This is a genomic window from Klebsiella planticola ATCC 33531, assembly GCF_000735435.1.
In the GTDB taxonomy this organism is placed as follows: Bacteria; Pseudomonadota; Gammaproteobacteria; order Enterobacterales; family Enterobacteriaceae; genus Klebsiella; species Klebsiella planticola.
On record NZ_JMPP01000018.1, the window covers coordinates 1 to 56863 of the forward strand.

Consider the following 56863-nt stretch of genomic DNA (forward strand, 5'->3'; position numbering starts at 1 on the left):
CAGAGAACCCTCGCCAGAAATGGCGGGGGTTTTACTTCCGGTTCCGGGAGGAAAGAGCAGATGAATGACTGTCCACTCCGTTCTCGATGAAAAGAAAGCGGCTTATCGGCCAGCTTCAACTCATTCAGAGAACCCTCGCCAGAAATGGCAGGGGTTTTTACTTTCCGGTTCCGGGAGGAAAGAGCAGATGAATGACTGTCCACTCCGTACTCGATGAAAAAAAGCGGCTTATCGGTCAGCTTCAATCATGCAAAAACGCCCATATAGCGCAATCTGCATGGGCGTTTTGCTGTTTCTGACGGTGGCCGTTCAGGCGGTGTTTTCTTCGTCCTGAATCCGAATTTCGGCTTCTGAAACAATTGCTTCCAGTTCGCTTAGCATCTCTTCATAGCCAAAACTTACGGCCTGCGTTGGTTCCGTTAACAGCGGCTCGGGCGACGACACGGTTTTCTTTGCTTTCTTCTTATGCTTACTCACTGACAGACTCCATAACTCCCGTTATTACACCGGTAAATCTATCAGTAAAGCGCGCAAAGGCGTGTCGGCAACGAGGGTAATGTTAGCTTCGTCACGAATAAATGCCCCGTCACCGCAGGTCAGGGCCTGTTTTTCTTCTTCATGGGCAACGGCATGCACCGTTCCATGAATCGATTGCAGGTAAGCGCGCGGCCCGTGCAGCTGGACATCAACCTGCTCGCCTTTGGCGAGATCGAGATGGTGGATCCAGACCTGCTGACGCAGCTGTAAACTGTTGTGCGCGCCGTCAGGCGAAGCGAGCAGCTGTTGCCCGCTATCCGCGATAGCCATCTTCTGCAGCAGCGGATTTTCCCGCTGCGGGCAGGCATCCAGCCACAGCTGCATCCGCGTCAGCGAACCCTCTTTACTCAAATTGTGCTCGCTATAACTCACCCCTGGTTGAGTGGATATCAGCAGCGCTTCACCGGTCTTTGCCTGCACATGGTTGCCGTCACTGTCACGATATTCCGCTTCCCCTTCCAGAATCAGGTTCAGGATATCGACTTTCGGGTAGGTACGCGGTTGAAACGACGCGCCGGGTGCCAGAACTTCCTGGTTGAGCACGCGCAAAGAGGCGTAGCCTAACAGTTTAGGGTCAAAGTAGTGTCCAAAGGAAAAGGTGTAGCGGGCCTGCAGCCAGCCGAAATCTGCTTGTCCGCATTGTTTGGCTGTTCGGGTAGTAATCATTTTCTTGACCTCTCTTTACACTAAATCAATGGTAAAGGTATGGACGCTGTATTGTTAGCCAGATATTCTGCCCGGTATATTCAAATTTCCTGAATGAGAGTGCTATGGCCAAAGAGAGAGCATTAACGCTGGAAGCGTTACGCGTAATGGACGCTATCGACAGGCGTGGGAGCTTTGCTGCTGCGGCCGACGAACTCGGACGGGTGCCCTCAGCCCTCAGCTACACCATGCAAAAGCTGGAAGAGGAGCTGGATGTGGTGCTGTTTGACCGCTCAGGTCATCGGACAAAATTCACCAACGTTGGGCGGATGCTGCTGGAACGCGGGCGCGTGCTGCTGGAAGCGGCCGATAAGCTCACCACCGATGCCGAAGCGCTTTCGCGCGGCTGGGAAACGCATCTGACCATCGTGACCGAAGCCCTGGTACCGACCCAGGACTTCTTTCCGCTGATTGAGAAGCTGGCGACCAAATCGAATACCCAGCTGTCGGTGCTTACCGAAGTGCTGGCCGGCGCGTGGGAACGGCTGGAACAGGGACGTGCGGATATCGTTGTCGCCCCTGATATGCATTTTCGTTCCTCATCGGAGATCAACTCCCGCAAACTCTATTCGGTGCTGAACGTCTATGTCGCTGCGCCGGATCACCCTATTCACCAGGAGCCGGAGCCGCTTTCCGAGGTGACGCGGGTAAAATATCGCGGCGTGGCGGTGGCAGATACCGCCCGTGAGCGTCCGGTTCTGACGGTGCAACTGCTCGACAAACAGCCGCGCTTAACGGTCAGTACCATTGAGGATAAACGTCAGGCTCTGCTGGCGGGACTGGGGGTGGCGACGATGCCCTATCCGCTGGTCGAGAAAGACATTGCCGAAGGGCGCTTACGGGTTGTCAGCCCGGAATATACCAATGAAATCGACATCATTATGGCGTGGCGCCGCGACAGTATGGGCGAAGCGAAATCATGGTGTCTGCGCGAGATCCCTAAGCTGTTTGCCGGGAAGTAAATCCGCTATGCGCTCCTTCCGCGGGAGGAGCGCATCATTCACGATGACAGGGGTTTGGGATCCGGCCCGAAACGGTTGTTTCCAGGCGTGCCGTTCTGGCAATTGAAGAGCAGAATGATCAGCCAGCCAATCACCGGAATCAGCATCAGCAACAGCCACCACGCCGAGCGATCCGTATCGTGTAAACGGCGAAACTGCACCGCCCACCACGGTAAAAAGACCAACACGCCATAAATCGTCGTCAGGATGCCTTCACCTCCTGCGCGCTGCCATCCCAGCATTTTATCGATGATGCTCAATACGCCGGTCAGGATGATGTTGACCAGAATAAACATCCAGTACTCTTTACGGCGTGCGCGGCCGCCAAATCCAATATAGTTTCTCAGTACCTTTAAATACCAGTCCATTTTTACGCCTCGATTAACGGTCAATCACTTGTTTTTAAAGCGATCGTAATAAGAATAGACGCGAATAGCAGACGGGTAAATATGCCGGATCTGAAAATATCGGGCGCCGGGAATGGCGCCCGGCAGGTTAGCGGAACAGAAGGTCCCGGCCGTGCGGCTCGCTGAGATCCTGATGAGGTCCGACGGAAATAATCCCGGTTGGGTTAATCGTTTTATGGCTGCGATAGTAGTGGTTGCGGATGTGGGCAAAATTCACCGTCTCCGCAATACCCGGTATCTGGTAGATATCGCGCAGGAAACCATACAGATTGGGGTAATCGCTGATACGGCGTTTGTCGCACTTAAAGTGGGTTACGTAGACCGGGTCGAAACGCACGAGGGTAGTCCACAGACGAATATCGGCCTCGGTCAGCTGGCTGCCCGTCAGATAGCGATGCTGGCTCAGAATTTGCTCCAGGCGCTCCAGCGAGGTGAACACCGCATCGACCGCCTCATCATAGGCCTGCTGGCTGGTGGCGAACCCGGCTTTATAGACGCCGTTATTGACGTTGTCGTAGATCCAACCGTTAAGCGCATCGATATTTTCGCGCAGCGCAGGTGGGTAGTAATCGCCGGCGGTAGCGCCGAGGCCGTCAAAGGCGGTATTGAACATGCGGATGATTTCAGCCGACTCATTACTGACGATCGTATGCTGCTTTTTATCCCACAGAACCGGCACCGTGACGCGCCCGGTGTAGTGCGGATCGGCGTGCAGGTAGAGCTGATAGAGGAATTCATGTTGATACAGCGTATCGCCGGTCGCAGCGGGAAAATCGTCGTCGAAAGTCCAGCCGTTTTCCAGCATCAGAGGGTGAACCACCGAGACGGAAAGAAAAGGATCCAGACCTTTGAGCTTGCGCAGGATTAACGTGCGGTGCGCCCACGGGCAGGCGAGGGATACGTACAGATGATAGCGATCTTTTTCTGCAGCAAAGCCGCCGTCGCCAGAGGGGCCCGGTGCGCCATCGGCGGTCAGCCAGTTGCGGAAGGCAGAAACAGAACGCTTGAAACGCCCTCCGGTGGATTTGGTGTCATACCAGGTATCGTGCCAGACGCCGTCGATTAATTGTCCCATTTTTTCCTCCTTCAGACTTCAGATAGCAAAAGCGAGGAGATGTCTCCTCGCTTTGTTGTTCACTCAGTATAGTGTGCTTACCACTTTTTATTCAGCACGCGGTCGATGCTGAATGCGCCCGGACCGGTGATGGCCAGCAGCAGGAAACCGCCTGCGATGGTCAGGTTTTTCATGAACATCAGCGAGTTCACACCTTCAGCAAAGTTGCTGTGGAACAGGAACGCGGTCAGCAGGGTGAAGCCTGCGGTGAACAGCGCGGTGGTACGTGTCAGGAAACCGAACAGAATCGCCAGACCGCCGCCGAACTCCAGCAGAATGGTTAACGGCAGTAATGCGCCCGGTACGCCCATGGCTTCCATATATTGTTGAGTACCCGCATAACCGGTGATTTTTCCCCAACCTGCAGTGATAAACAGGATTGGCATCAGAATGCGTGCTACCAGTACACCAACATCTTCTAATTTTTTCATTTCTTACTCCAGAAAACCCAAAGGGCGGCGATTTTGTTTTTTGGTGCAATCCTGCGTAGTTACGCGGGGTTGCTGTCGATGGAGAGAATATTAGCGAGGCGCGAAAGGAATTGTTAGCAAGGAAAACTGTAGATCTTCATCAAAGATTCTGAGTGATCGCGATCAGTAAACGCGACGTGAGGAGGGCGACGAGCAGGGATGAACACCGTCGTCATCGGCTGGAGTGGTGACCAAGAGCAGCACCAGTCACGAGGCGTTGACGCCCCGGAACAAGGAAAACAGGGATGATGGACGTGTGCTGGGCAGGGCGTTTAGAAGGATGATGTCTGGCGCAGCAGGCGTTTTGCCATGCGCCATGCGCTCCAGAGACCGAAGCCGCGTTTAGTCCAGCGCAGTAAGAAGCGCGGGTGGCGAACGGACCATACTGCCATGATACCGCTGCCGACCATTGCCCAGGAGCGAAGGTGCTGGAGGGTCTGCCAGCCGCGGTCGAACGGGGCGGTCGCTTCGAGCCAGTCGCGACGGCTGGCGATTAAATCCAGCCGCTGCTGTTGGATCTGGCGCAACAGCAGCGTTTTCTGCTGCTCGCGTTGCTGTTTGCTGCTCATAGGCGTTCGTCCTCCAGCAGAGCGCGGTCTTCAGCCAGCTCTTTGCGCGTCAAGCGCAGGAAAGTCGAACGGCGGGCTTTACGCAGCGTCCAGATACCGCCGATTAACGAGCTGAGGAGCAGCACAGCGGTGGTCGCAATCATCACGTACAGCCGATACTGGGGATCGATGGCCCAGATAATCAGAACCAGCAGGCTCATCAGGCCAAAGGCGGCAAACAGCAGCGTCAGCCCCAGCATCAAAAATAGCTGGAAGAGGTTCGCCTTCTCTTCCTCCAGCTCCACGACCACCAGGCGCAGGCGCGTTTCCACCATTTCAACCAGCAGCGTAATGATCCGCTGGCCGATACCGAAAACGCTCTTGCCCGGACCCTGCGTGTGTTGAGAATCCGCCATAATTAACGACGCGTCAGCAGGACACCCAGCACCAGCCCGACGGCTGCGCCAATACCTACACCGGTCCACGGATTTTCGCGGACGTACTCGTCGGCGCGGGCGGCAGTTTCACGCGTTTGTCTGACGATGGCATCGCTGGTTTCACCCAGCCGGACGCGGCTCTCTTTCAGTGCGCTCTCTGCTTTGCTACGCAGTTTGCCAATTTCTTCTTTTGACTTATCCGTGGAGGAGTTAAGCACTTCTTCCAGGGTATCAGCCAGAGTCTTCAGTTCTGCACGCAGATCGTCTGCAACGTTGTCTTTAGGCATCTTTCTCTCCTGTAGAGTGGGTCCATGTAAAGTGGGGCTTATCAGTAATCACGCGACTCAAGCGTTTTCAGCTCGTGCTGCGCTTCATCAAGCTTGCGTTGGCGCTTGCTGATTTTATCGGCATCGCCTTTCTGCTCAGCTTCCTTCAAATCGCGCTGACGCTCGGTAATTTCCTCGCGTTGTTTCGCGATTTTTTGCTGATGTTCGGCTTTGAGCTTACCGTCGCTGCAGTTCGCTCTGACTTCACGAAGCGCTTTGTTCAAACCATCAATCCGGTTCTGGTTGTGATGTTTTTCGGCATAGCTAATCTCCCTCTGGATATCCTGCTCTTTTTCCTGACAGGGGGAGATGGCAAAGGCGCTGGAGCTCAGCGAAGTCAAAACCAGAATCAAAGCGATGCGGTATTTCATGGATGCTACCTTCCATTGTGTGAGGGCATACCCGGGAGATATGCCCGATCCAGTCGATAAACGTCAGCCCGGTGGCTCCCGCAGTCTTAAGCATAGTCAGGAAAACGGGAAACCACCAAACTGCGTGAAAATATTCAGAATTTTGGCTACTTATCCCAATCTGTGTGGGGTATCGCGCAGACGGGAGAGCCATGCTGTCGGGGTATTCTCTTCCTCCAGCAAAGCAATAATATAACCATGCGGCAGGGCGCGGCCCAGCACTTCTTTCGCGGCGATACCCTGGGCGCTGGAATCAAATTTGATCAGCAGGCCGTCTTTTTGCGGGGTGATACTTTTAAAACGAATGCCGTTTGCGTCGAGATGATGCCAGACGGAAAAACCGTCGGGCATGCCAACGCCCTGAGAGACAGGATGAATAGTCAGGGTTGATTCCTGTTGCTGCACCGCCAGCCATAGCCAGAACAGCGCGCACAAAAAAACAGAACCGCCCAGCAGCCAGCTAATCCGGCGTCGGGAGAGGCTTTTTATGGCCATTATCAGCTCCGGCTTCTGTATTTTTTCTTCCACAGGACAACTAACGAGCCGATTAAGCCAAACACCAGCAGCACAACCGGCAGCAGCATCAGGCAGGACATCAGCTGATCCTCATATTTGAGGAATACCGGGGTTTTACCCAGCAGGTAACCGAGGGTGGTCAGAATCAGAACCCACAGCAGGCCGCTCATCCAGTTAAAGAACTGGAAGCGGGCATTGTTCAGACCCGAAAGTCCGGCAATGGTCGGCAGCAGCGTACGAACGAAGGCAATAAAGCGGCCCATCAACAAGGCGGAGAGCCCGTGCTTATGAAACAGGTGGTGTGCGCGCTGGTGGTAGTGGGAGGGCAAATGTGAAAGCCAGTTTTGCACAATCCGCGTATTACCGAGCCAGCGGCCCTGAATGTAGCTGAGCCAACAACCCAGGCTGGCTGCCGTCGTCAGCAGAAGCAGGGTTTCCGGAAAACCCATTGCACCTTTGGCTATCAGAACGCCGACCAGCACCAGCAGGCTGTCGCCGGGTAAAAAGGCGGCGGGAAGCAGGCCGTTTTCAAGGAACAAAATCATAAATAAGACAAAATAAAGCATGCCAATCATGGAGGGATTCGCGAGGGTCTCGTAATCCTGGCTCCATAAAGCATTCAACAATTGGGTTAATAGTTCCATTCACGATTCCTGGTACATCGGTTAACGGTATGTCTGAACGCAGTGTGTATTGCGACATAGATTCTTATGAGATTATGGTCGCTGTTGGTGCGTTCTGAACGGTTCCCTGTTAAAAGTGAAATCAATGCAAGCCCACTTCAGAACGTCAAAATGCATCTAATTGTAACAAAAGCACTGAGTTTACGTCAGAAAAATTGCAGTCAGTTGCTCGTTGATTTTGCTGATTGCAGTGGCGGGTGGCGAGTCTCTTTACACAGGCTGACACTATATATGTTTGCTTACCCAGGCGGGTTTGCGGGCAGGCGCTGATAGCCTGCCTGAAAGGAAGATAACCGCTTATTTTGCGCCGTTGGCGGCGGTATCGAGGTGAACGACCGGATTTTCTGCAAACAGATAGCGGTCGGCATTGAATTCAAAATCGTCGCTGGTCTCGTTGAATAACATCAGCTTAGTGTTCTCCAGATGCTGCCACATGGCCAGTTTTGCCGCGTGCGGATCTTTGCGAATCAGCGCCTTCAGAATTTGGTCATGATCGTCACACCAGTTATCCACGGTGCGCAGGTCGATATGGTCATGGAGCTTTTTCCAGTACGGGTTATGCACGCGCTGGGTCCACATTTTTTCAACAATAGCGGCTAATGCCGTATTTTGCGTCGCCAGGGCTACCTGGACGTGAAACTGGAGATCCCATTCCGAATCGCGGAAGCATTTCTCTTTACGCGCCTTCTCCTGGATCTCCATCAGCTTCATGATGTCCTGCTTGGTCACCTGGGTGGCGGCGAACTCGGCAATATTGCTTTCAATCAGCTGACGCGCCTGCAGCAGTTCAAAGGGACCGTAGCTGGCGAACTCCAGCGTTTCATCAACCACCTGCTGATGCTTCGGATGGTTGGAGATGACGTGGATACCAGAGCCCTTACGCACCTCCACATAGCCTTCCACTTCCAGCATGATAATGGCTTCGCGAACCACGGTGCGGCTGACGCTCTTTTCATCGGCGATAAACCGCTCTGCAGGCAGCTTATCGCCCACAAGGTAAACACCTTGTTCAATACGCGCCTTCAGCTCGGCAGCAAGCTGCTGATACAAACGACGCGGTTCTGTGATTTCCATATTCGCTCCCGGAAGATGGCGACAATATTGGATTTGTTATACCACTTTTACGCGCATCTCACCACCGTCAGACATGAAAAAGCCGCCTTCGATAAGGCGGCTTTGTAAACAGATCTAACCGTATCAGGACTAGCTTTGCGTCACCGGCTTAGTCGTTTTGAGCGGCGGGGTGTCGTCATCGGCAGACTTGTTCTTCAGTACGGTCCAGATGACAAGGGCGCCCAGCAGATCGAAGACCGCCAGCACGGCGAACAGCGGGCTGAAACCGATGGTATCCGCCAGAGCGCCGACCACCAGGGCGAACATGGTACTCGCCATCCAGGCTGCCATACCGGTCAGGCCGTTTGCCGTAGCCACTTCGTTACGGCCAAATACGTCGGAAGAGAGCGTAATCAGCGCACCGGACAGTGCCTGGTGAGCAAAGCCGCCGACGCACAGCAGGGCGATAGCCACAAACGGGCTGGTAAACAGGCCGATCATCCCCGGGCCAATCATCAGCAGTGCGCCCATGGTCACGACCATTTTACGCGAAACAATCAGGTTAACCCCGAACCAGCGCTGGAACAGCGGCGGCAGATAGCCCCCGATGATGCAACCCAGGTCAGCAAACAGCATCGGCATCCACGCAAACATCGCGATTTCTTTCAGGTTAAAGCCATAGACTTTAAACATGAACAGCGGGATCCAGGCATTGAAGGTCCCCCATGCTGGCTCGGCAAGAAAACGCGGCAGCGCGATGCCCCAGAACTGACGGTTGCGCAGAATCTGCCACGGAGACATTTTCTTACTGTTGTTGGTCTGGTGATGCGATTCCTGGCCGCCGATGATGTAGTCGCGTTCTTCGGTGGTTAATTTTTTCTGGTCACGAGGGTGTTTATAGAAGACCAGCCACGCCATTGCCCAGATAAAGCTCAAGACACCGGAGATAATGAACGCCATCTGCCAGCTGTGCATCACAATTGCCCAGACGACCAGCGGCGGGGCGATCATCGCGCCGATTGAAGAGCCCACGTTGAAGTAACCCACGGCAATAGAACGTTCTTTTGCCGGGAACCATTCGGAGCTGGCCTTCAGGCCTGCCGGGATCATCGCCGCTTCCGCCGCGCCGACCGCGCCACGAGCCAGCGCTAATCCACCCCAGCTGCCCGCCAGCGCCGTTGAACCACAGAAAACAGCCCAGGCGATCGCGAAGAAGGCATAACCGATCTTCGTCCCCAGCACGTCAAGGACATAGCCTGCCACCGGCTGCATGACGGTATAAGCAGCTGAATAGGCTGCGATGATATAGGAATACTGTTGGGTGGAGATGTGTAACTCTTCCATCAGAGTCGGCGCAGCCGCAGCCACAGTGTTACGCGTCAGGTAACCCAGCACGGTGCCCATTGTCACCAGTGCGATCATGTACCAACGTAACCCTTTAATTTTACGCATGTAAAACCTCATCGTTTGTTATATCTCCGCAGCGAGTGCGGCCATCTTCAAACCCTGCACAGGGATTGAGAAGGAGAAACGGAGGGCTCAGGAGGGAAAACCCATATGGCCCGAACCTTGCCATCAATGTGTGTTGCTTAATTCGGTATCCGTACCGGTCAATGCGATGTAATGAATCATCGCGAATACATTCCAACGGTTTATATGTTGCGACGGCAGAAAGATAACTTGTCATACAACTTTAAAAGTTGAGTACTGTCACAAAAGTGGGAAAGTTTATGGGGGTATTATTTCTCGCGAGCAAAGCCAGTGCTGGCGCGGCTTGCACGAGGGTTTACTCCAGAAAGGGTACTTTTTTTGTCAGCGTTTATTGATCTAACTCACGAAAAAGATTTCGGCCTGTAGAAATTGGTGTGATAACTTTGTCAGCATGATAGTCAATCATCTGAAAGGCTCCTCGATGGGGCGAAGAGGAAATGAAAATGACAGCGTTTATGACCGAAGATTTTCTGCTTGATACCGAGTTTGCCCGCCGTTTGTACCACGACTACGCCAAAGACCAGCCGATTTTCGACTATCACTGCCACCTTCCGCCGCAGCAGATTGCCGAAAATTATCGCTTTAAAAACCTGTATGACATCTGGCTGAAAGGTGACCATTACAAATGGCGCGCGATGCGCACCAATGGCGTGGCTGAACGCCTGTGTACCGGCGATGCCTCGGACCGCGAGAAGTTTGACGCATGGGCGGCTACCGTACCGCATACGATCGGCAATCCGCTCTATCACTGGACGCATCTGGAGCTGCGCCGCCCGTTTGGGATTACGGGTAAGCTGCTGTCTCCGTCCACCGCGGATGAAATCTGGAATCAGTGTAACGATCTGCTGGCCCAGGATCGCTTCTCCGCTCGCGGTATCATGACGCAGATGAAGGTGAAAATGGTCGGCACCACTGACGATCCGATCGATTCGCTGGAACACCATGCGGCGGTGGCGAAAGACGCGACCTTCACGACCAAAGTGCTGCCAAGCTGGCGTCCGGATAAAGCGTTCAACATTGAGCAGGCGACGTTTAACGACTATATGTCGAAGCTCGGCGAAGTCTCGGATACCGACATCCGTCGCTTTGCCGATCTGCAGGCTGCGCTGGTCAAGCGTCTGGATCACTTCGCCGCGCACGGCTGTAAAGTCTCCGACCATGCGCTGGATGTCGTGCTGTTTGCCGAATCCAGCGAAGCAGAACTTGATACTATCCTGGCGCGTCGTCTGGCCGGCTCGACCCTGAGCGAACACGAAGTGGCGCAGTTCAAAACCGCGGTACTGGTGTTCCTCGGCGCAGAGTATGCCCGTCGTGGTTGGGTCCAGCAGTATCACATTGGCGCGCTGCGTAACAATAACCAGCGTCAGTTCAAGCTGTTAGGGCCGGATGTTGGCTTTGATTCCATCAACGATCGCCCGATGGCCGAAGAGCTGTCCCGTCTGCTGAGCAAGCAGAATGAAGAAAACCTGCTGCCGAAAACCATTCTTTACTGCCTGAATCCACGCGATAACGAAGTGCTGGGCACAATGATCGGTAACTTCCAGGGCGAAGGGATGCCGGGCAAGATGCAGTTCGGTTCCGGCTGGTGGTTTAACGATCAGAAAGACGGCATGGAGCGTCAGATGACCCAGTTGGCTCAGCTTGGTTTGCTCAGCCGTTTCGTCGGCATGCTGACCGACAGCCGCAGCTTCTTGTCCTACACCCGCCATGAGTATTTCCGTCGCATCCTGTGCCAGATGATCGGTCGCTGGGTTGCCGCGGGTGAAGCGCCGGCGGATATTCAGCTGCTGGGCGAGATGGTGAAAAATATCTGCTTTAACAATGCGCGTGATTACTTCGCGATTGAACTGAATTAAGACCAGAGGTCGGTTGCTATGCAATACATTAAAATCCATTCGCAGGATAACGTTGCTGTCGCGTTAGCAGATATGGCGGCGGGTACCCAGGTCACCATTGATGATGATGCGGTCACCTTAAGCCAGGACGTTGTTCGTGGTCATAAGTTCGCACTACGCGCGATTGCGAAGGGAGAAAACGTCATCAAGTATGGTCTGCCCATTGGCCACGCGCTGGCGGATATTGCGCCAGGGGAACATATTCATGCCCATAATACGCGTACCAACCTGAGCGACCTTGACGAGTATCGCTATCAACCGGAACTTGCCGAGCCATCGGCGCAGCCGGCCGACCGCGATGTGCAGCTTTATCGTCGTGCGAACGGGGAGGTCGGGGTGCGTAATGAACTGTGGATCCTGCCGACCGTCGGCTGTGTCAATGGTATCGCCCGTCAGATTCAGAACCGGTTTTTGAAAGAGACCAACGAAGCGGAAGGCACCGATGGCGTCTTTCTCTTCAGTCACACTTATGGCTGTTCGCAGCTGGGTGATGATCACATCAATACCCGCACCATGTTGCAAAACATGGTGCGTCACCCGAACGCCGGGGCGGTGCTGGTGATTGGCCTGGGCTGTGAGAACAACCAGGTCGACGCGTTCCGTGAAACCCTCGGTGAGTTCGATCCTCAGCGCGTACACTTTATGATCTGCCAGAAGCAGGACGATGAGGTGGAAGCGGGACTTGAGCATCTGCATCAGCTTTATGAGGTGATGCGTCACGACAAACGTGAGCCAGGCAAACTGAGCGAGCTGAAGTTTGGTCTCGAGTGCGGCGGATCGGACGGCCTTTCGGGGATTACCGCCAACCCGATGCTGGGTCGTTTCTCGGATTACCTGATCGCCAACGGTGGCACCACCGTGCTGACGGAAGTGCCGGAAATGTTCGGCGCTGAGCAGCTGCTGATGAGCCACTGCCGCGATGAAAAGACCTTCGACAAGCTGGTGACCATGGTGAATGACTTTAAACAGTACTTCATTGCGCATAACCAGCCTATTTACGAGAATCCGTCGCCGGGCAACAAAGCGGGCGGGATCACGACGCTGGAAGATAAATCACTGGGCTGCACGCAGAAAGCAGGCTCCAGCGAGGTAGTGGACGTCCTGCGCTATGGCGAACGTTTAAAAGTGCATGGTCTCAATCTGCTGAGCGCACCGGGCAACGATGCGGTGGCAACCAGCGCGCTGGCCGGTGCTGGCTGTCATATGGTGCTGTTCAGCACCGGTCGCGGCACGCCGTACGGCGGTTTTGTGCCGACGGTCAAAATCTCCACCAACAGCGAACTGGCGGCGAAAAAGAAACACTGGATCGATTTTGACGCCGGTCAACTGATTCACGGTAAAGCGATGCCTCAGCTGCTGGAAGAGTTTGTCGATACCCTCGTTGATATCATCAATGGCAAACCGACCTGCAATGAGCGCAATGATTTCCGTGAACTGGCGATCTTCAAAAGCGGCGTCACGTTGTAATGATCCTCATCCTGGCTCATCACAACCCCGGGCGGATCGACCGCCTGATCGGTGTGCGAGAATGATGGAGCTTTTGTCGCGTGGATAAAAAACGGCGCACTCGGGGAGAGGGCGCCGTTTGTTTTTAACTGTTTTGACAAGGATCTTTCATGACTGCGTATTGGCTTGCCCAGGGCGTAGGTGTCATCGCCTTTCTGATTGGAATCACCACCTTTATCAATCGCGATGAGCGGCGCTTTAAACAGCAGCTGGCGCTGTACAGCGGCATTATCGGCCTGCATTTTATTCTGATGGGAGCGCTGCCTGCGGGCATGAGTGCCGGGCTTAACGCCGTGCGCACGCTGATTTCGCTGCGTACCCGCAATCTGTGGATCATGGTGATATTTATTGCCCTGACGCTGATTCTCGGCCTCGGAAAACTCCAGCATGCGATGGAATTGTTGCCGGTGGCAGGGACCGTCGCCAGCACCTGGGCCCTGTTTCGCTGTAAAGGGCTGACCACCCGCTGCGTGATGTGGTGTTCTACGGCGTGCTGGGTCACGCATAACTTTTGGCTGGGGTCGATTGGTGGCACGTTGATTGAAGGCAGCTTCCTGATCGTCAATGGCCTGAATATTATTCGTTTCTGGCGCATGCAAAAACGCGGTATCGATCCGTTTAAAAGAGAAGAGACGGAGCTGAAAGAGAACCCCTCCGCATAATAGCGGAGGGGAAGGTCGGGATTAATCGCGCAGCGCGTTTTTCGCCAGCTGCTCGTCTTCCGCCATACAGGCGGCGGCGGTAAATAGCACGTCGGTGGAGGAGTTCAACGCCGTCTCACAGGAGTCCTGCAGCACGCCGATGATAAAGCCGACGGCAACCACTTGCATGGCGATATCATTGGGGATACCGAACATATTGCAGGCCAGCGGGATCAGCAGCAGGGAGCCGCCCGCCACGCCGGAAGCACCGCAGGCGCACAGCGACGCCACGACGCTCAACAGCAGCGCGGTAGGCAGATCCACCGGAATGCCCAGGGTATTTACGGCAGCCAGCGTCAGCACCGTAATGGTGATGGCGGCCCCGGCCATGTTGATGGTGGCGCCCAGCGGGATCGACACCGAATAGGTATCGCGATCGAGATTCAGCTTTTCACTCAGCGCCATATTTACCGGAATATTGGCGGCGGAGCTGCGGGTAAAGAAGGCATACACGCCGCTTTCGCGCAGGCAGGTCAGCACCAGCGGATAGGGGTTGCGGCGGATTTTCCAGAACACCAGCAGCGGGTTAATCACCAGCGCCACCAGCAGCATACAGCCCACCAGCACCATCAGCAGCTGCGCGTAGCCCCACAGGGTTTCAAAACCGGTGGTCGCCAGGGTGGAGGAGACCAGGCCGAAAATACCCAGCGGCGCAAACCGAATGACCAGTTTCACGATAAAGGTCACCGCATGAGAGACATCGTTGATCAGGTTTTTTGTCGTCTCATTACCGTGACGCAGCGCAAAGCCCAGACCCACGGCCCACACCAGAATCCCGATATAGTTGGCATTGAGCAGGGCGTCAACAGGGTTTGAAACCATGCTCATCAGCAGCCCGCGCAGCACTTCGACAATCCCCGATGGCGGCGTAATATCGCCGGCCGCGGAGCTCAGGTGCAGCGTGGAAGGGAAGACAAAGCTGAACACCACGGCGGTTAATGCGGCGCTGAACGTCCCCAGCAGATACAGGAACAGAATCGGACGGATGCTGGTTTTTTGCCCCTGCTGGTGGTTAGCGATGGAGGCCATCACCAGCATCAGCACCAGCACCGGCGCTACGGCTTTCAGCGCGCCGACGAACAGCGTACCGAGCAGGCCAACGGCGATCGCCGCCGGTTTCGAAACCAGCGCCAGCAGCACGCCAAGCACCAGACCGATTAAAATTTGTTTGACCAGGCTGCCCTGAGCCAGGCGCTGTAGCAGGCCCGATGGGGGAGTTTGTGTCGTCATAATGATTCCTTGTTGTGATGTTGCTACCCGTCCCATGTACGTATTATTTGTTACGTTTATGTCCGGATGTAAATAAATGTTTGCCTGGTCGAGTATACGGAAAGTGCGCCATGTAGGAAGGGTAAAATGCTGCTTATTTAGCTGAGATCTTATTTTTTAACTATGTCTTAACGTTTTTGTGACATGGTGAGAAATAATACGCGGCGGGCGTTGCTGACCGGGTGAAAGTGGCTTCCACCCGGTTATTTAAGGCTTAGTGCTGTAATTTCTTCTTGTCGTGTTGCTTATTGACCCAGGCGTTAATCAGCAGCGTCAGCGCCAGAATACCGCCAACCACGCCGAGCGAGGCGCCAATCGGGATATGGTAGAAGTCGACGATCAGCATCTTGATACCGATAAAGACCAGAATGATCGACAGGCCATATTTCAGCATGGAGAAGCGCTCCGCGACGCCGGCCAGCAGGAAGTACATGGCGCGCAGGCCGAGAATCGCGAACAGGTTCGACGTCAGCACGATAAACGGATCGGTGGTTACGGCGAAGATTGCCGGGATACTATCGACCGCAAAAATCACGTCGCTCAGTTCGACCAGGATCAGCACCAACAGCAGCGGCGTGGCGAACAGAACGCCGTTTTGCCGTGTAAAGAAGCGCTCGCCTTCAATCTTATCGGTCATCCGCAGGTGGCTGCGGATCCAGCGTACCAGCGGTTTGTCGCCGATGCCGGAGTCATCCTCTTTCGCCAGCGCCATCTTCACGCCGGTAAACAGCAGGAAAGCACCGAAGAGATAGAGCAGCCACTCAAACTGGGAGATCAGCCAGCTTCCGGTAAAGATCATCACCGTACGCAGCACGATCGCACCCAGTACGCCGTAAACCAGTACCCGGCGCTGCAGCGCAGGCGGGACGGAGAAGTAGCTGAACAGCATCAGCCAGACAAAGACATTGTCCACGGCCAGCGCTTTTTCAATCAGATAGCCGGTGAGGAAAGCCAGCGCCTGCGGATCGGCAACGGCACGGCCTTCGGTTTGTGCCAGGTACCACCAGAAAACGGCGTTAAAGAGAAGGGAGAGCGTTACCCAGAGAATTGACCAACCCGCGGCCTGTTTCATGGTCATGCCATGCGCACCACGCCGTCCCTGAAGAAGCAGATCGATGGCTAGCATGATCACCACGACCACGGCGAATCCGCCCCATAACAACGGTGTGCCGACAGTATTCATTACTTAATTCCTTACATAAAAACAAAACGGCTGACGTCGGAAGACGGCAGCCGCTGCGTGTTTATGCATAGACCTCGCCTTCCGGCAAGGTCTCACTTACAACAATAAAAAGAACCGCGCGATGACGGCAGGACCTTTTATTATTGCCCGGCGACCGGATGCGGTTTTGCACGCATCGTAATGACGATCCACCGGCAAGGAAGTTACTCCCCTTTGCAGGTAACAAAATATGACAAGTCATAAAGGGCGTCAATGGTTGCTGACGGCCTCTTTACACTCTTTTACGCCACCTGCGGGCCATCGGCCGGGAATACGACGCCGGTCTGACGACGAATTTCGCTCAGCAGTCTGGCCGTAATACGGCTGACTTCCAGCCCCGGGTGAACAACCTGGTTGTTCTCCACCAGATGCGCAAACTCCTCCGCCTCATACAGCATAGTATTGATATGCTGCGGCTGCGTCAGATCCTGAGCCTTCCCACCGCGTGGGATGAAAGAGAGCTTCTGGCACTCGGAGATTTTTTCGATAACCAGCGCGCCGGCTTCACCCTGAATTTCGCTTGGCAGCGTAGAGTCGCTCACTTTGGAGTGGTGCAGGGTGACGTCAAAATCGGCGTAGTTCAGGATCACGGTACCCTGGGCATCAACGCCGCTGTCCAGCAGGCTGGCGCTGGCGTGAACCGCGCGCGGTTCGCCCCACAGCGCCACCGCCGAGGCCAGACAATAGAAGCCGATATCCATAATCGAGCCGTTCGAGAAGGCCGGGTTAAAGGTGTTCGGGTTCTCACCGTCGAGATAGCGCTGATAGCGGGAGGAGTACTGGCAGTAGTTGATAAACGCTTTATGCAGTTTGCCTACCTTGCCGAGCGACTGCTGCAGCAGCAGAAAATTTGGCAGGCTGGCGGTTTTGAAGGCTTCGAACAGCACCACCTGATTTTCGCGAGCGATACGAATAGCGTCTTCGACTTCCCGCAGGTTTGAGGCCAGCGGTTTTTCGCAAATCACGTGCTTTTTATGGCTCAGGAACAGCTGCGTTTGCGGGAAGTGCAGGGAGTTCGGGCTGGCAATGTAAACCGCATCGATGGCATCGCTTTGCGCCAGATCGTCCAGCGACGTAAACAGCTGGTCGACGGGATAATCGCTCGCAAAGGCCTGCGCTTGTTCAAGGCTGCGAGAGTAAATTGCGGTGAGTTTATACTTGCCAGTTTCATGGGCGGCATCGACAAACTGTTTTGTTATCCAGTTTGTGCCAACAACAGCGAAACGTATCATAAACGTTGACGAACTCCGTTAAAGGGGACCTTTGGTCACTCTAACATGCCATCATGACAAAACCAGTGCGCGACTACGCAGAACGATTTAACGAAAGATGCGTTAGCCACAGACGGGTATCGAACTCCAGCTGGTGGTACTGCGGCTCCATATAGCAACAGAGTTGATAGAAGGCTTTGTTATGCTCCTTCTCCTTAAGGTGCGCCAGCTCATGCACCACAATCATGCGTAAAAACGCCTCAGGCGCTTCGCGGAACACCGTGGCCACCCTGATTTCGGCTTTTGCTTTCAGCTTACCGCCCTGGACCCGCGAAATCGCGGTATGCAGGCCGAGCGCATTATTCAAGACGTGGATCTTACTGTCGTACATCACCTTGTTGACCGGCGCCGCGCCGCGTAAATAGCGGGTTTTCAGATCCTGCGTGTACTGATACAGCGCCTTATCGTTATTGACGTCGTGGCCTTCCGGATAGCGCTTTTGCAAAACCGCCCCCAGGCGCTGCTCGGCAATCAATGTGCGCACCTGGGAAAGCAAATTCTCCGGATAGCCCTGCAGGTAAGTGAGTTGACTCATGACAGCTCCAGATAAAAGATCTTCACATCCTCCTTCAGGCTGCATCGGCGCATCTTGAATGATTTTGTGTATAAAAAGGGTATACTCACGCACCCTTTCAGGGATAACGCCGAAATTTTACCACTCAGGAGGGCCGATGAGCCACTTAGACAACGGTTTCCGTTCACTGACACTAAAACGTTTTCCGGAAACGGATGACGTTAACCCGCTGCTGGCGTGGGAAGCGGCGGATGAATATCTGCTGCAGCAGTTGGATGACACGGAGATTAACGGCCCGGTCCTGATTTTCAACGATACCTTTGGCGCACTGAGCTGCGCGCTGGCGGAGCATACGCCGTTTAGCATCGGTGACTCTTACCTCACCGAGCTCGCGACGCGTGAGAATTTACGCCATAACGATATCGCGGAATCCAGCGTCAAGTTTCTCGACAGCACCGCAGAGTATCCGTCGGCGCCAGGCGTTGTCCTGATTAAAGTTCCGAAAACGCTGGCGTTGCTCGAGCAGCAGCTGCGCGCGCTACGCCAGGTCGTGACGCCGCAAACCCGTATTATCGCCGGCGCAAAGGCACGTGATATCCATACTTCCACACTGGAATTGTTCGAGAAAGTGCTGGGGCCGACCACCACCACCCTGGCCTGGAAGAAAGCCCGCCTGATCAACTGTACGTTCAGCGAACCGACGCTTGCCGATGCGCCGCAGACGCTGAGCTGGAAGCTGGAAGGGACCGACTGGACCATTCACAACCACGCGAATGTATTCTCCCGCACCGGGCTGGATATTGGCGCGCGTTTCTTTATCGAACACTTGCCGTCGGATCTTGAAGGCGAGATTGTCGATCTGGGCTGTGGCAACGGGGTGATTGGCCTGACGCTGCTGGAGAAGAACCCGCAGGCTAACGTGGTGTTCGTCGATGAGTCGCCGATGGCCGTCGCCTCCAGTCGTCTGAACGTGGAAACCAACATGCCCGAGGCGTTGGATCGCTGCGAGTTTATGATTAACAACGCGCTGTCCGGCGTTGAGCCTTTCCGCTTCAACGCCGTGTTGTGCAACCCGCCGTTCCACCAGAAACACGCGTTAACCGATAATATCGCCTGGGAGATGTTTCACCACGCGCGCCGCTGCCTGAAGATCAACGGTGAGCTGTACATTGTGGCCAACCGCCATCTGGATTATTTCCACAAGCTGAAGAAAATTTTCGGTAACTGCGCCACCGTCGCCACCAACAATAAATTTGTGGTGTTGAAAGCGGTGAAGGTACGTAAGCTGCGCTAATCGCAGACTGCCAGGACACCCCGGCTGGCGGCCATCGCCTTAGCCGGGCTACTCATATCATGTAGCCCGAACACGTAGCCCGGGCAAGCGCAGCGCCCCCGTTAAATCTCCAGCGCCAGTTTCGTACCCTGAGCGATGGCGCGGCGAGCATCCAGCTCCATCGCGACATCGCACCCGCCAATCTGGTGCACGACTTTCCCTGCCGCGCGTAGCGGATCCGCCAGCTCGCGCTTCGGCTCCTGACCGGCGCAGATAATCACCTGATCAACATGCAATATCTGGCTCTCGCCGCCGATCGTGACATGTAATCCCTCATCGTCGATCTTCTGATAGCTGACTCCCGGGATCATTTTGACGCCGCGGGCCAGCAGGGTAGCCCGGTGGATCCAGCCGGTGGTTTTTCCTAACCCATCGCCGGGTTTGCTGGCCTTGCGCTGGAGCATCACGATGCGCCGCGGGCTTTTCTCCAGCTGCGGTCCTTCCGGACGCAGTCCGCCCGCGCTCTGCAGTGTCGTATCAATACCCCATTCCCTGCAGAACGCGTCGATGTTCTGGCTGGTGGCAACGCCAGGCTGGCTCAGGTACATCGCGGTATCAAAGCCGATCCCGCCGCAGCCGATAATTGCGACGCGCTGACCCACCGGCGCCTTGTCGCGCAGTACGTCGAGGTAGCTCATCACCTTCGGATGGGTAATTCCGGCGATCGCCGGCATGCGCGGGGCGATCCCGGTGGCGAGGATCGTTTCGTCAAATTCCAGCAAACGATCCGCCGTGACCAGTTGGCCCAGCTGCAGATTGACGCCATGCAGATCCAGCATGCGCCGGTAGTAGCGCAGCGTTTCGTAAAACTCCTCTTTGCCGGGGATCTGTTTGGCGATATTAAACTGCCCGCCAATCTCCTGCTGCGCATCAAACAGGGTGACAGAGTGGCCGCGCGCGGCGGCATTGACGGCAAAGGCCAGGCCGGCGGGGCCGGCTCCCACAACGGCCAGGCGCTTTGGCGCGGCAGCAGGCATAACCGGCATCAGGGTTTCGTGGCAGGCTCGCGGATTGACCAGACAAGAGGTCACTTTACCGGCGAAGATCTGATCCAGGCAGGCCTGGTTACAGCCGATACAGGTATTGATCTCATCGGCGCGCCCGCTTTGGGCTTTGGCAAGGAACTCGCCGTCGGCCAGAAACGGGCGCGCCATTGACACCATATCGGCGTCGCCGCGGGCGAGGATCGCATCCGCGACATCAGGATCGTTGATGCGGTTAGTGGTGACCAGGGGGATCGACACCGCGCCTTTCAGCTTCCGGGTGACCCAACTGAAGGCGCCGCGCGGTACCGGCGTCGCAATAGTTGGAATACGCGCTTCGTGCCAGCCGATACCGGTGTTGATGATGGTTGCGCCTGCCGCCTCGATGGCCTGTGCCAGCTCAATCACTTCCGGCAGCGTACTGCCGTCGTTGACCAGGTCGAGCATCGACAGGCGGTAGATAATAATAAAGTCATGGCCAGCCCGTTCGCGTACCGCACGCACCACTTCTACGGCAAAGCGCATGCGGCGGGCGTAATCGCCGCCCCACGGGTCATCACGCTGGTTGGTACGTGCGGCGAGGAATTCGTTAATCAAATAACCTTCAGAGCCCATCACTTCGACACCGTCGTAGCCGGCCTCCCGGGCCAGCTGCGCGCAGCGGGCAAAATCATCGATCAGCTGCAGGATCTCATCATGGCTGAGCGCGTGCGGAGCAAAGCGGTTAATCGGCGCCTGCAGTGCTGACGGGGCCACCGGCCGCGGCTGATAGCTGTAGCGGCCGGTATGCAAAATTTGCAGGGCGATTTTGCCGCCTTCCCGGTGGACCGCATCGGTAATGTACCGATGCTGCGCCAGATGGCGGGCATCGTCGAGCACCGCGCCGCCCGCCATTGTGACGCCGGACGCCGTCGGCGCAATCCCGCCGGTGACAATCAGCGCCACGCCGTGACGCGCGCGTTCGGCGTAAAAAGCCGCCAGCCGTTGCGCACCGTCGGCATGTTCTTCCAACCCGGTGTGCATGGAACCCATCAGCACGCGGTTTTTCAGCTGGGTGAACCCCAGGTCGAGCGGGGCGAATAACGACGGGTAGTGGCTCATAATGGCTTCCAGTCTCTTATATGTAACATTATTGTTATGTGGTCGGATGAGTTACTAATTTAGCCGTCGTCAGCGAAAAGTGAAAAAGGGCGTGCGGTGATTGTGATGGGATTCAAATAACGGTGACGGGGAGTTCCCCTCCTCGAAGGGAAGAGGGGGTTTTTGTGCCAGCGGCAGACGCTCGCTGGAGGTCAGGGCGCCGGAACGACAGGTGGGCGCCGCTTAAGGCCTGGCGCCTGCCACATCGAGGTGGTCAGCCCGCTGTCGACCAGCCCCAGCTGGTCGGCATAGACCGATTGCCATTTCTCCATCATCCCCTGGTACAGTTCGCGATGTGCCGGATTGGGGGTAAACACCCGATGCCAGCTCACCAGCTTCTCACCAGTGCCGGCCATATCGCTGTACAAGCCGGCGCCGGTTCCGGCGGCGATCGCGCAGCCCAGCGCCGTGGCTTCGCGCACCGCCGGGACCCGCACCGGCAGGCCGGTGACATCGCTGAGAATCTGGCTCCATAATGCCCCTTTCGATCCGCCTCCGGCAAACACCAGGCTGTCGAACGTCACGCCGGAGAAGCGGGAGATTTGCGCCAGGTTACAGGCAGAGACAATCGCCGCGTTCTCCTCCAGCGCGCGGAACAGAGTGGCTTTATTGCATTTCTCCGGGTCGATGGAGAGGTTAATAAACGACGGCGCGGCGTGATACCACTGCTTGAAATGCATGGCATCGGAGAAGATCGGCATCACGCCGTGGGAACCTGGCGGTACGCGGCTGGCCATCTCTTCGAGCAGAGCATAGGCATCCACTCCCAGGCGTTCGGCAACCAGCTTCTCTTCGGCGCAAAAAGCATCGCGGAACCAGCGCATGGTCAGGCCGGTGAAGAAGCTGATCGATTCGGCCTGCGCCATGCCGGGAATGACGTGCGGGTTGATACGAATATTCATCTGCGGATCGGTACGGACCTCCGGCAGATTCACCACCTGTTGCCAGAAGGTGCCCCCCAGCACCGCGCTTTGGCCGGCGCGTACCACCCCCAGACCCAGGCAGCCGAGCTGGACATCGCCACCGCCCATGATCACCGGCGTGCCGGCACGTAGCCCGCACTGCCGCGCTGCCGTCTCGGTCACTGCACCGAGCGGAGTGCCGGTCTCTTTAACCGGCGAGAGCAGATCCGCACGCAGCCCGGCCATATCGAGCAGCGCCGGACGCCAGTCGCGGCTGAACAGGTCGAGCATCCCGGTGGTACCGGCATTGGAGGGGTCGACGGCCAGTTCACCGGAGAGTTTTGCCGCCAGCCAGTCGCTAATCATGGTGATGGTGGCAGCCTGACGGTAAATATCCGGGCGATGATGGGCCAGCCACAGCAGCCGCGGCATGGCGCTGAGTGCCAGCGTCTGGCCTGAGACATCATAGACTTCCGATTCAAAATGATAATCATGGATCTCTTTAAGCTCCGCGACTTCGCGGCTGGCGCGGGCATCGACGTTGGCGCAGGCCCAGATAGCCTCGCCGTTGCGGTCGTAAAGCACAATCCCTTCGCGCATGGAACAGCAGGCGACGGACTGAATATCGGCCGCCTGAAGGTGCGCGTTTGCCAGCGCCTGGCGGATACACTGGCAGGCCAGCAGCCAGTTGGTGGTGAGGTCAAACTCCATCGAGCCGGGAACATTTTCCACGCTCAGGTGCTTCCATTCCGCCTGACCGACCGCGACCTGGTGGCCGCTGAGATCGAAAATCACCGCCCGAATACTGCCGGTCCCGGCATCTAACGCTAACAGGTAACTCATGACATGCGCCTCGCGGTTGTTGCGCGGCGCAGGGCCATCAGGAGGCCAGCGTGAGCACCGCGCGTGCTGTTGTCTCTTCCGTTACCAGGCCATTGATGCGTTTGCCCGTCAGGGCGGCATAAATCGCCTGCGCTTTTTCCGTTCCACCGGCAACGCCGACAATGGTCGGCAGCTGCGCCAGCTCGTCGAGGGTGACGCCGAGTAATTCCCGGTGAATCTCCAGATCCTCAACCCGCCTGCCGTCGGCCTGCAGGAAATAACCTAAAATGTCGCCCACCGCGCCTTTACGCGCATACATCAACTGTTCGCCTTCGCTGATGTAGCCGGAGCGCAGGATGGTTGCGTCGCGGCGCTGGTCGATGGCGCCGATCCCCACGACCGCCGCATCCGCCGCGGTGGCCGCCAGAATCACATCCCGGACGCTCGACTCCCGACGCAGAATTTCAGCCACATCGGCCGAAGAGACCCGCAGCGGCGCCGGAATGATGCTGACGCGACAGGCGGCGTCCAGTTGGCCGATACCGGTCATATAGGGGCCCACGCCGCCGGAAAGCGTCACCAGCCGCACCTGCTGCGAACTGATAAACCCGCTCAGGTGCTGCAGACAGCTCATGGTGGCTTCGCCAAACCCCACCGCCAGCAGCTGTCCTGGTTCCAGTACCCCCATCAGCGATTGCGCCGCGCCGATCCCCAGCCGCGTATTCATCGGTGGCGTATTGAGCGCCGGCAGCACGCGGGCAATCTTCAGGTCAAAACGCTGTTGCAGCTCGGTTTCCAGCGCCAGACACCCTTCATAGCGGGAGTTGATCTGCACGCGGATCACCCCGGACTGGCGACCTTTCTCCAGCAGGCGGGAGATCTTTAACCGCGGCAGCCCCAGGCGCTCGCCAATATCGTTCTGCGTCAATCCATCGTGGTAGTAACACCAGGCGACCCGCGCCACCAGCTCCTCTTCGGCTAACGCCAGGCCTGCGTAGCGGTTCTCTTCCGTAATGCGTTTTTCGCTCATAAAGTGAACTCTTATAAAAATTTAGATCATATGTTCGCTATTGCGCGGTCGGAAAGTGTGAGCCGTCCGGCAAAACCGATCTTTCATTGTTTGCAGGTTTTTTCCAACGATCTAAAGCATGAAACTGTGATCTTTGCACGGTTGTAAATATAGTTCACCGTCTACGCTTTTGAACATTATTAAATTAAAAAATCATTTGTTCATACGAGGCGCGATGATGAAGCCACTGCTTGAAGCCCGTCAGATTCGCAAACAGTTCTCCGGCATCGCCGTGTTGAAGGGCATTGATTTCACGCTCTTTTCTGGCCAGGTGCATGCGCTGATGGGCGGTAATGGCGCGGGAAAATCGACGCTGATGAAGATTATCGCCGGGGTGGAAACGCCCGACGACGGTGAACTCACTCTTGGCGGCCGCGCTTTTGCGCGTCTCAACCCGGCTCTGGCTCATCAACTGGGTGTTTACCTTGTTCCCCAGGAACCGCTGCTGTTTCCTAACCTGACGGTACGGGAAAATATTCTCTTTCGCCTGCCGAAACGCGCCGATAACGACGCGCGTTTACAGGAGACGCTGCGGCAACTGAACTGTCAGCTCAATCTGGAGGCGGTGGCCGGGACGCTGGAAGTGGCGGATCAGCAGATGGTGGAGATCCTGCGCGGTCTGATGCGCGATGCGCAGATCCTGATCCTCGATGAACCCACCGCCTCGTTAACCCCCGGGGAGACGGATCGGTTGTTTCGTCAGATCCGCGCTCTGCAGGATCTCGGCGTCGGTATCGTGTTTATCTCGCATAAGCTGCCGGAGATCCGTCAGATCGCCAGCCATATCTCGGTCATGCGCGACGGGGCGGTGGTGCTGAGCGGCGACACGGCGAGCTACAGCGACGCGCAGCTAATCAATGCCATGACCCCCGCCCTTCGTGGACACGATCTCAGCGATACCCAGAAGCTATGGTTGGCGCTGCCGGGGAATCGCCGTACCCAGCCGCAGGATTTCCCGGTGCTACGGGTGGACGATCTGACCGGAGAAGGTTTTATCGATCTCAGTCTGGAGATCCATGCCGGAGAGATCGTTGGTCTCGCCGGGCTGGTGGGATCCGGGCGCACCGAATTTGCCGAGACGCTCTACGGTCTGCGTCCGCCGCGAGCTGGCCGGATATGGCTGGAAAACCGCGATATCAGTCGCGACAGCACGCGCGCGCGGCTCGCCAGCGGGCTGGTTTATCTGCCGGAAGATCGGCAGGTCTCCGGGCTGTTTCTCGATGCCCCGGTGCGCTGGAACACGGTGATGTTTAACCAGCCGTCGTGGTGGCAGCAGCGCCAGCGCGAAGCGGCGGTAGTGGAGCGCTACCATCGGGCGCTGGGCATCAAACTCAATCACAGCGATCAGACCGTGCGCACGCTCTCCGGCGGCAATCAGCAAAAGGTGCTGCTGGCTCGCTGTCTGGAAGCCAATCCGCTGCTGCTGATTGTCGATGAACCGACGCGCGGCGTGGATGTTTCCGCCCGCGCCGACATCTATCAACTGCTGAAAAGCGTCGCCGCGCAAAACGTGGCGGTGCTGATGATATCAAGCGATCTGGATGAGTTTGTCGGGCTGGCTGACCGGGTGGTGGTTATGCACCAGGGCCGGCAGAGCGGGGAACTGCTCCGGCAGGCGGTCACCGTCGATCGCATGATGACCCTGGCCTTTGGAGGGCAGTCATGAAAACGTTACTCAGAAACCGCGAGCTGAGCGCGTTGCTGGCGATTCTGGCGCTGTTTGCGCTGCTGATTGCGCTCAACCCCGCCTGGTTCAACCTGCAAATTCTGGCGATGATTTTTGCCAGTTCGCAAATCCTCTGTCTGCTGGCGCTGGGGGCGACGCTGGTCATGCTGACCCGCAATATTGACGTCTCCGTCGGCTCGACCGTCGGCCTGAGCGCGATTGCGGTCGGCGCCGCGCTCAACGGCGGCTATGGTCTGACGGCGGCGATTGTCTTTGCGCTGGCGATTGGCGCACTGGCGGGGGCCTTTAACGGCCTGCTGGTGGTTGGCCTACGCATTCCGGCGATTGTCGCGACGCTCGGCACCCTGGGGCTGTATCGCGGAATGATGCTGCTGTGGACCGGAGGCAAGTGGATAGAGGGGCTGCCCGATAGCCTGAAGTCGCTTTCTGAACCGTTCTTTATCGGCGTATCGCCGCTGGGCTGGCTGGTGCTGGCGCTGCTGCTGAGCGGGACCTGGCTGCTGGCTCGCACCGCCTTTGGTCGCGATTTTTACGCCGTGGGCGATAACCTGGCCGCCGCGCGTCAGCTGGGCGTCGCGGTCAACCGCACGCGGATGCTGGCCTTTACGCTCAACGGCATGCTGGCGGCCTGCGCCGGGATCGTCTTTGCCGCGCAGATTGGCTTTGTCCCCAACCAGACCGGTAGCGGGCTGGAGATGAAAGCCATCGCCGCCTGCGTACTGGGCGGGATCTCGCTGCTCGGCGGGACCGGAACCCTCGTCGGCGCTTTTCTCGGCGCCTTTTTCCTCACTCAAATCGATACCGTACTGGTGCTGCTGCGGCTGCCGGCATGGTGGAACGACTTTATTGCCGGCCTCGTTCTGCTGGGCGTACTGGTACTCGACGGGCGGCTGCGTCAGGCGCTGGCGCGGCATCAGCGGGCGCTGAAGTACAGCCGTTTTCAGCCCGGCAATAAAGGGGGAAAGCACGTCACCCCGTTCGAAAAACGTAAAAACAAAGAGGTGGCGTAGATGAAACTCAACTGGGAAAGCGCGCTGCTGGCATTACTGGTGCTGGAGATTCTGCTGTTTGGGGCGATCAATCCGCGGATGCTGGATATCAACATGCTGCTGTTTAGCACCAGCGACTTTATCTGTATTGGCATCGTCGCACTGCCGCTGACTCTGGTGATCATCAGTGGCGGTATTGATATTTCCCTCGGCTCCACCATTGGCCTGTGCGCCATCGCGCTGGGGGTGATGATGCAGGCGGGTTGGCCGCTGGCGCTGGCGATCCCGCTCACCCTTGCCATTGGGCTACTGTGCGGCCTGGTGAATGCCGCGTTGATTCACTACACCGGCATCAGCCCGCTGGTGATTACTCTCGGCACGCTGTATCTCTACGGCGGCGGGGCGCTGCTGCTTTCGGGAATGGCCGGGGCGACGGGCTATGAAGGGATTGGCGGCTTTCCCGATAGCTTTACAGCTTTTGCCAACCTGACGCTATTGGGCCTACCGCTGCCGCTGGTGATGTTTGCCATCATCACCTTTTTCTTCTGGCTGCTGACCCATCGCGGGCGTTTTGGCCGCCACCTCTTTTTACTTGGACAAAACCCCAGAGCAGCACGCTATGCCGCACTGTCGGTCAACGGTATGCCCTACGTGCTGTATGGCCTGGTGGGCGTGGCCTCGGCAATTGCCGCCTTGATTCTGGTCTCCTATTTCGGTTCGGCGCGTTCGGATTTAGGCCGCGACCTGCTGATGCCGGCGCTGACCGCTGCCGTGCTCGGTGGAGCGAATATCTATGGCGGGTCGGGTTCGATACTCGGTACGGCGCTGGCGGCGCTGCTGGTGGGGTATCTGCAACAGGGTTTACAGATGGTCGGCATCCCCAACCAGGTGTCGAGCGCGTTGTCAGGGGCACTGTTGGTGGTGGTGGTGATGGGGCGTTCGCTGAGCCTGCACCGCGAATGGCTACGCACGGCCTGGCGGCGTCTTTCTCGCGTATAGACATCATTCATTTTGCCAGAAGGCGGCAAGTTTATGCGTTCCCGGGTGCTGCGGGGTGAACGAAGGTAGCCAACGCACATGCAACTTGAAGTATGAAGGTTTAAAACAATCGGAGCATAACAAGATGAAAGCAAAACATATCCTGCAAATCAGTGCCCTGGCGCTGGCCATGAGTGTTGCGGTGGCTCAGGCGGCGGATCGCATCGCCTTTATTCCTAAGCTGGTCGGCGTGGGCTTCTTTACCAGCGGCGGCAACGGCGCGAAAGAAGCAGGCAAAGCGCTTGGCGTGGACGTCACCTACGACGGCCCGACCGAACCAAGCGTGTCCGGCCAGGTGCAGCTGATCAACAACTTCGTCAATCAGGGTTACAACGCGATTATCGTCTCGGCAGTGTCGCCGGATGGCCTGTGTCCGGCGCTGAAGCGGGCGATGCAGCGCGGCGTGAAGGTCCTGACCTGGGACTCCGATACTAAACCCGAGTGCCGCAGCATCTACATCAACCAGGGCACTCCGCAGCAGCTCGGCGGCCTGCTGGTGGAGATGGCGGAAAAACAGGTGACGAAGCCCGCCGCCAAAGTGGCATTTTTCTACTCCAGCCCGACGGTGACCGACCAGAACCAGTGGGTGAAAGAGGCGAAAGCCAAAATCGAAAAAGAGCATCCGCAGTGGGAGGTGGTGACGACGCAGTTTGGCTATAACGACGCCACCAAATCGCTGCAAACCGCCGAGGGGATCTTAAAAGCGTATCCGGATCTCGACGCCATTATCGCCCCTGACGCCAACGCGCTGCCGGCCGCCGCGCAGGCGGCAGAGAACCTCAAGCGCCAGGGCGTGGCGATTGTCGGCTTCAGCACGCCGAATGTGATGCGCCCCTATGTCGAGCGCGGCACGGTCAAAGCCTTCGGCCTGTGGGATGTGGTACAGCAGGGGAAAATTGCGGTGAACGTCGCCGATCGGCTGCTAAAAAAAGGCGATCTTAACGTTGGCGATAGCGTGGATATCAAAGATATCGGGACGCTGAAGGTTGAGCCAAACAGCGTGCAGGGCTACCAGTACGAAGCGCAAGGCAACGGTATCGTACTGCTGCCAGAGCGCGTGGTGTTCACCAAAGAGAACATCAATCACTACGACTTCTGATGGAGGACGAGATGGCAGATTTAGACGATATCAAAGAGGGAAAAGACTTCGGCTTTGACCGGCCGCAGAAGAATACGCTCTATACGTTGAAAGGCTGTGGTTCGCTGGAGTGGGGAATGCAGTCCCGGCTGGCGCGTATCTTTAATCCGCAGAGCAACCGCACGGTCATGCTGGCTTTCGATCACGGCTACTTTCAGGGGCCGACCACCGGGCTTGAACGTATCGATCTCTCTATTGCGCCGCTGTTTGAGGAGACCGACGTGCTGATGTGTACCCGCGGGGTGCTACGCAGCCAGGTCCCGGCGGCCACCAACAAGCCGGTGGTGCTACGCGCCTCCGGCGGCAATTCTATTCTCAGCGAACTCTCCAACGAGTGCGTTGCCGTGGCGATGGAAGATGCTCTGCGCCTCAACGTCTGCGCGGTGGCGGCGCAGGTCTATATCGGCAGCGAATACGAACACCAGTCGATCAATAACATCATTAAGCTGGTGGATGCGGGCAACCGCTACGGTATGCCGGTGCTGGCGGTGACCGGCGTGGGGAAAGAGATGACCCGCGACGCCCGCTACTTCTCGCTTGCCAGCCGCATTGCTGCCGAGATGGGGGCGCAGTTTGTCAAAACCTACTTTGTCGATGAGGGGTTTGAAAAAGTCACCGCCAGCTGCCCGGTGCCAATTGTGATCGCCGGGGGCAAAAAGCTGCCGGAACATGAAGCGCTGGAGATGTGCTGGCGGGCGCTTGACCAGGGGGCATCCGGCGTCGATATGGGGCGCAATATCTTCCAGTCCAGCGCGCCGCGGGCGATGTTAAAGGCGGTGAAAAAAGTGGTCCATGAGAATATGAGCGCCCGCGAGGCATATCAGTTCTGGCAGGAAGAGAAACAGGGAGAGCAAAAATGAATGTGACGCTGGTGGAGATTAATATCAGGCCAGAACGGGTGGCGGAGTTTCTCGACGTCTTTCGGGCTAACCATGAAGGGGCGCTAAAAGAGCCGGGCAACCTGCGATTTGACGTGCTGCAGGACCCGGAAGTGAAGACCCGTTTTTTTATCTACGAAGCTTATAAAGATGATGAGGCGGTGCTGGCGCATAAGAAAACCCCGCACTACCTGGCCTGCGTGGAAAAGCTCGACCAGATGATGTCGGAGCCGCGTAAGAAACGCAGTTTCGTGGGGTTATTGCCGGAATAGCCTTGCCCCCTGGCCTGCGGGATCTCTGCGGCGAGCGGATTATCGCAGGCCATGTTTCTGGCGAGAGGGGAGTGCTTTAAACTTTCTTTTGTATTGTGGGTAGGGTTAGCCCCAATGATAAGCCGGACGGTGAGTGCATTATCTTCGCGATGTATTCAACGTATTAATATATTCTGCAAGGAACTGTATATTTAAATATGAATTAGCGCTCCCGGCGGTTTGGTACAAAATAAATAAAGGTTTTTGGTTTGTTTTATTTGAGTTGTTTGTTCTTTTTGCATACATTCGGGGTTGGCCATGCTGATAGTAAGGATACTCGATGAAAGCCTCGGACTATTTAAAAATGAAGTTGCAGAGCGACAGACAGCTAGCGGTGTATGGACAACAGGGCGTAATCTCCACATGGAAAGCAATGAAGGGCATTGGTTCTGATATTTACTCCGGGGTTGAGCGGGTAAGTTGGTATTCTTCCTGTTTGCTCCCTCGCTACTATGATGTTTGCAATGAATTGTTTTCTGAAGAGCAACGTATGCACAAGTCGATTCTTTCTGTTTTTCGCTATCATGACGTGATAGGTCATATGTTCTACCTCTATTTTGAAATGGTCATTAACGATAGCAAAAATGGCAATCAGCAAGGCAGTATACGATACCTTGATTCCAGAGTGACAGAAATTGCCACCAAAGTACCGGTTGGAAGGGCAACACGCTTTGCATTGGCTCTGTCTCTTGCGAAAGCGTTTTCCGCATCAGATTTAGTATCGGATGCCGTCATTAAGCGTCTGTCAAGACGCACACCGGCAATCGTCATGGCTCTTCAGCTCTTTGGTACTGAGCAAAAATGTGCTCTTGCCGCGCGACAACTAAAAACACTTGATCCAACGTATTACGCAATCCTTTACAATGCACAAGTTGAAATGTTGTATTACTTTATTGAGTCCATTCTTTCGGATATTATCAAAAAATATCAAATGCAATTCTATAATAACTATGATGAGCTTTATGATTATCTGAAGAGCCACTACCATGTTTAAAAGCTTACTATCCATCCTCTTTACGGAAATTCTTTTCCCCGTTTGGGTATTTGCAAGCGCATCCCTTTTTCTGTATTTGGTTCCTGAATACTGGTTTATATTGACTGTCATTTCAGTCATTTTGTTGATTATCGTCCATCCGATTTTATTCGGACGATTCGATAAGTACGATAAATAATTTCTACGAAAAGGATTTTTATGTCTAATCCAGCCTATTTATGGTTAACGGATGAAAATGGTTCACCGATGGTCGGCCCGTCGCTGGTATCAGGTCGTGAAGGGGCTATCGAGCTGAAATCGTTTACACATAACGTCAATATTCCGATTGACGGCAATACCGGAAAGTTGACCGGCACGCGTATTCATATGCCGATTATGTTTCAGAAGGAATTTGACCGTGTCACTCCCATGCTTTACCGGGCGTTAAGTACCGGGAGAACTTTGCAATCTGCGATGTTCAAACTGTATCAGATTATTGAGGCCGGGTTAGAGCAGGAGTACTTCAATATTATTCTTGAAAATGTAAAGCTGACATCAATCACGCCGGATTTATACCCAGGGGCAGATACCGGAACGCATCTTGAAACGGTACTTATGCGCTATGAAAAAATTACCTGGAAGCATTGCGATGGCAATATTGTCTATACAGACTCATGGAATGAGCGTGCGACATATTAACCGTATAGGCAAACGGCATATGACATGAAGGTGAAAGTCGGGCAGTACGGCATTGGTCTGGCCGGTATGACGGAATGGCAGGCGTAAAAAAGCCCGGCGAACATCGTTTTCGCCGGGCTTTTGTTGACTATCTTCAGGCTTGCTCCACAGATACCCGCAGGGCCGCCAGCGCTTTACTCGCCGCTTTGATGACCTGTTCACACTGCTCAATCGTCAGCGTCAGCGGCGGTTCAATACGAATGGTTTTGGCATTATTCAACGTTCCGGCCACCAGCACCCGCTGGCGGAACATCTCGCTGGCGAAGTTGTAGCCGATTTCGTTATCCACGAACTCAATCGCCATCAGCATCCCTTTACCGCGAACTTCATTCACCAGATCCGGGTACTCGCGGGACAGTTGATGGAAGCCGTTCAGCAACAGCTCACCTTTCTGCTCCGCCTGGGCCGGCAGATTCTGCGTCAGCAGGACGTTGATCGTGGCCAGCGCCGCGGCACAGGCCAGCGGATTACCGCCGAAGGTGGTGGTGTGCAGGAACGGGTTGTCGAACAGCACCGAGAACACCTCTTCGGTCGCCACCGTTGCGCCAATTGGCATCACGCCGCCGCCGAGCGCTTTGGCGAGGCACAGAATGTCCGGCTGAACGTTTTCGTGCTCGCAGGCAAACATTTTGCCGGTGCGCCCCATGCCGGTTTGCACTTCGTCGAGGATCAGCAGCGCGCCAAACTCATCGCACAGCTTACGCACCGCAGGCAGGTAGCCCTGCGGCGGCAGGATCACGCCCCCTTCACCCTGGATCGGCTCAAGGATCACCGCCGCGACATCATCACCGGTTTTTTTACACTCGCTCAGCAGCGTACGCATCGCGTTGATATCGCCGAACGGCACGTGACGGAACCCTGGGAGTAGCGGCATAAAAGGCTTACGGAATGTCGATTTCGCGGTGGCCGATAGCGCGCCCAGCGACTTACCATGGAAAGCGCCGCTGGTGGCCACAAACGTAAATTTACCGCGCGGCGACTGGTAGGCTTTAGCGAGCTTCAGCGCCGCTTCGACCGACTCTGTACCGCTGTTACAGAAGAAGCTGTATTTCAGCTTGCCGGGGGTTAACGCGGCCAGCGTTTTTGCCAGCATGGCCCGCAGCGGGTCAAGCAGTTCCTGACTATGAAGAGGTTGTTTAGCGAGCTGATGCTCGACGGCGGAAATCACAACTGGATTACGGTGCCCTACATTAAAAATTCCAAAGCCACCCAGGCAATCGACAAACTCTTGTCCCTGAGTGTCGACAAGCGTATTTAACCCTCCCGCTTGCCACTCTACGGCTCCGTAATCCCCGCCAGCGGTAACCGATTTTCGGTACTCTAAAAAACCGGGATTCACATGCTCTTTAAAATATTCCCTGACCTCCTGGTTAAGTGCTTTCATCTCCTCATGATCAAGCGTTCGCTTCTCAATGAGATTCAGTGCGTGTGCGCTGCAGGCCAGAGCCGATGCGCTGGAAGGTAACCTGTTCAAAGTGAGCTCCTGGGACGGGCGTATCACATGATACTGCATTAAGTATTGCAGGGATTACGCCACTTCGGCACGGCAGCTGAAAATCGGGATAAACGCAGCGCGAAAGCGCATTTGAACGAAATTTAATCTCACGGCGATATTTTTGGCATGTTTTACTCCTGAGCGGGGGACGCTACCCGTCTGGAGGCATTCCACCGCGTGCCGCCTGGTGGTGCAGATTGCCCAATATGGGGGCAGAGGGGGGACTGGCATCCCCCGGAAGAGATTAATCGAGCTGGGAAATCTCCATGGCCGCGCGGTCAATGACGGCGACAATCTGTTTCAACTGAGTCTCGCTAATGGCCTGCTGATTAACTTTTAAATCCAGAACGGCTTTAAAGTTCTCCAGCGCCCGCTTCATTTGCGGGTTTTTCCGCAGTTCACAGCCGACCATACGGGCCTGCAAACGTTCCTGAATATGGCCGAGCTGTTCCTGATTCTCGGCATGCAGAAGGCTGCCCTCTGCGGTTATGGCGATTTTTTTGCGGCCATTTTCCTCTTCGACGCTGATAAGACCCTGATCCTGAAGGAGATCGAGGGTGGGATAGATCACGCCCGGACTTGGGCTGTAGTTGCCCTGGGTCAGGTTTTCTATCTCTTTAATCAACTCGTAGCCGTGGCTGGCGTTGCGGGTGAGGATGTCGAGGATCACCAGACGCAGTTCGCCGTGGCCAAAGAAACGCTGACGGCGTCCGCCACCGCCGCCACCGCCGCCACCCCGGCGGCCATGCTCCCCGCGTTCGCTGTGTTCACCGTGGTGGCCACGTGGCCCACGACCTTCTTCATGATGATGTCGCATAGTTTGCTCCTGTATGTTTTGATATATCTAATTTATATCTAAAAAATAAAGCTTAGCAAGCATGAATCTAAATATTTTAATAATTAATTGATTTTAAATGATTTTATTTTGTTATTTGTACTTTGTTGCTTTTTGCGACGGCTATATCAAAAAAAACTTGCATTCTTTTTTAATGGCAATCATTATCATTTGGGTAAAGTTTAGATATATCTATAAATCTCACGAAGGCGAATGACAATGATAAAAACGAAAGAACCTCAGTACCCGAAACGCGTTCGCAATGAGCTGCGTTTTCGCGAGTTAACCGTGCTGCGCGTTGAGCGCGTCGGCGCCGCCTTCCAGCGCATTGTGCTGGGCGGAGAGGCGCTGGAAGGTTTTGTCTCCCAGGGTTTTGACGACCATACCAAACTCTTTTTCCCAGAAGCCGGCGCCGCGTTTACGCCGCCGCAGGTGACGGAAGAGGGCATTAACTGGGGCGACGGCGTCCGTCCGGCAACCCGAGACTACACGCCGCTGTATGATGCCGAACGTCATGAACTGGCCTATGACTTCTTCATCCACGACGGCGGTATCGCCAGCAGCTGGGCGCTGGCGGCAAACGTCGGCGATAAGCTGGTGATTGGTGGTCCGCGCGGTTCGCTGGTGGTGCCGGAGGATTATGCCTGGCAGCTGTATGTCTGCGATGAATCCGGTATGCCTGCGCTACGCCGCCGTCTGCTGGGCCTCAGCCGCCTGCCCGTGCGCCCGCAGGTTACGGCGCTGGTGACGATCGGCGACGGATCGTATAAAGATTATCTGGCAGATTTGCAGGGCTTTAATATTGAGTGGATCGTCGGCCATCATTCATCGGTCGTGGCTGAACATCTGGCGCAGGTGAGCGTGCCCGCGGAAGATTATTTTATCTGGGTGACCGGTGAAGGCGCGGTGGTGAAATCGCTGCTCGGGCGGTTTGAAAATGACCAAATTGACCCTCAGCTGGTGCGTTCCCAGGCCTACTGGCACAGTAAATAGCCTGATTCCCGGGCTACGGCGCCAGCACGTTGCCCGGGATAGCGGCTATTCCGTTCTCTCGCCCGGCTCAGCGTCGCGTTGCCGGGATATTCCGCTGCTGAGGGCGCAGCCTTAGCGGTGTTCCGCCAGCGTTTTGAAGACCTGCGCTACCGCGTGGGCGCCCGGATCCATATTGCCCAGCAGGCTGTCGCTGTTAAGGTACGACGCGCGCCCGGCGTTAGCTTTGCTGGCGTGGCAGGTGCGTTCGGCGCCCGCGTCCGCCGCGGCAAACGCCGCCTGTAAATCCATCGGTGCGACAAGCAGCGACGCCAGCGCCGGCTGTAGCGCATCAATCATCGTGCGATCGCCCTCATCCGCCCCGCCGTAAAACTTCATTTGCGCCAGACCGGCGTTTAACGCTTCCGCGACGCCGGCGCCTTGTTCCAGCCTCTGCCCGGCGGCGGTAAAGAAGATCGACATCAGCACGCCGCTGGACCCCCCCATCACCACGGTCAGACGTTCACCGATCAGGGCGAACAGGGTCGCGAGATCGCCCAGCGGCAGCTGCTGGCGCCGCAGCAGGTCGGCAATATCGCGCGCGCCTGCGGCAAAGGTGGAGCCGGTATCGCCATCGCCGACTTTGGCATCCAGCGCATTCAGGTGCGTCTCCAGGTCAGACAGGGTACTGGTTATCCGCCCGACATAGCCCGCCACGTCGTGATTGTCCGAAGGCTGGAACGCCACGCGGGTGCTACGCAGAGAAGAGGGCATCACCTCGATGGCCCGCGGCTGTACCGGCGCCTGCCAGCTGGCTGTTTCCACAGCGGAAAGCAGCGCCTTTTCAATGCTCTCCTCCAGTACGATGGCGGTTATCGAGAAACCTTTCATATCCAGCGCCGTCACCAGCGACGCCGGGCCAATCAGCCAGTCGATCCGCTGATGGAGCGGCGTGTCGGCCAGCTCACGGGTGAGAATCGCCATTTCCGCCACCGACACGCCGCCGAGGTTGTTAAGCATCACCGCCAGGCGGCCGGTTTGCGGCAGGGCGGCGGTCAGTTTCTCCACCATCAGGCGGACAATCTGCGCGCTGTTCTGGGTGGCGATGACCGAGGCGCCGGGTTCGCCATGGATGCCCATGCCCAGTTCTGCCCGATCGGGATAGTGGCGTGGCGCCGTTTCAGCCTCCTGCGGCAGATGACAACTGGAGAGCGCGAGGCCCAGCGTGCGGGTCTTGTCCGCCGCATACCGGGCTTCGCGCAGCACGGTGGCAAGATTGTAACCACGTTCGGCAAAATAACCGGCCACTTTATGCACCAGGATAGTTCCGGCAATCCCGCGCGGATGCTTGTTATCCGGCAACGAAATATCGTCGCCGACAATCAGCATTTCGACGTTGTAACCCAGGCGACGTGCTTTCTCTGCGGCGAGACCAAAGTTAAGGCGATCGCCGGTATAGTTTTTGACAATCAGCAGACAGCCCGCTTCGCCGGTCACCGCCTGAATGGCGGTCAGCACCGCATCCACGCTCGGGGAAGCAAAAATATCGCCGCACACCGCGGCGGTAAGCATCCCTTTGCCGATAAACCCGACGTGGGCCGGCTCATGGCCGGAGCCGCCGCCGGAGATGACGGCGACGTTGCTTTTGTTGAGATCGCGACGAACGACCACGCGAATCGCCGGGTCGCTCTCCAGACGCGCCAGGTTGTTCCACGGGCTGGCAACGATCGTTCCTTCAATAACATCGTCGACGAGGCGGGTGCGCTGATTAAAAAAGAATTGAGACATAACGGTTCCTGGTGGTTGAGCGAAAACAGAATCCCCGGAGGCGGAGCCTCCGGCGTGAAGAATGGCGTACAGAGAGTGACAAATGGACAGCTACGTGCGGATAACGCGTTTTCCGGCGATATCCAGGGTAAGGGATTCACCATCGCCTATCTGCTGCAGAGCGTCTCCCTGCTGACACAGGCAGACGATCCCGGCCTGACGGGCGATGATCGCGCCATGGGATGCTTCGCTCCCTTCCCGCAGACAAATCCCCTTGACCAGGCGAGGATCCAGCTGCAAGACAGTGGAAGGAAAGAGATCGTCGGCGATGATAATCGTCGGCTCATGCACCGCCATCGGCTCTTCGCTGCTGCCTTGCAGATGGCGCAAAGTCCGGTGAAGCAGATCGTCGATATCAATATAGCGCGCCTGCAGATAGGCATCGTTCAACTGGCGGTACTGCTGGCTGAGATCGGCCAGCACCTGATACCACGCCCACTCCGCATTGCATTGTTCCTGGCGCAGGATATCGCAGGCGGCTTCATAGAGATCCGGGTCGTCGAGCAGCGTGTGGTGGCCGGAGAAAATGGCCGCGATATCGGCAGAATAGCGCTCTTCCGCCAGAGTGGTCAGCGCATTGAGATCGTCCAGCGTCTGGCCGATCGCCTGCTGCAGGCGCCGCTGTTCGTTGGCGATGTCGGCGCCGGTTTGTTGGACTGGCCGGGGGGCAGGCAGCGGATAGCGGAGCGCTTTGCCCTGAACGCGCGCGGCGGTCGGGGCAAAGAGCGCTGGCGCGGCGTCCGGCTGCTCGCCAAAGTTCTCCGCCGCCAGCGCCTGAAATGCCGCCAGCGCCGCTTCGGCATCTGGCCCGCGGGCCAGCAGCCTTAATGTATCGTTGCAGCGTACCTGCAACAGGGCAATCTGGTTAATGCTGTCCGGTGAGACGCATTTGCCGCCTTTCTCCAGCACCAGATCGGCATTGAATCCGGATAACGCGGCCACCAGCCGCGATGCCGGACGAACGTGTAAACCGTTATGGTTTTTAATGACCACGGAGACGGACTCGCCGCTCAGATCGTCGGCCAGCGGCGTGGCCTCGGGGCCGTTCTGTGCGAGCGATGGTAACCCCAGCTGTACGCGCTTAGCTTCCAGGGCGTTCATGGCGTCGGCGATCACTTTATCGATATCCGATCCGGTGGCGGCGCTGACCGTTGCCGCCAGAGTGCCTTCGACCAGCGGCGCGGCGCACAGGCGAACCTTCGCCGCGATCGCCGGATCGAGGAGATCCAACGCGGTTTCCGCGCTGAGCAGGGCGCTGCCGATATCCATCATCACCAGCACGTGGTCGGTATCGGCGACGGATTCAATGGCCTCCATCACCTTAATGGGATCGGTGCCGATCGGGTTTTCAGGATCGTCAATGCCGGCGGCGATCGCCAGCTTACAGCCGTCGCCAGTTAACATCTGCCGGGCCAGTTCTCCGACACCTTCGCCCAGTCGGGCGCTATGAGAAACAATCACCAGGTTTACCATCGCGTTATCCTTACTCTTTGGCTGCGGCAGCCAGCTCCTGAATCATGAACATCACCGAGGTTGCGCCCGGATCCTGGTGCCCGATGCTGCGTTCGCCGAGGTAGCTGGCGCGGCCTTTGCGGGCCTGCATGGTGATGGTAGAGCGGGCGGCTTCCTCTGCTTGTGTCGCGGCGGCATCCAGCGCGTGCTGAACCGACAGGTGCTGTTCGCTGGACTGGCGCAGTGACTCGACGACCGGTAGCCAGACGTCGCACATGGTTTTATCACCGGGTTCCGCTTTCCCCCGGTTGACCACGCCGTCCGACCCTTCGCGCATCATCTGGTACAGCTCTTCGAGGGTCAGACTCTGGTGAGCCTGTGTCACCTGGGCTGCGCGAATAAAGAAGGTGCCGAACAGCGGGCCGCTGGCACCGCCGACGTTGGAGAGCAGCGTCATTCCGGTGTTCTTAAGAATAAAACCGATATCTTTATCGGCAATGGACGGCAGTTTTTCCACCACCTTGCTGAAGCCGCGATACATATTCAGACCGTGGTCGGCATCGCCAATCTCTTTATCCAGGCCGGTCAGAAAATCTTTCTCTTTGGTAAAAATGTCGCCGCAGCGATAGAGCCAGTTAACGATTTGCGTTCTGTTCAGTGACATGTCGTGCTCCTTAATGGCCCCAGTTCAGCGCCGGGGTATGAACGGGGGCGTCCCATAACGCCAGCGTGTCGTCATCGACTTTCAGTAGCGTGAGGGAGAAACCCACCATATCCAGCGAGGTGCAGTAGCTGCCGATGAGGTTGCGCTCGATGGTGATGCCACTCTCCTCGCAGCGCGTGGCCAGACGGTTGTATACGCCGTACAGTTCCGACAGCGGGGTGGCGCCAAGGTTATTGACCAGCGCGATGACGCGGTCGCCCTTCTGTAGCGCCTGTTTGCTTTGCGTGACGTCCTGCCAGCTTCCTTTGACGGTATCCCACTGACGCAGCGTGCGGCTGTAGGTGCCGTTCTCCAGCAGGGTGTCGAACATCTCATCAACGGTGCGGTCAAGAGAGCTGAAGGGGCGACGGTTGATACCCGGCTCGCCGTGGATCCCGACGCCGAACTCCATCTCATTATCCTGTAATTCAAACGATGGCTGTCCGGCGGCCGGCACGGTACAGGCGCTTAGCGCCACACCGATGGAGTGGCCGAGGTTGTTAAGCTTGCGGCCCAGCTCAGCGCAGGCTTCCAGCGAATCGCCGCGTTCGGCGGCCGCGCCGACCAGCTTCTCAATCAGGACGGTGTTGGCGACGCCGCGGCGTCCGGCGGTGTAGAGGCTGTCTTTGACCGCCACGTCGTCATCGATGACGACGGTGGTCACCTTAACGCCGCTTTCGTGCAGCAGTTCGGTGGCGGTTTCGAAATTGAGGATATCCCCGGTGTAGTTTTTGATGATCAGCAGCACGCCTTCGCCGCCGTCGATATTCATCGCGCACTCGAACATTTTATCCGGGGTCGGGGAGGTGAAAATCTCGCCCGGACAGGCGCCGGCAAGCATACCTTTGCCAATATAGCCGCAGTGCATCGGCTCGTGTCCGCTGCCGCCGCCGGAGAGCAGCGCCACTTTCCCGGCAACCGGCGCATCGGCGCGGGTGACATACACCGGGTCCTGATGCAGCGTCAATTCAGGATGGGCTCTGGCGAGGCCAAGCAGTTGTTCACTCAGTACATCTTCGACACGGTTAATCAATTTTTTCATTATTTATGCTCCGTCGGAGTGATGCGATGCGGCCTCTCTACCCGCGGAGGCGGTCATCGTGTAGGGGTATCGTCTGGCGTGAAGAACGACCCGGCGACGTTATGATTCTGGCTGAGTTAACGGAAAAAAAAATGTCGCGAAAACGAGTTTCATAACGGAACGTGGTTATTTATTTTTGTTCCGTTATGAAACGTTATCGCCGATGAAAAGAGAAAAATGCGAGCTAAGGCTGTTTTTTCGCCCTGCGTTCTTCTGCGGCAGCCGGGGCAGCGGATCCTTTTTTGATTTGTTTTCTGCTGTCGGGGGCAACAGTGTTGGCAGATTATCCGTTTTTTTTTGTAGCATGACGGCGAATGGACGGATCGGGATCGCAATCCCGGCGTTTTACGGCAATTGATGTTCCAATATGGAACGGTAAAAAATATTCTCTGTTTCATATCAGAACAAAAACGGGAAAAATTTTTTTGTTCACCGCTCGCCCTACAGTGTTTGCATCGCTCCGGCCACGATCCCGTTTCCGCCATCAACCGCAGGCTGAACAGGATGACGCCAGGGCTCATCATGTAAAACATGCACTTATTTGAGGGTGAAAGGAATGCTAAAAGTTATTCAATCTCCGGCCAAATATCTTCAGGGTCCTGACGCATCCACGCTTTTTGGTCAGTATGCCAAAAATCTGGCGGACAGTTTTTTTGTGATTGCCGATGACTTCGTGATGAAGCTGGCGGGGGACAAAGTACTCAATGGTTTGCATAACCACGGTTTAAGCTGCCACGCGGCCCGTTTTAACGGCGAATGCAGCCACGCGGAGATCAACCGCCTGATTGCCATTCTGCAGCAGCACGGCTGCCGCGGCGTGGTGGGGATTGGCGGCGGGAAGACGCTCGATACCGCTAAAGCCATTGGCTTCTACCAGAAGCTGCCGGTGGTGGTGATCCCGACGATTGCCTCTACCGATGCGCCAACCAGCGCGCTGTCGGTTATCTACACCGAAGCCGGTGAGTTTGAAGAGTATCTGATCTATCCGAAAAACCCGGATATGGTGGTGATGGATACGGCAATTATTGCCAAAGCGCCGGTGCGCCTGCTGGTGGCCGGGATGGGCGATGCGCTCTCGACCTGGTTTGAAGCGAAGGCCTGCTTTGATGCCAGAGCGACCAGTATGGCCGGCGGACAGTCCACGGCGGCGGCGTTGAGCCTGGCCCGCCTGTGCTATGATACGCTGCTGGCCGAAGGCGAAAAAGCGCGCCTGGCAGCGCAGGCTGGCGTAGTGACGGATGCGCTGGAGCGCATTGTCGAAGCCAATACCTACCTCAGCGGAATTGGCTTTGAAAGCAGCGGGCTTGCCGCGGCGCACGCCATTCATAACGGCTTCACTATTCTGGAAGAGTGCCATCATCTGTACCACGGCGAAAAAGTGGCGTTTGGCACCCTGGCGCAGCTGGTGCTGCAAAACAGCCCGATGGAAGAGATTGAAACGGTGCTGGGCTTCTGCCAGAAAGTCGGTCTGCCGGTGACCCTGGCGCAAATGGGCGTCAAAGAGGGCATTGAAGGGAAAATTCAGGCGGTAGCGCAAGCGACCTGCGCGGAAGGTGAAACGATCCATAACATGCCATTCCCGGTGACGGCAGACAGCGTTTACGCCGCGATCCTGACGGCCGATTTGCTCGGTCAGCAGTGGCTGGCGCGTTAACGTCTCGCTGACCTGCTTTTGCAGGGTGAAGCGTATTCTCCCCTCCGACAGTCTCTGCCGGAGGGGTTATCTATTTTAAACAGCGGAAAAGGAAATGGCGGCGCAGACTCAGGACTCCGGAAAAACAGTATCTTCCTTTATCAGTCAGTCATGGCAGCGTTGCAGCCGGTTTATGCCAAGGGAGACCTGGCAGGCGCCGCATCAGGCGCAGGGGCTGACCTTCGAATCGATCTGCCGACGTAAAACCGCGCTGCTGACCATCGGCCAGGCCGCGCTGGAAGATGCCTGGGAGTTTATGGATAGCCGACCCTGCGCGTTGTTTATCCTCGATGAGTCCGCCTGTATTCTCAGTCGCTGCGGCGATCCGCAGACGCTGGCGCAGCTCGCCGAACTCGGTTTTCTTGACGGCAGCTACTGCGCGGAAAGCATTATCGGCAGCTGCGCGCTCTCGCTGGCCTCGATGCTGGGGCAACCGGTGAAAACCACCGGTGAGCAGCACTTTAAACAGGCGCTGCACGGGTGGTCATTTAGCTCCACGCCGGTGTTTGATAACCACGGTCGCCTGTTTGGCTCCATCTCGCTGTGCTGTTTGATAGAACAGCAGGCCTCCTCTGATTTGTCTCTGACGCTGGCTATCGCCCGGGAAGTGGGCAACTCGCTGTTGACCGACAGCCTGCTGGCCGAATCTAACCGCCATCTCAACCAGATGTATGGCCTGCTGGAGAGTATGGATGACGGCGTGATGGCGTGGAATGAGCAGGGGGTATTGCAGTTTCTTAATGTGCAGGCCGCGACGCTCTTGCATCTTGATGCCCAGACCAGCCAGGGGAAAAATATTAATGAACTGGTGACGCTGCCGGCGCTGCTGCGCCGGGCCATTAAGCACGCGCGCGCGCTGAACCATGCGGAAGTGACGTTTGAGAGCCAGCATCAGTTTATCGATGCCGTGATTACCCTCAAGCCCATCGTCGAAGAGCAGGGCAACAGCTTTATTTTACTGCTGCACCCGGTAGAGCAGATGCGCCAGCTGATGACCAGCCAGTTAGGGAAAGTGAGCCACACGTTTGCGCAGATGTCCTCGGACGATCCGGAAACGCGACGGCTGATTCATTTTGGCCGTCAGGCGGCGCGGGGCGGTTTTCCGGTCCTGCTCTGTGGGGAAGAAGGGGTGGGTAAGGAGCTGGTCGCCCAGGCCATTCATAATGAAAGCGAACGGGCGGGCGGCCCTTATATTGCCGTCAACTGTCAGCTGTATGCCGACAGCGTGCTGGGGCAGGATTTTATGGGCAGCGCGCCCACCGATGACGAAAACGGGCGTCTGAGCCGCCTGGAGCTGGCCAGCGGCGGCACTCTGTTTCTGGAAAAAATAGAGTACCTGGCGCCGGAGCTGCAGTCCGCGCTGCTGCAGGTGATTAAGCAAGGGGTATTAACCCGCCTCGATGCCCGGCGCCTGATCCCGGTGGACGTTAAGGTGATTGCCACCACCACCGTTGATCTGGCTAATCTGGTGGAGCAGAACCGCTTTAGTCGCCAGCTCTATTACGCGCTGCACTCGTTTGAGATCGTCATTCCGCCTCTGAGGTCGCGGCGCAACAGCATTCCTTCGCTGGTGCACAACCGCCTGCGTAGCCTGGAGAAACGCTTTTCATCACGCCTGAAAGTGGACGACGATGCCCTGGCGCAGCTGGTGAACTACTCCTGGCCGGGCAATGATTTTGAGTTAAACAGCATTATTGAAAATATCGCCATCAGCAGCGATAACGGCCATATCCGCCTGAGCAATCTGCCGGAATATCTCTTCTCCGAGCGGCCGGGCGGCGATACCGCTTCGTCCCTGTTACCCGCCAGCCTGACCTTCAGCGCCATTGAAAAAGAGGCCATTATCCATGCCGCCCGCGTCACCAGCGGCCGGGTGCAGGAGATGTCCCATCTGCTCAATATCGGGCGCACGACGCTGTGGCGCAAAATGAAGCAGTACGATATCGATGCCAGCCAGTTCAAGCGCAAAAACCACGACTAGTTTGCTGCTTTCCTGCGCTCTCCGCAATTTGGCGGGCGCAATTGCTGTTTTTTCCCGATCTAAGCGGGGATTTGCTGTTGGTCACCGATGACGGGGCGGTTTATGCGGGCTGCGCCGGACTTATTGGGCAGAAAAACGCCATGCAAACGTTTGACTGAGGTCTGAATCAAAGAAAGGCAACGATCTCTTTGATATCCCCGCAGACTTGGGTCCATATTATAAACATGTTCATCACATGGTTAATTTTAAGGATAAGAGCATGCCAACAGCGATAGATAAAGCATTAGATTTTATTGGTGGAATGAACACATCGGCGTCGGCTCCGCATTCAATGGATGAAAGTACGGCTAAGGGCATTTTAAAATATCTCCATGAGTTAGGCGTTCCGGCTAGCGCCGAAGACGTGATCCTGCGAGGCGAACGGGAGGGATGGAATTCCGGGTTCACCAATAAAGTCGCTGGATGGGCGGAAAAAATCGCCGCTGGCAACCGTCTCGTGATTAAAAATCCAGAGTACTTCTCTTCCTATATGCGGGAGCAGCTCCGGGAGCTGGTGTAAGCGGCACGTTTTTAAAAAATGATTCTGAAGACGATATCCTGCAGGATGGTATAAAAAAGGAGCAACGTTGCTAACGTCGCTCCTTATATTTTTGCAGCCGATGAATATTCAGCATAATTTGAGATTGCCGCGCTAAGCGATGTATTTGCCGCTGGCTGAACATGATGCTGTATTTTTCACTTTATCCGCCATCATCTTCCGGCAACTTTAGCTTTTGAGCATATTCGCAAGTGGCATCGCCAACGGCCAGGTCGTGTCTACGACTGGGCAGGCCGGTTCCGTAACGTCAATCTGACTAAGATGGCTTTCAGTTTACAGCGGCGGACAGAATTCCGCCGCTGATGACGACGTTTGAGCAACAATACCTCTCCCGCTTTTCTGAATTGAGTGCGTTTTCTCGCACAGAACGGGCTGACTGTCTGGCTGAAAGTCATGTGGAATGTATGTTGATTCATCCCTTCAGGGGGTGAAAGTGAACATTGTGGTAACAGCCAGTCACGGCCGTTTTGGGTTGGCATCCCCGGTGAATGGCTAAAGCAAGTGCTGGCTATCTGCAACGAAAGTGTTCTGGTGAACCTTCAGGGTAAAAAACGAGATTTAAGTCTGAAGCCCAAACGGGACCTGGCTCAAATGCAATGCAAAGAAAAAGGACTTAGATAATTTCTTATCTAAGTCCTTGTTTTATCTGGTGGCCCCTGCTGGACTTGAACCAGCGACCAAGCGATTATGAGTCGCCTGCTCTAACCACTGAGCTAAGGGGCCGTGGCGAGGGATTATAAAGTAACTGGCAGACGCAATCCAGCGCAAAACGCACGGCTGCTGTTTTTATAAACAATGCATTTTCAATCCTTTATAATCGCCTTTTAGGTATTGAACGGGTGGAAAGATGATTAACGATATTCTGGCGCCGGACCTGCGGGTGGTCTTCTGCGGCATCAATCCGGGGAAGTCCTCTGCCCATACCGGTTTTCATTTCGCGCATCCGGGCAATCGCTTCTGGAAGGTGATTTATCAGGCCGGTTTTACCGACCGTCTGCTGAAGCCGGAAGAGGAGCTGCAGCTGCTCGATACGCGCTGCGGGATTACTATGCTGGTGGAGCGCCCGACGGTTCAGGCCAGCGAAGTTGCCTTGCAGGAGCTACGCAGCGGCGGGCGGGAGCTGGTGTTGAAAATTGAACAGTATCAGCCGCGGGCGCTGGCGATTCTCGGTAAACAGGCCTTTGAGAAAGCGTTTCAGGTGCGCGGCGCGCGCTGGGGCAAACAGCAGGTGACCATCGGCGATACGGAAGTGTGGGTGCTGCCAAACCCTAGCGGGTTGAACCGGGCGACGCTGGATAAGCTGGTGGAAGCGTATCGTGAACTGGATGATGCGCTGGCATCGCGAGGTCGATAGAGCCTGCGGTGAGTCGCGTCGCCGGCTCTCTCTGACGGCAACAGGGTGAATTGAAGACAAAAAAAAGCTCCCCGCAGGGAGCTTTTTTATTTCCGGCAACGATTAATCGTCGAGGAAGCTACGCAGCACTTCAGAACGGCTCGGGTGACGCAGCTTACGCAGCGCCTTCGCTTCGATCTGACGGATACGTTCACGGGTAACGTCGAACTGTTTACCGACTTCTTCCAGCGTGTGGTCGGTATTCATATCGATACCGAAACGCATACGCAGGACCTTGGCTTCACGAGCGGTCAGGCCTGCCAGCACGTCGTGAGTGGCGGCACGCAGGCTTTCCGTGGTTGCGGAGTCCAGCGGCAGCTCGAGGGTGGTATCCTCGATGAAATCACCCAGATGCGAATCTTCATCGTCGCCGATCGGCGTTTCCATGGAGATAGGCTCTTTGGCAATTTTCAGCACTTTACGAATTTTATCTTCTGGCATCAGCATGCGTTCAGCCAGCTCTTCCGGCGTCGGCTCGCGACCCATTTCCTGCAGCATCTGGCGGGAGATACGGTTGAGCTTGTTGATAGTCTCAATCATATGCACCGGAATACGGATGGTGCGCGCCTGATCCGCGATAGAACGGGTGATGGCCTGACGGATCCACCAGGTTGCGTAGGTGGAGAACTTGTAGCCGCGACGATATTCGAACTTATCAACCGCTTTCATCAGACCAATGTTACCTTCCTGGATCAGATCCAGGAACTGCAGGCCACGGTTGGTGTATTTCTTGGCGATAGAGATAACCAGACGCAAGTTCGCTTCAACCATCTCTTTCTTCGCACGGCGGGCTTTCGCTTCACCGATGGACATACGACGGTTGATATCTTTAACCTGCTCGATGGTCAGGCCGGTCTCTTCTTCAATCTGCTGCAGCTTCTGCAGGCCGCGCTGAACGTCTTCTTTGACGTCGTGCAGTTTTTCAGACCACGGCTTGTTCATGGCGATCGCAGCGTTGAACCAGGTCTCGCTGGTTTCGTTGCCGGTGAACAGGGTGATGAAGTTCTTCTTCGGCATTTTGCACTGTTCGACGCACAGTTTCATGATGATGCGTTCCTGAGTACGGACGCGATCCATCATGCTACGCATGCTGCCGACCAGGTAATCGAACTGTTTCGGTACCAGGCGGAACTGTTTGAACACTTCGGACAGCTTGAGAATTTCTTCCTGCGCTGCGGCGTGGCTACGACCTTTCGCTTTGATGGTATCGCGAGTCAGCTCGTACTGCGTGCGCAGCTCAGCGAATTTCTCGCGCGCCAGCTCAGGGTCGATGCTGTTGTCGTCATCGCTGCTGTCGTCGTCTTCTTCTTCATCTTCGTCTTCGTCGTCATCCATCTCTTCCTGAGAGAGTTCAGAGCCGACGTGCGTCGCGGTTGGCGCCAGGTCTTCTTCGGCGTTAGGATCGACGAAACCGGTGATCAGATCGGACAGGCGCGCTTCTTCAGCTTCAACGCGGTCGTACTGCTCCAGCAGATAGGTAATGGCTTCCGGATATTCAGCAACGGAGCACTGAACCTGGTTGATCCCATCTTCAATACGTTTGGCGATGTCGATTTCGCCTTCACGCGTCAGCAGTTCTACGGTACCCATTTCGCGCATGTACATGCGCACCGGATCGGTTGTACGTCCGATTTCAGATTCAACACTGGACAACACCTGTGCAGCAGCTTCTTCTGCATCTTCGTCGGTGTTGTTGCTGTTTTCAGCCAGCAGCAGATCATCGGCATCCGGTGCTTCTTCCATCACCTGAATGCCCATGTCATTGATCATTTGGATGATGTCTTCGATCTGATCGGAGTCGACGATATCTTCCGGCAGATGGTCATTGACCTCGGCATAGGTCAGATAGCCTTGCTCCTTACCACGTTGGACAAGAAGCTTCAGCTGTGACTGCGGGTTTTGCTCCATAAGACGGTATCCACACTTAATTCGTTTGATTGGTGTCGACAGACAAACTGCCAACATTTAAAGCGAGGGCGTACTTATATTATTGCCGCTGCGCCTCAGCGCGGCTGTCGGGGGCTTCCCGAACGATATTCGGCACTTAAGCCGTGCAATTCATTTTTTTGCCAGCTCCTGACTGATGGTCCAGAGTTCCCGGCGTTCTTCACTGCTTAAACCGTGCGTGCGGTCGCGAGCTATCAACTCTTCTTGCCGCAGTTCGAGCAGTGAATCAAACATATGGTTGAGCGCGTCGGTGAAGGTTTTTTCCGCGATATCTTTATCTGCTATATCGTCCCACATCGACAGTTTTTCAAGGGTTGCGGCCTCATTTGTACCGCGATACTGCTCTAAAAGTTGCCCGGTGGTCAGACCTGGCTGAGACAAACAGGTTTTGACCAGTTCGCTGAACAGGCCAAGCCCGGGCATTTTGCGCTGATCCAGGCCCTCTAAAGGCGGAACCAGCGGCGCCAAATCCGGGTTTTGCACCAGCAGTCCTATCAGTATACGCATGGTCGTGCGTTTTAGCTGCGGCGCGGGGCGTGGAGCTCCACTTTCTGTCTGTTTTGGCATTAAACGTTCAAGCTGAGCGTCATCTAAAATCCCCAGCTTGTTGCCCAGCTCCTGACGCAAATAAATGCGCAGCGTTTCGCCCGGTACCTGGGTGATGAGCGGCAGCGCTAAGGTACTGAGCTGCGCGCGCCCGTCCGGGGTGCTCAAATCGACCTGCGGCAGCAGGCTGTTGAACAAAAACGTGGAGAGCGGCTGAGCCTGCTCCATCCGCGCTTCAAACGCCGCTTTCCCCTCTTTACGCACCAGCGTATCCGGGTCTTCGCCGTCGGGCAGAAACATAAAGCGTAGCTGACGACCATCGGTCATGTACGGCAGTGCCGTTTCCAGCGCCCGCCAGGCGGCATCGCGGCCAGCCCGGTCGCCGTCGTAACAGCAGATGACCTGATTGGTCGCCCGGAACAAAAGCTGAATATGGTCGGCGGTGGTCGAGGTCCCCAGCGACGCGACGGCGTAGTTGATGTCGTACTGCGCCAGTGCCACGACGTCCATATAGCCTTCGACAACCAGCAAACGCGGTGGTTCGGCGTTATCCTGCTGCGCTTCATACAGGCCGTACAGCTGACGGCCCTTATGGAAAATATCGGTTTCCGGAGAGTTAAGGTATTTCGGCAGGGCATCACCCAGCACGCGACCACCAAAACCAATCACCCGGCCTCGCTTATCGCGGATAGGGAACATCACCCGTTCGCGGAAGCGGTCGTAACTGCGCCCCTTATCGTTCGTCACCAGCATGCCGGCATCGATAAGCGACTGGCGGTTTTCTTGATTGCCGCCAAAACGTTTTAAGACGTTATCCCAACCGGGTGGGGCGTAGCCAATCGCGAAGCGCGCAATGACCTCGCTGCTTAAGCCACGTTTCGCCAGATACTGGCGCGCAGGGTCGGCGGCGGGTTGCAGCAGAGACTGTTGATAAAACGCATTCAGACCGTCCATCAATTGATAGAGACTTTGCCGCTGATGGCGCTCTATTTGACTCGGTCCGTTGCCTGCTTCGTATGGCACTTCGAGGTTGTGCATGGCGGCCAGCTCTTCGACCGTCTCCACGAACTCGAGTTTGTCGTAGTTCATCAGGAAGTCGACGGCGTTGCCGTGCGCACCGCAACCAAAGCAGTGATAAAACTGTTTTTCACCGTTGACGGTAAAAGAGGGGGTTTTTTCGTTATGGAATGGACAGCACGCGTGGTAGTTCTTGCCCTGCTTTTTGAGCTTTACCCGCGCGTCGATGAGATCGACGATGTCGGTGCGCGCCAGCAGATCATTGATAAATACGCGTGGGATTCGTCCAGCCATAGGCCCCGTAAACTATACACACGATCACCAGACGGCCTCAGCCTATGCTGAATACGTTCTTTCATGATGCGGTGTATCTGCTAATGCATAAACGAAAATAAGCCGCGCATTCCTTCCGGAAGCACGGCCTTACAACAACAACTCAGTCTGAATTGAGGGCGTTGGCCCTCAACAGATTAGTACAGACGAGTGCGGCGTGCGTTTTCGCGAGCCAGTTTCTTCGCGTGACGTTTCACTGCAGAAGCTTTAGCGCGCTTACGTTCGGTAGTCGGTTTTTCATAGAACTCACGACGACGAACTTCCGCCAGAACACCTGCTTTCTCACAGGAACGCTTGAAGCGACGCAGAGCTACGTCGAACGGCTCGTTTTCACGTACTTTAATTACCGGCATGTGCCTCTCACCTTTGATTAATTCGGTTTGCTGCTGGCATCAACGCCAGCTTATTTCAAAATGGTGCGGAATTTTACTGCAATTGCTGCTGCTTTGTAAAGCACCGCTGCCTTTTTTGAAAGGACTTTTATAAGGGTGAGGAGTATACACGAGGGTTGTTCCTGGGGCGAACAAAGTTTTATCTTCGCCGCCTGCAGGCCTTTCTGGCGCCGCATGGCGGGCAACGTGCGGCCGGGCGGGTTTTCGGGGCGCCCCGGTTGCCTCGCTGCGCCAACCAGGCACGCTGAGGGTATACATCAACCCGCATTGGTCCTAAACTGCGCGGTATTAGAGCGAGGTAAAACAAGACATGCGTGTACTGGGTATTGAAACATCCTGCGATGAAACCGGCATCGCCATTTATGACGACGAAAAAGGCCTGCTAGCCAATCAATTGTATAGTCAGGTGAAATTACATGCTGACTACGGCGGGGTGGTGCCTGAGCTGGCTTCGCGCGACCACGTGCGTAAAACCGTTCCGCTGATTCAGGCGGCGTTGAAAGAGGCCGGGCTGACGGCAAAAGAGATCGATGCCGTGGCCTATACCGCAGGTCCCGGCCTGGTCGGCGCGCTGCTGGTCGGCGCAACGGTAGGGCGGTCACTGGCGTTTGCCTGGAACGTGCCAGCGGTTCCGGTGCACCATATGGAAGGGCATCTGCTGGCGCCGATGCTGGAAGATAATCCCCCCGCATTCCCGTTTGTGGCGCTGCTGGTCTCTGGCGGCCATACCCAGCTGATTAGCGTCACCGGTATTGGTCAGTACGAACTGCTCGGCGAGTCTATCGATGATGCGGCCGGGGAAGCGTTTGATAAAACCGCGAAGCTGCTGGGGCTCGATTATCCCGGCGGCCCGATGCTGTCTAAGATGGCGGCTCAGGGCAAAGAAGGACGATTTGTTTTCCCCCGTCCGATGACCGACCGTCCCGGTCTGGATTTCAGCTTCTCCGGCCTGAAAACCTTTGCGGCTAACACCATTCGCAATAACGACGACGATGAGCAGACCCGTGCAGATATCGCCCGTGCGTTTGAAGATGCGGTGGTGGATACGCTGATGATTAAGTGTCGTCGCGCGCTGGAGCAGACCGGCTTTAAACGCCTGGTGATGGCCGGTGGCGTGAGCGCCAACCGCACGCTGCGCGCGAAGCTGGCGGAGATGATGGCAAAGCGTGGCGGCGAAGTGTTCTATGCGCGTCCGGAGTTCTGCACCGATAACGGCGCGATGATCGCCTATGCCGGGATGGTTCGCCTGCGTACCGGCGCTAAGCCGGATCTCGGCGTGACCGTCCGTCCGCGCTGGCCGCTCGCTGAACTGCCGGCGGCGTAATCTGCATCACAGGCCGACATTCTGTCGGCCTGCCTTTCTGCTTTACTCCATACTTTTACACAGCGAGCAAATCGCGCCCTGATGTTTGTGCGAGTGCATGACGTCCGGACGTTCGTACTCTTCTTCACAGCTGACGCACTGGTAAACGGTGATGGACGCATTGCCCTGCGCGTCGTAGCGCGGCTCGCTAATCCCGTCATCGTACTGCTTGATGTAGTAGCGCCCGCCGGTGAGGATACCCATCAGCGGTGTCATCACCAGCGCCACGACCAGCGCAATCAGCGGCGAGAAGGGCGCCAGCGTGGCGCCGAGCAGACCGAAGAAGGCGCAGATGGAGAGCCCGGCCGCCAGAGCAAACGAAACCACGCCCACCGGGTTAACGTTATAGATCATTCCGCGACGATATTCTGGCTGCGCCGGGGCGAGCCTGAGCAGGCCTTTGTTAACGGTGATATCGGTGGCAACCACCACCACCCAGGCAATGGCAAAGTTAGAGTAGAAACCAAGAATCCACGACAGCGCGCTGAACATATCGCCCTCCATCAGCGCCAGCGCGATGGCGAGGTTGACGATGACGAAGATAATCCGCCCCGGATAGCGTTTGGTGGTGCGCGTCCAGGCGCTGGTCCACGCCAGCGAGCCAGAATAGGCGTTGGTGACGTTGATTTTAATCTGTGAAATGACCACCAGCACGACGGCCAGGGTTAACGCCAGCCAGCCGGGTACCAGGTTATCAAAGACGCTGACGAACTGCTGTACCGGTTCGGTATTGTGCACCGCCGGGAAGCGGGTCAGCAGATAGAAGCCGAGGAAGGCGCCGATGATCTGTTTAATTGCGCCTAATATCACCCAGCCTGGGCCTGCGGAAAAGACCGCCAGCCACCAGCTTTTGCTGTTCTCTGCCGTTTTCGGCGGCATAAAGCGCAGGTAATCGATCTGCTCGCCGATCTGCATAATCAGCGACAGGCAGACGCCGGCGCCGAGCATAATGGCAGTTAAATCAACCTGCGCCGCGTTATTCTTGCCGGTGAAGTGCATAAAGCCGTCCACCAGCGCCGGGTCTTTGGCAATCAGCCAGGCCACCGGCACCACCATCAGCACCAGCCACAGCGGCGTGGTCCACACCTGCAGGCGGGTCAGGGCTTTCATACCGTAAACGACCAGCGGCAGCACCATCAGGGTGGCGATGAGATAGCCCATCCACAGCGGGATCCCTAATCCAACCAGCAGCCCCTGGGCCATAATCGAGCCTTCAAGGGCGAAGAAGATAAAGGTGAAGCCTGCGAAGATAATGCTGGTGATGACCGAACCAAAATAGCCGAATCCGGCGCTGCGGGTGATTAAGTCGAGATCGATGTTATAGCGGGCGGCGGTAATCGCCAGCGGGATCCCGGTGAGGAAGATCACCAGCGCCGCCAGCAGGATGGCGTAAATCGCGTTGGTGGTGCCCCATGCCATGCCGATGCTGGCGCCGATGGAGAAGTCCGCCAGATAGGCGATACCGCCCAGCGCGGTCACGGCGACGACGCCGGGTCCCCAACGGCGGAAGCTCAGCGGAGCATAGCGGAGTGTATAGTCTTCCAGGGTTTCTCTGGAGCCGGATGTTCCGGTCTGGGCAGGTAACTCAGTTTTAATATCCAGTGATGACATAGTCATTCCTTAATGATCAGGCATGACAGGAATTAGCAAACCTTATGCCACTTCGTAGAACAGCTGCGGCGGGCGCTGGCGGGGCGGGGATGAATAAAGAGGGGGCAGGATGTGCACCATCCGGACGCAGGTGCGCCCGGATGGTGCAGGGACGCTTAGCGCAGCATGCCTTTGTCGACAAGGAAGGCGATGATGTTGTTCAGGCCATCGCCGCTTTTCAGGTTGGTAAAGGTCCACGGGCGGTCTCCGCGCATACGCATCGTATCGCGCTCCATCACCTCCAGCGATGCGCCCACATACGGTGCAAGGTCGGTTTTGTTGATCACCAGGAAGTCCGACTTCGTGATCCCCGGTCCGCCTTTGCGCGGGATCTTTTCCCCTTCCGCAACGTCAATGACGTAGATGGTCAGGTCCGCCAGCTCCGGACTGAAGGTGGCGCTCAGGTTATCGCCGCCGCTTTCAACGAAAATCAGATCGAGGTTGCCGAACTTTTCGCTCAGCGCTTCTACCGCCGCCAGGTTCATGGAGGCGTCTTCGCGGATCGCGGTATGTGGACATCCGCCGGTTTCGACGCCGACGATGCGCTCCGGCGCCAGAGCGCCCGCTTCGGTGAGAATACGCTGATCTTCTTTGGTGTAGATGTCGTTGGTGACGACGGCTAACTGCCAGCTGTCACGCATGGCTTTACACAGCGCTTCCAGCAGGGCCGTTTTCCCGGAACCGACCGGGCCGCCGACGCCGACGCGCAGCGGGTGTTTGTAGTTATGCATACTCTCTCCTAGGAACGGAATAATCGGGAATACTGGGTTTCATGCCGGGCGGAAGCAATGGCGGCCAGCGGCGTGGATGAACCTATCGCGCTATCCGGCGCCGCAAGGGCGCAGGTCATATCCGCCGCGTAGCGATCGCACAGGCGTAAAATCAGCTGCTGGGCCGCCTGCTGGCCGAAAGGAACCAGCTTAACGCCGGCCATGACCGCGCTCTCGATCCAGCTGTAGCCAAGGCTCAGCGCCAGGTCGGGAAGCGCGATTTGCCAACGCACGCCGAGCCAGGCCATACCGGCGAGCTGACTTTGCCGACACAAAACGCGCCACGCCGGCGGGCAATCCGGCTGCCAGTCGGCCAGCAGACGGGCAAAGGCCGCGCCGCGATTACGCTCTTCTTCACGCAGTTCGCGGGTCTCACGACAGGCGAGCAGCCAGGCGGTCCAGCGCTGTGCTGACGGCAGATCGTCGTTTTCGCATGCCTGATACAGCCGGGCGAACAGAGGAAGATCGACGGTAAAAAAGCTCTGTTCCATCTGCTGCAGCTGCCAGCGTTCAAAAGCGGCGGCATCGGGCACCCAGCCCGCTTCCACCGCCCACTCCAGCCCTTGCGACCAGCTATAGCCGCCGACCGGGAGGTTGCTGCTGGCCAGCTGCATCAACCGCAGGCGTTTTTCCGACGTTGGCATTTAGTGACTGTGCTCGTGATGATGATCGTGGCCATGATCGTGACTATGACCGTGGCTATGGCTATGGCCGTGGCTTTCGCTGGCGTAGGCGCCGGCTTCCGGTTCAAACGGCAGCTGCGCGAAAGTGACCTCCAGGCCGAACTGGCGCAGCATATCGTCCAGCACATGGTCGTGGTGATAGCGCAGCTCTCCGGGCATGATTTGCAGCGGAACGTGGCGGTTACCGAGGTGATAGCAGGCTTTCGCCAGCGTGAACGGATCGTCACAATGCACCACGGACACGCCTTCATCTGCGGCGATAATTTGCACAAATTCGCTGCCGTCTTCATTGCTGAGCACATCCCCACCGCGTAGCAGCAGGCCGCGCGGCAACAACAAACCGGCTTCGCGACCGTCGTTGAGGGTGACTTTGATACGACTTTTCACCCGTACATCGATCGGTAGCGTAAGGCTGGCGGTCAGTTTGCCAGGTGAATCCACTCGTTGGGTCAGATAGAGCATCCGGACTCCTTAAAACAGAAAATAACGTTGCGCCATCGGCAGGACATCTGCCGGTTCGCTGGTAATCAGCTCGCCATCGATGCGCACTTCATAGGTTTGCGCGTCGACGGTGATATTGGGCTGCAGGCCGTTATGGATCATGTCGGTCTTTTGTACCGTCCGGCAGCCTTTCACTACCGCCGTGGCGCTCTGCAGATTCAGACGCTGCGCCACGCCGCTGTCGACCGCCGCCTGCGGCAGGAAGGTGAGGCGACAGTGATGGCGAGCGCTGCCCAGCGCGCCGAACATCGGGCGGTAGTGCACCGGCTGCGGCGTCGGAATCGAGGCGTTGATGTCGCCCATCGGTGCAATGGCGATCATCCCGCCCTTGATCACCGTGGCGGGCTTAACGCCGAAAAACGCCGGGGACCACAGCACGAGATCCGCCAGCTTGCCGACTGCAATCGATCCGACTTCATGGGCGATACCGTGGGTCAGCGCCGGATTAATGGTGTACTTGGCGATATAGCGCTTCACGCGGAAGTTGTCGTTATCGCCGCGTTCTTCCGCCAGCGGCCCGCGCTGGACCTTCATCCGATGCGCGACCTGCCAGGTACGCAGAACGACTTCGCCGACGCGGCCCATCGCCTGCGAATCAGACGATGTCAGCGAGAAGGCGCCGAGATCGTGCAGAACATCTTCTGCCGCGATGGTTTCCCGGCGGATACGCGATTCGGCAAACGCCACATCTTCGGCGATATCCGGATCGAGATGGTGGCAGACCATCAGCATATCCAGATGTTCGTCGATGGTGTTGACGGTATAGGGCAGCGTCGGGTTGGTTGAAGAGGGCAAAATATTGGGGTGTGCGCAGGCGGTAATAATATCCGGCGCATGGCCGCCGCCGGCCCCTTCGGTATGAAACGTGTGGATGGTTCGCCCGGCGATCGCCGCCAGCGTATCTTCCACAAAGCCGGATTCGTTCAGGGTATCGCTGTGCAGCGCCACCTGAATATCCATTTCGTCGGCAACCGTCAGCGCGCAGTTGATGGCTGCCGGCGTGGCGCCCCAGTCTTCATGAATTTTCAGGCCGATAACGCCTGCCGCGACCTGTTCGCGTAGCGCGTCCGGGTTCGAGCCGTTGCCTTTGCCCAGCAGACCGATATTCACCGGCAGACTGTCTGCCGCCTGCAGCATCCGCGAGATGTACCACGGGCCCGGCGTGCAGGTGGTGGCATGCGTCCCCGCGGCCGGGCCGGTGCCGCCGCCGACCATAGTGGTGACGCCGGAGACCAGCGCCTCTTCCGCCTGCTGCGGACAGATCCAGTGGATATGGGTATCGACGCCGCCGGCGGTGACTATTTTGCCTTCGGCGGCAATTACTTCCGTCGCCGCGCCAATGGGGATATTGACGCCAGGCTGGATATCGGGATTGCCCGCTTTGCCGATCGCCAGGATCCGCCCGTCTTTGATGCCGATATCGGCTTTAACGATCCCCCAGTGATCGACGATCAGCGCGTTGGTCAGCACCAGATCGACACAGTCGTCAGCGAGCATTTGCCCCTGGCCCATACCGTCACGGATGACCTTGCCGCCGCCGAACTTGACCTCTTCGCC

At 56.6% G+C, this 56863-nt stretch carries 54 protein-coding genes and 1 tRNA gene (1 of these 55 cut by a window edge); 19 read left to right on the top strand and 36 right to left on the bottom strand.

Going from position 1 to position 56863, the window contains the following annotated elements:
- From GRPL_RS28150 to GRPL_RS18210, 3 genes are all read right to left on the bottom strand, one after another.
- On the bottom strand, window positions 1-245 hold a 245-nt coding region (locus GRPL_RS28150), incomplete at its 3' end, for a hypothetical protein (protein ID WP_210434729.1).
- 64 nt (window positions 246-309) lie between these two features.
- The gene (locus tag GRPL_RS28100; protein ID WP_099001539.1) at window positions 310-477 is read right to left on the bottom strand and encodes a hypothetical protein; all 168 of its coding nucleotides are present in this window, start codon (window positions 475-477) and stop codon (window positions 310-312) included.
- Between the two features lie 24 nt (window positions 478-501).
- The gene (locus GRPL_RS18210) at window positions 502-1203 is read right to left on the bottom strand and encodes a pirin family protein (RefSeq protein ID WP_032698749.1); all 702 of its coding nucleotides are present in this window, start codon (window positions 1201-1203) and stop codon (window positions 502-504) included.
- 104 nt (window positions 1204-1307) lie between these two features.
- Between GRPL_RS18210 and GRPL_RS18205 the strand changes: the two genes are divergently transcribed.
- A complete protein-coding gene (locus GRPL_RS18205) occupies window positions 1308-2204 on the top strand; it encodes a LysR family transcriptional regulator (protein ID WP_004867964.1) in 897 nt (298 codons plus the stop codon).
- Window positions 2205-2242: 38 nt separating this feature from the next.
- Here the strand turns inward: GRPL_RS18205 and GRPL_RS18200 are convergent, their stop codons facing one another.
- From GRPL_RS18200 to GRPL_RS18150, 11 genes are all read right to left on the bottom strand, one after another.
- Window positions 2243-2611, bottom strand: a complete 369-nt coding sequence (locus GRPL_RS18200; RefSeq protein WP_032690620.1) for a DUF805 domain-containing protein — start codon at window positions 2609-2611, stop codon at window positions 2243-2245.
- Between the two features lie 127 nt (window positions 2612-2738).
- The gene (locus GRPL_RS18195) at window positions 2739-3725 is read right to left on the bottom strand and encodes a glutathione S-transferase family protein (protein WP_032690621.1); all 987 of its coding nucleotides are present in this window, start codon (window positions 3723-3725) and stop codon (window positions 2739-2741) included.
- Window positions 3726-3802: 77 nt separating this feature from the next.
- Window positions 3803-4195, bottom strand: a complete 393-nt coding sequence (locus GRPL_RS18190; RefSeq protein WP_004867955.1) for a DoxX family protein — start codon at window positions 4193-4195, stop codon at window positions 3803-3805.
- 311 nt (window positions 4196-4506) lie between these two features.
- Complete coding sequence (locus GRPL_RS18185; protein WP_032690622.1) at window positions 4507-4803, bottom strand: YqjK-like family protein; 297 nt, start codon at window positions 4801-4803, stop codon at window positions 4507-4509.
- The gene (locus tag GRPL_RS18180; RefSeq protein WP_004867949.1) at window positions 4800-5198 is read right to left on the bottom strand and encodes a phage holin family protein; all 399 of its coding nucleotides are present in this window, start codon (window positions 5196-5198) and stop codon (window positions 4800-4802) included. Before GRPL_RS18180 ends, GRPL_RS18185 begins: the two co-directional genes overlap by 4 nt.
- Before the next feature lie 2 nt (window positions 5199-5200).
- On the bottom strand, window positions 5201-5506 hold the full coding sequence (locus GRPL_RS18175; RefSeq protein ID WP_004867946.1) for an ElaB/YgaM/YqjD family protein: 306 nt from the start codon (window positions 5504-5506) through the stop codon (window positions 5201-5203).
- Between the two features lie 41 nt (window positions 5507-5547).
- The gene (locus GRPL_RS18170) at window positions 5548-5916 is read right to left on the bottom strand and encodes a DUF1090 domain-containing protein (protein WP_032690623.1); all 369 of its coding nucleotides are present in this window, start codon (window positions 5914-5916) and stop codon (window positions 5548-5550) included.
- 150 nt (window positions 5917-6066) lie between these two features.
- Window positions 6067-6450: an EnvZ/OmpR regulon moderator MzrA gene (mzrA, locus tag GRPL_RS18165; RefSeq protein ID WP_032690624.1), complete on the bottom strand. Its 384-nt coding sequence runs from the start codon at window positions 6448-6450 to the stop codon at window positions 6067-6069.
- Between the two features lie 2 nt (window positions 6451-6452).
- A complete protein-coding gene (gene yqjA, locus GRPL_RS18160) occupies window positions 6453-7115 on the bottom strand; it encodes a DedA family general envelope maintenance protein YqjA (RefSeq protein ID WP_032690625.1) in 663 nt (220 codons plus the stop codon).
- 336 nt (window positions 7116-7451) lie between these two features.
- Window positions 7452-8228, bottom strand: a complete 777-nt coding sequence (gene exuR, locus GRPL_RS18155) for a transcriptional regulator ExuR (RefSeq protein WP_032690626.1) — start codon at window positions 8226-8228, stop codon at window positions 7452-7454.
- A 129-nt stretch (window positions 8229-8357) separates the two neighbouring features.
- Window positions 8358-9659 (bottom strand): MFS transporter, encoded by a 1302-nt coding sequence (locus tag GRPL_RS18150; protein WP_032690627.1) that lies wholly within the window; start codon window positions 9657-9659, stop codon window positions 8358-8360.
- 482 nt (window positions 9660-10141) lie between these two features.
- On the opposite strand from GRPL_RS18150, the gene uxaC reads away from it, so the two are divergent.
- The 3 genes from uxaC to GRPL_RS18135 all read left to right on the top strand — a co-directional run bounded on the left by uxaC (window position 10142) and on the right by GRPL_RS18135 (window position 13761).
- The gene (uxaC, locus tag GRPL_RS18145; RefSeq protein WP_032697464.1) at window positions 10142-11554 is read left to right on the top strand and encodes a glucuronate isomerase; all 1413 of its coding nucleotides are present in this window, start codon (window positions 10142-10144) and stop codon (window positions 11552-11554) included.
- 18 nt (window positions 11555-11572) lie between these two features.
- Window positions 11573-13060 carry a UxaA family hydrolase gene (locus GRPL_RS18140; protein WP_032690629.1) on the top strand — a complete coding sequence of 496 codons (1488 nt, stop codon included), beginning with the start codon at window positions 11573-11575 and terminating at the stop codon, window positions 13058-13060.
- Between the two features lie 149 nt (window positions 13061-13209).
- Window positions 13210-13761, top strand: a complete 552-nt coding sequence (locus GRPL_RS18135) for a YgjV family protein (protein ID WP_032690630.1) — start codon at window positions 13210-13212, stop codon at window positions 13759-13761.
- A 21-nt stretch (window positions 13762-13782) separates the two neighbouring features.
- On the opposite strand, the gene sstT is transcribed toward GRPL_RS18135, so the two are convergent.
- From sstT to GRPL_RS18115, 4 genes are all read right to left on the bottom strand, one after another.
- Window positions 13783-15030 (bottom strand): serine/threonine transporter SstT, encoded by a 1248-nt coding sequence (gene sstT, locus GRPL_RS18130; RefSeq protein ID WP_032697468.1) that lies wholly within the window; start codon window positions 15028-15030, stop codon window positions 13783-13785.
- A 253-nt stretch (window positions 15031-15283) separates the two neighbouring features.
- Complete coding sequence (locus tag GRPL_RS18125; protein WP_032690632.1) at window positions 15284-16252, bottom strand: TerC family protein; 969 nt, start codon at window positions 16250-16252, stop codon at window positions 15284-15286.
- 281 nt (window positions 16253-16533) lie between these two features.
- Window positions 16534-17523, bottom strand: a complete 990-nt coding sequence (locus GRPL_RS18120; RefSeq protein WP_032690633.1) for a Gfo/Idh/MocA family protein — start codon at window positions 17521-17523, stop codon at window positions 16534-16536.
- A gap of 73 nt (window positions 17524-17596) precedes the next feature.
- A complete protein-coding gene (locus GRPL_RS18115; RefSeq protein WP_032690634.1) occupies window positions 17597-18097 on the bottom strand; it encodes a M48 metallopeptidase family protein in 501 nt (166 codons plus the stop codon).
- A 136-nt stretch (window positions 18098-18233) separates the two neighbouring features.
- Here GRPL_RS18115 and rlmG point away from each other — a divergent pair, with 136 nt between their 5' ends.
- Window positions 18234-19370 carry a 23S rRNA (guanine(1835)-N(2))-methyltransferase RlmG gene (gene rlmG, locus GRPL_RS18110; RefSeq protein WP_032698750.1) on the top strand — a complete coding sequence of 379 codons (1137 nt, stop codon included), beginning with the start codon at window positions 18234-18236 and terminating at the stop codon, window positions 19368-19370.
- A 101-nt stretch (window positions 19371-19471) separates the two neighbouring features.
- Here the strand turns inward: rlmG and GRPL_RS18105 are convergent, their stop codons facing one another.
- The 3 genes from GRPL_RS18105 to lsrR form a co-directional block, all read right to left on the bottom strand.
- Window positions 19472-21493 carry an NADPH-dependent 2,4-dienoyl-CoA reductase gene (locus tag GRPL_RS18105; protein ID WP_032698751.1) on the bottom strand — a complete coding sequence of 674 codons (2022 nt, stop codon included), beginning with the start codon at window positions 21491-21493 and terminating at the stop codon, window positions 19472-19474.
- Window positions 21494-21684: 191 nt separating this feature from the next.
- On the bottom strand, window positions 21685-23277 hold the full coding sequence (gene lsrK, locus GRPL_RS18100) for an autoinducer-2 kinase (protein WP_032698752.1): 1593 nt from the start codon (window positions 23275-23277) through the stop codon (window positions 21685-21687).
- Between the two features lie 37 nt (window positions 23278-23314).
- A complete protein-coding gene (lsrR, locus tag GRPL_RS18095; RefSeq protein ID WP_032690639.1) occupies window positions 23315-24286 on the bottom strand; it encodes a transcriptional regulator LsrR in 972 nt (323 codons plus the stop codon).
- Between the two features lie 217 nt (window positions 24287-24503).
- Between lsrR and lsrA the strand changes: the two genes are divergently transcribed.
- The 8 genes from lsrA (at window position 24504) to GRPL_RS18050 (ending at window position 32038) form a co-directional block, all read left to right on the top strand.
- On the top strand, window positions 24504-25991 hold the full coding sequence (gene lsrA, locus GRPL_RS18090) for an autoinducer 2 ABC transporter ATP-binding protein LsrA (protein ID WP_032690640.1): 1488 nt from the start codon (window positions 24504-24506) through the stop codon (window positions 25989-25991).
- Window positions 25988-27022 carry an autoinducer 2 ABC transporter permease LsrC gene (gene lsrC, locus GRPL_RS18085; RefSeq protein WP_004867893.1) on the top strand — a complete coding sequence of 345 codons (1035 nt, stop codon included), beginning with the start codon at window positions 25988-25990 and terminating at the stop codon, window positions 27020-27022. Before lsrA ends, lsrC begins: the two co-directional genes overlap by 4 nt.
- Window positions 27023-28000 (top strand): autoinducer 2 ABC transporter permease LsrD, encoded by a 978-nt coding sequence (gene lsrD / locus GRPL_RS18080; RefSeq protein WP_032697474.1) that lies wholly within the window; start codon window positions 27023-27025, stop codon window positions 27998-28000.
- A 124-nt stretch (window positions 28001-28124) separates the two neighbouring features.
- Window positions 28125-29138, top strand: a complete 1014-nt coding sequence (gene lsrB / locus GRPL_RS18075; protein ID WP_032690642.1) for an autoinducer 2 ABC transporter substrate-binding protein LsrB — start codon at window positions 28125-28127, stop codon at window positions 29136-29138.
- 11 nt (window positions 29139-29149) lie between these two features.
- Window positions 29150-30037, top strand: coding sequence for a 3-hydroxy-5-phosphonooxypentane-2,4-dione thiolase (lsrF, locus tag GRPL_RS18070; protein WP_004867885.1), 888 nt, complete (start codon window positions 29150-29152; stop codon window positions 30035-30037).
- The gene (gene lsrG, locus GRPL_RS18065; RefSeq protein WP_032690643.1) at window positions 30034-30327 is read left to right on the top strand and encodes a (4S)-4-hydroxy-5-phosphonooxypentane-2,3-dione isomerase; all 294 of its coding nucleotides are present in this window, start codon (window positions 30034-30036) and stop codon (window positions 30325-30327) included. The genes lsrF and lsrG overlap by 4 nt, the downstream gene beginning before the upstream one ends.
- Before the next feature lie 319 nt (window positions 30328-30646).
- On the top strand, window positions 30647-31360 hold the full coding sequence (locus GRPL_RS18060) for a hypothetical protein (RefSeq protein ID WP_032690644.1): 714 nt from the start codon (window positions 30647-30649) through the stop codon (window positions 31358-31360).
- Window positions 31361-31558: 198 nt separating this feature from the next.
- Window positions 31559-32038, top strand: a complete 480-nt coding sequence (locus GRPL_RS18050) for an Hcp family type VI secretion system effector (protein ID WP_032690646.1) — start codon at window positions 31559-31561, stop codon at window positions 32036-32038.
- A 133-nt stretch (window positions 32039-32171) separates the two neighbouring features.
- Here GRPL_RS18050 and ygjG read toward each other — a convergent pair whose 3' ends face one another.
- A complete protein-coding gene (gene ygjG / locus GRPL_RS18045; RefSeq protein ID WP_032690647.1) occupies window positions 32172-33551 on the bottom strand; it encodes a putrescine aminotransferase in 1380 nt (459 codons plus the stop codon).
- A 265-nt stretch (window positions 33552-33816) separates the two neighbouring features.
- Window positions 33817-34389 carry a PadR family transcriptional regulator gene (locus GRPL_RS18040; RefSeq protein WP_032698753.1) on the bottom strand — a complete coding sequence of 191 codons (573 nt, stop codon included), beginning with the start codon at window positions 34387-34389 and terminating at the stop codon, window positions 33817-33819.
- Window positions 34390-34626: 237 nt separating this feature from the next.
- Between GRPL_RS18040 and GRPL_RS18035 the strand changes: the two genes are divergently transcribed.
- Window positions 34627-35400: a siderophore-interacting protein gene (locus GRPL_RS18035; protein ID WP_032698754.1), complete on the top strand. Its 774-nt coding sequence runs from the start codon at window positions 34627-34629 to the stop codon at window positions 35398-35400.
- 111 nt (window positions 35401-35511) lie between these two features.
- On the opposite strand, the gene GRPL_RS18030 is transcribed toward GRPL_RS18035, so the two are convergent.
- The 4 genes from GRPL_RS18030 to dhaK form a co-directional block, all read right to left on the bottom strand.
- Window positions 35512-37164 (bottom strand): glycerone kinase, encoded by a 1653-nt coding sequence (locus GRPL_RS18030; protein ID WP_032698755.1) that lies wholly within the window; start codon window positions 37162-37164, stop codon window positions 35512-35514.
- Between the two features lie 90 nt (window positions 37165-37254).
- On the bottom strand, window positions 37255-38676 hold the full coding sequence (gene dhaM, locus GRPL_RS18025; protein WP_032698756.1) for a dihydroxyacetone kinase phosphoryl donor subunit DhaM: 1422 nt from the start codon (window positions 38674-38676) through the stop codon (window positions 37255-37257).
- 10 nt (window positions 38677-38686) lie between these two features.
- Window positions 38687-39319, bottom strand: a complete 633-nt coding sequence (gene dhaL / locus GRPL_RS18020; protein WP_032698757.1) for a dihydroxyacetone kinase subunit DhaL — start codon at window positions 39317-39319, stop codon at window positions 38687-38689.
- A 10-nt stretch (window positions 39320-39329) separates the two neighbouring features.
- Complete coding sequence (dhaK, locus tag GRPL_RS18015; RefSeq protein WP_032698758.1) at window positions 39330-40400, bottom strand: dihydroxyacetone kinase subunit DhaK; 1071 nt, start codon at window positions 40398-40400, stop codon at window positions 39330-39332.
- A gap of 595 nt (window positions 40401-40995) precedes the next feature.
- Here dhaK and GRPL_RS18010 point away from each other — a divergent pair.
- The 3 genes from GRPL_RS18010 (at window position 40996) to GRPL_RS18000 (ending at window position 44672) form a co-directional block, all read left to right on the top strand.
- Window positions 40996-42093: a glycerol dehydrogenase gene (locus GRPL_RS18010; RefSeq protein WP_032690654.1), complete on the top strand. Its 1098-nt coding sequence runs from the start codon at window positions 40996-40998 to the stop codon at window positions 42091-42093.
- A 94-nt stretch (window positions 42094-42187) separates the two neighbouring features.
- Window positions 42188-44113, top strand: coding sequence for a dihydroxyacetone kinase operon transcriptional regulator DhaR (gene dhaR / locus GRPL_RS18005; protein ID WP_032698759.1), 1926 nt, complete (start codon window positions 42188-42190; stop codon window positions 44111-44113).
- 235 nt (window positions 44114-44348) lie between these two features.
- Complete coding sequence (locus GRPL_RS18000; RefSeq protein ID WP_072000068.1) at window positions 44349-44672, top strand: DUF1889 family protein; 324 nt, start codon at window positions 44349-44351, stop codon at window positions 44670-44672.
- A gap of 686 nt (window positions 44673-45358) precedes the next feature.
- Here GRPL_RS18000 and GRPL_RS17995 read toward each other — a convergent pair.
- Window positions 45359-45434 (bottom strand) — tRNA-Ile (locus GRPL_RS17995).
- Window positions 45435-45558: 124 nt separating this feature from the next.
- Here GRPL_RS17995 and mug point away from each other — a divergent pair.
- On the top strand, window positions 45559-46065 hold the full coding sequence (gene mug / locus GRPL_RS17990) for a G/U mismatch-specific DNA glycosylase (RefSeq protein WP_004867844.1): 507 nt from the start codon (window positions 45559-45561) through the stop codon (window positions 46063-46065).
- Window positions 46066-46167: 102 nt separating this feature from the next.
- On the opposite strand, the gene rpoD is transcribed toward mug, so the two are convergent.
- From rpoD to rpsU, 3 genes are all read right to left on the bottom strand, one after another.
- Window positions 46168-48012, bottom strand: a complete 1845-nt coding sequence (gene rpoD, locus GRPL_RS17985; RefSeq protein ID WP_032690659.1) for an RNA polymerase sigma factor RpoD — start codon at window positions 48010-48012, stop codon at window positions 46168-46170.
- A 150-nt stretch (window positions 48013-48162) separates the two neighbouring features.
- Window positions 48163-49908 carry a DNA primase gene (gene dnaG, locus GRPL_RS17980; RefSeq protein WP_032690660.1) on the bottom strand — a complete coding sequence of 582 codons (1746 nt, stop codon included), beginning with the start codon at window positions 49906-49908 and terminating at the stop codon, window positions 48163-48165.
- Window positions 49909-50084: 176 nt separating this feature from the next.
- Window positions 50085-50300 (bottom strand): 30S ribosomal protein S21, encoded by a 216-nt coding sequence (gene rpsU, locus GRPL_RS17975; protein WP_001144069.1) that lies wholly within the window; start codon window positions 50298-50300, stop codon window positions 50085-50087.
- A gap of 349 nt (window positions 50301-50649) precedes the next feature.
- Between rpsU and tsaD the strand changes: the two genes are divergently transcribed.
- Window positions 50650-51663 (top strand): tRNA (adenosine(37)-N6)-threonylcarbamoyltransferase complex transferase subunit TsaD, encoded by a 1014-nt coding sequence (gene tsaD / locus GRPL_RS17970; protein ID WP_004867835.1) that lies wholly within the window; start codon window positions 50650-50652, stop codon window positions 51661-51663.
- Between the two features lie 42 nt (window positions 51664-51705).
- Here the strand turns inward: tsaD and GRPL_RS17965 are convergent, their stop codons facing one another.
- The 5 genes from GRPL_RS17965 to ureC form a co-directional block, all read right to left on the bottom strand.
- Window positions 51706-53313, bottom strand: a complete 1608-nt coding sequence (locus GRPL_RS17965; protein WP_032698761.1) for a purine-cytosine permease family protein — start codon at window positions 53311-53313, stop codon at window positions 51706-51708.
- A 155-nt stretch (window positions 53314-53468) separates the two neighbouring features.
- Window positions 53469-54083: an urease accessory protein UreG gene (gene ureG, locus GRPL_RS17960; protein WP_032690662.1), complete on the bottom strand. Its 615-nt coding sequence runs from the start codon at window positions 54081-54083 to the stop codon at window positions 53469-53471.
- Window positions 54084-54091: 8 nt separating this feature from the next.
- On the bottom strand, window positions 54092-54766 hold the full coding sequence (locus GRPL_RS17955) for an urease accessory protein UreF (RefSeq protein ID WP_032698762.1): 675 nt from the start codon (window positions 54764-54766) through the stop codon (window positions 54092-54094).
- Window positions 54767-55267, bottom strand: coding sequence for an urease accessory protein UreE (gene ureE / locus GRPL_RS17950; RefSeq protein ID WP_032697541.1), 501 nt, complete (start codon window positions 55265-55267; stop codon window positions 54767-54769).
- A 9-nt stretch (window positions 55268-55276) separates the two neighbouring features.
- Window positions 55277-56863, bottom strand: partial view of an urease subunit alpha gene (ureC, locus tag GRPL_RS17945; RefSeq protein WP_032690665.1) — the 3' portion only. Its footprint extends 117 nt past the window's final position; the window shows 1587 of its 1704 coding nt (coding positions 118-1704); its start codon lies beyond the right edge, outside the window — the gene reads right to left on this strand; it ends in the stop codon at window positions 55277-55279.

Bases quoted from the DNA above. Each gene is read 5' to 3' on its own strand.
- GRPL_RS18040 (WP_032698753.1), bottom strand. From the start codon at position 34,389: ATGCGACATCATCATGAAGAAGGTCGTGGGCCACGTGGCCACCACGGT.
- GRPL_RS18200 (WP_032690620.1), bottom strand. From the start codon at position 2,611: ATGGACTGGTATTTAAAGGTACTGAGAAACTATATTGGATTTGGCGGC.
- lsrR (WP_032690639.1), bottom strand. From the start codon at position 24,286: ATGAGCGAAAAACGCATTACGGAAGAGAACCGCTACGCAGGCCTGGCG.
- GRPL_RS18190 (WP_004867955.1), bottom strand. From the start codon at position 4,195: ATGAAAAAATTAGAAGATGTTGGTGTACTGGTAGCACGCATTCTGATG.
- GRPL_RS18185 (WP_032690622.1), bottom strand. From the start codon at position 4,803: ATGAGCAGCAAACAGCAACGCGAGCAGCAGAAAACGCTGCTGTTGCGC.
- GRPL_RS18030 (WP_032698755.1), bottom strand. From the start codon at position 37,164: ATGTCTCAATTCTTTTTTAATCAGCGCACCCGCCTCGTCGACGATGTT.
- GRPL_RS18195 (WP_032690621.1), bottom strand. From the start codon at position 3,725: ATGGGACAATTAATCGACGGCGTCTGGCACGATACCTGGTATGACACC.
- yqjA (WP_032690625.1), bottom strand. From the start codon at position 7,115: ATGGAACTATTAACCCAATTGTTGAATGCTTTATGGAGCCAGGATTAC.
- mug (WP_004867844.1), top strand. From the start codon at position 45,559: ATGATTAACGATATTCTGGCGCCGGACCTGCGGGTGGTCTTCTGCGGC.
- ureE (WP_032697541.1), bottom strand. From the start codon at position 55,267: ATGCTCTATCTGACCCAACGAGTGGATTCACCTGGCAAACTGACCGCC.
- GRPL_RS18060 (WP_032690644.1), top strand. From the start codon at position 30,647: ATGAAAGCCTCGGACTATTTAAAAATGAAGTTGCAGAGCGACAGACAG.
- mzrA (WP_032690624.1), bottom strand. From the start codon at position 6,450: ATGGCCATAAAAAGCCTCTCCCGACGCCGGATTAGCTGGCTGCTGGGC.
- GRPL_RS17965 (WP_032698761.1), bottom strand. From the start codon at position 53,313: ATGTCATCACTGGATATTAAAACTGAGTTACCTGCCCAGACCGGAACA.
- GRPL_RS18180 (WP_004867949.1), bottom strand. From the start codon at position 5,198: ATGGCGGATTCTCAACACACGCAGGGTCCGGGCAAGAGCGTTTTCGGT.
- GRPL_RS18050 (WP_032690646.1), top strand. From the start codon at position 31,559: ATGTCTAATCCAGCCTATTTATGGTTAACGGATGAAAATGGTTCACCG.
- lsrD (WP_032697474.1), top strand. From the start codon at position 27,023: ATGAAACTCAACTGGGAAAGCGCGCTGCTGGCATTACTGGTGCTGGAG.
- GRPL_RS18210 (WP_032698749.1), bottom strand. From the start codon at position 1,203: ATGATTACTACCCGAACAGCCAAACAATGCGGACAAGCAGATTTCGGC.
- GRPL_RS18135 (WP_032690630.1), top strand. From the start codon at position 13,210: ATGACTGCGTATTGGCTTGCCCAGGGCGTAGGTGTCATCGCCTTTCTG.
- lsrC (WP_004867893.1), top strand. From the start codon at position 25,988: ATGAAAACGTTACTCAGAAACCGCGAGCTGAGCGCGTTGCTGGCGATT.
- GRPL_RS18105 (WP_032698751.1), bottom strand. From the start codon at position 21,493: ATGAGCCACTACCCGTCGTTATTCGCCCCGCTCGACCTGGGGTTCACC.
- lsrF (WP_004867885.1), top strand. From the start codon at position 29,150: ATGGCAGATTTAGACGATATCAAAGAGGGAAAAGACTTCGGCTTTGAC.
- lsrB (WP_032690642.1), top strand. From the start codon at position 28,125: ATGAAAGCAAAACATATCCTGCAAATCAGTGCCCTGGCGCTGGCCATG.
- rpoD (WP_032690659.1), bottom strand. From the start codon at position 48,012: ATGGAGCAAAACCCGCAGTCACAGCTGAAGCTTCTTGTCCAACGTGGT.
- lsrG (WP_032690643.1), top strand. From the start codon at position 30,034: ATGAATGTGACGCTGGTGGAGATTAATATCAGGCCAGAACGGGTGGCG.
- GRPL_RS18125 (WP_032690632.1), bottom strand. From the start codon at position 16,252: ATGAATACTGTCGGCACACCGTTGTTATGGGGCGGATTCGCCGTGGTC.
- GRPL_RS18140 (WP_032690629.1), top strand. From the start codon at position 11,573: ATGCAATACATTAAAATCCATTCGCAGGATAACGTTGCTGTCGCGTTA.
- GRPL_RS18175 (WP_004867946.1), bottom strand. From the start codon at position 5,506: ATGCCTAAAGACAACGTTGCAGACGATCTGCGTGCAGAACTGAAGACT.
- GRPL_RS18170 (WP_032690623.1), bottom strand. From the start codon at position 5,916: ATGAAATACCGCATCGCTTTGATTCTGGTTTTGACTTCGCTGAGCTCC.
- GRPL_RS18115 (WP_032690634.1), bottom strand. From the start codon at position 18,097: ATGAGTCAACTCACTTACCTGCAGGGCTATCCGGAGAATTTGCTTTCC.
- GRPL_RS17955 (WP_032698762.1), bottom strand. From the start codon at position 54,766: ATGCCAACGTCGGAAAAACGCCTGCGGTTGATGCAGCTGGCCAGCAGC.
- dnaG (WP_032690660.1), bottom strand. From the start codon at position 49,908: ATGGCTGGACGAATCCCACGCGTATTTATCAATGATCTGCTGGCGCGC.
- lsrA (WP_032690640.1), top strand. From the start codon at position 24,504: ATGAAGCCACTGCTTGAAGCCCGTCAGATTCGCAAACAGTTCTCCGGC.
- GRPL_RS18000 (WP_072000068.1), top strand. From the start codon at position 44,349: ATGGTTAATTTTAAGGATAAGAGCATGCCAACAGCGATAGATAAAGCA.
- dhaL (WP_032698757.1), bottom strand. From the start codon at position 39,319: ATGTCACTGAACAGAACGCAAATCGTTAACTGGCTCTATCGCTGCGGC.
- GRPL_RS18010 (WP_032690654.1), top strand. From the start codon at position 40,996: ATGCTAAAAGTTATTCAATCTCCGGCCAAATATCTTCAGGGTCCTGAC.
- rpsU (WP_001144069.1), bottom strand. From the start codon at position 50,300: ATGCCGGTAATTAAAGTACGTGAAAACGAGCCGTTCGACGTAGCTCTG.
- GRPL_RS18205 (WP_004867964.1), top strand. From the start codon at position 1,308: ATGGCCAAAGAGAGAGCATTAACGCTGGAAGCGTTACGCGTAATGGAC.
- lsrK (WP_032698752.1), bottom strand. From the start codon at position 23,277: ATGAGTTACCTGTTAGCGTTAGATGCCGGGACCGGCAGTATTCGGGCG.
- GRPL_RS18120 (WP_032690633.1), bottom strand. From the start codon at position 17,523: ATGATACGTTTCGCTGTTGTTGGCACAAACTGGATAACAAAACAGTTT.
- rlmG (WP_032698750.1), top strand. From the start codon at position 18,234: ATGAGCCACTTAGACAACGGTTTCCGTTCACTGACACTAAAACGTTTT.
- ureG (WP_032690662.1), bottom strand. From the start codon at position 54,083: ATGCATAACTACAAACACCCGCTGCGCGTCGGCGTCGGCGGCCCGGTC.
- dhaK (WP_032698758.1), bottom strand. From the start codon at position 40,400: ATGAAAAAATTGATTAACCGTGTCGAAGATGTACTGAGTGAACAACTG.
- dhaM (WP_032698756.1), bottom strand. From the start codon at position 38,676: ATGGTAAACCTGGTGATTGTTTCTCATAGCGCCCGACTGGGCGAAGGT.
- sstT (WP_032697468.1), bottom strand. From the start codon at position 15,030: ATGACGACACAAACTCCCCCATCGGGCCTGCTACAGCGCCTGGCTCAG.
- dhaR (WP_032698759.1), top strand. From the start codon at position 42,188: ATGGCGGCGCAGACTCAGGACTCCGGAAAAACAGTATCTTCCTTTATC.
- tsaD (WP_004867835.1), top strand. From the start codon at position 50,650: ATGCGTGTACTGGGTATTGAAACATCCTGCGATGAAACCGGCATCGCC.
- uxaC (WP_032697464.1), top strand. From the start codon at position 10,142: ATGACAGCGTTTATGACCGAAGATTTTCTGCTTGATACCGAGTTTGCC.
- GRPL_RS18150 (WP_032690627.1), bottom strand. From the start codon at position 9,659: ATGCGTAAAATTAAAGGGTTACGTTGGTACATGATCGCACTGGTGACA.
- exuR (WP_032690626.1), bottom strand. From the start codon at position 8,228: ATGGAAATCACAGAACCGCGTCGTTTGTATCAGCAGCTTGCTGCCGAG.
- GRPL_RS18035 (WP_032698754.1), top strand. From the start codon at position 34,627: ATGATAAAAACGAAAGAACCTCAGTACCCGAAACGCGTTCGCAATGAG.